This window comes from Streptomyces sp. NPDC107581 (assembly GCF_055657175.1).
Genome location: NZ_JBVKBH010000017.1, coordinates 169,896 through 227,380 on the forward strand (window position 1 = coordinate 169,896; position 57,485 = coordinate 227,380).

Here is a 57,485-nt window from a genome sequence, read left to right on the forward strand (position 1 = left end):
CCGCACGCACGACCTGAGCGCCCACCGCACGCACGGCCTGAGCCTCCGTGGCGCCCACCGCACGCACGCCCTGAGGGCGGGAGGGCTCCGCACCGGCTCGGGTCGGGAGGGACGGACTGTCAGGCCGCCGGTACGGGGAGCAGCCGGTAGGCGTCCCCGTGCGTGATCACGCGGCCTGCGGTGGGCGGCGCGAAGTGGGTGCCGAGGACGAGGGTGTCCGTGTCGGCCAGCGAGCCGAGCAGGCTGCGGCGCGAGGCCTCGGACTGCTGCGGATCGATGTCGACGCAGGCGCCGATGGCGGGGTGGGCGAGCTGGACCGGATGGTGGATGCAGTCGCCGGTGATCAGCGCCGTCCGACCCCGGCTGGTCAGCTCGACGGCGACATGGCCCGGGGTGTGCCCGGGCGTGGGCCTCAGGCGCAGGCCGGGGGCGATCTCGACGCCCCCGGCCGGGACGTCGACGGTGTCCAGCAGACCCGCCTGCTCGACCGGGATCACGGAGTCGCGGAACATCTGCCTGCGCGCCTCATCCATGTCGTACGCGGCCCAGAACTCGCGCTCGGTGCGGGAGGTGAGGTAGCGGGCGTCGGGGAAGGTGGGGACCCACTCGCCGTTCACCTCTTGCGTGTTCCAGCCGACGTGGTCGGCGTGCAGGTGGGTGAGGATCACCAGGTCGACGGAGTCGGGGGCGAAGCCTGCCGCGGCAAGACGCTCCGGGAAGTCGGTCCGCAGGTTGTGCCAGGCCGGGTTGGCCCGTTCCTTTCCGTTGCCGATGCCGGTGTCGACCAGGACGCGCAGGCCGTCCACGACGAACGCGAAGCTGTGGCTGTCGAGGTGCAGGACGCCCTCGCGGTCGGCGAAGTCCGGGTGCAGCCAGTCCTGGCCGGTCACCACCTCGGGAGTGGCGTCGGGCAGCAGCCACGCTCCCGTCGCGGGCGACAGACGTACCTCGTCGATACGGTGGACGGTGACGTCGCCCACGGCCCAGGAGGGGATGGGGCTGACGGGCGTGACGGGGGAGGTCTGCACGGTCGGTGGTCTCCTTCGGTCTGTTCAGCGGAGGTGGTCGTCCGCTCTGTTCGGCGGAGGTCGCCGGCGGGGCGGGCCGCCCGGAGGGAGCGGTGCGCGGGTGCGTCGGACATGGTGGCGCCGACGATGGAAGCCCTCCCCAGCAAAAGCAACGCGTTTGCTTTAAGCCACCATAGAACCTGTGATCAGCTAAAGCAAACCATTAGCTTTTGGCGCCGAGGGCTGCACCGTCCGACCGCCGCACCACCGTCGCGGCCACCGCCGATCACACAGCTCCTGCAGGTCGGTCACGCCCGCGGACGGGCGCGGCACGCCCGGGCGACCTGGCAGATGGAGCCACCCCTCAGGATGGACACCACCTAAACGCAATGATTGTGCTTTAAGCTGGCTCCATGAGCCGTAAGCAGATGGTGCGCCCCGGCGGGCGCAGCGCCCGGGTCCAGGCGTCGGTGCACACCGCTGTCCGCGAACTCCTGTCGGAGCTGGGCCGCGACGCGCTGACGGTGCCGCTGGTCGCCCAGCGCGCCGGAGTCACCCCGTCGACGATCTACCGTCGCTGGGGCGATCTGCAGGAGCTGCTGTCGGACGTGGCGGTGGAGCGGCTGCGGCCCGACACGGCACCTCAGGACCACGGTGACCTGCGGTCCGACCTGACGGCCTGGGCCGGACAGTTCCTCGACGAGATGATGTCCCCCTCCGGCCGCGCCTACATCCGCGACGCGCTGCTCGGCGACCCGGACGGCAGCAACGCCGGCCGGTGCTCGGCCTACGCGGCCGAGCAGATCGACGCCGTTCTCGCCCGTGCGGCCGAGCGCGAGGAGCACGCCCCCGGCCTCGAAACGGTCATGGACCGCGTCGTCGCCCCGTTCATGTACCGCATCCTCTTCCGCCCGGCCGGACTCGACGCCGCGTACGCACGCCGGCTCGTCGACGAGCTCCTTGACGCGGGCGAAGGGTCGGACCGGTGACCGGAAGGGCCCGGTATGCCGGACGGTCCGGGGAGGCGGTGCAGGCTGCCGGTATCGCGGAGAACGGGCGGACCGGCGGGAGCACGGCGGCCGGGCAGGCTGCCGGTACCGTGGAGGCCGGGGCTATCCGCTGAACCGGTCCCGCAGTTCGCGCTTGAGGATCTTCCCGCTGGCATTGCGCGGCAGGGCGTCCACGAACAGCACCCGCTTGGGCGCCTTGAAGGAGGGCAGCTTCTCCCGCACGTGGGAGATGAGCTGGTCCTCCGTCACCTCGCCGCACGCGACGACGACTGCGGTGACGGCCTCGATCCACCGCTCGTCGGGCAGGCCGATCACGGCGGCCTCGGCGACGGACTCATGGGTGTAGAGCGCGTCCTCCACCTGGCGGGACGCCACCAGTACCCCACCGGAGTTGATGACGTCCTTCACCCGGTCGACGATCGTGAAGTAGCCGTCCGCGTCGCGCACGGCGAGGTCACCGGAGTGGAACCAGCCGTCGCGGAGGGCCTCGGCGGTCTCCTCGGGCCGGTCCCAGTAGCCCTCGCACAACTGCGGTGAGCGGTAGACGATCTCACCCGGTGTGCCGTCGGGCACGTCCTCGCCCCGGTCGTCGACCACGCGCGCGTCCACGAACAGGACGGTCCGGCCGCAGGAGTCCAGCCGGCCCTCGTGCTCGTCGGGCCCCAGCACCGTGGCGAGGGGGCCGATCTCGCTCTGCCCGAAGCAGTTGAAGAAGGCCAGCTCGGGCAGGCGTTCACGCAGCCGCCGGAGCACCGGTACGGGCATGATGGACGCACCGTAGTAGGCCTTGCGCAGACCGCTCAGGTCACGGTCGGCGAAGTCGGGCCGGCCCGCGAGGCCGATCCACACGGTGGGCGGGGCGAACAGGCTGTCCACACGGCCCGCCTCGATCAGGTCGAAGAGGCGGTCCCCGTCGGGCGCGTCCAGGATGATGCCGGTCGCGCCGACCGCGAGGTACGGCAGCAGGAACACATGCATCTGCGCCGAGTGGTACAGCGGCAACGCGTGCACGGGCCGGTCGCCGGCGCTGAGATCGAGGGCCGTGATCGCGCTCAGGTACTCGTGCACCAGTGCCCGGTGGGTCATCATCGCCCCCTTGGGCCGGGCGGTGGTACCGGAGGTGTACAGCAGCTGCACCAGGTCCTCGGTGTGCGCTTCGGGCCCGTCGTACGGCGGCGCGTCGGCCAGCCGGGAGAGGAACGAGTCGTCGGTGTCCCGCAGCGGCACCACCCTCGCCCGCTCCGGCAGCCGGCCGGCGAGGCCGGGGTCGGACAGGACCAGCGAGCTGCCCGACTGCCCGATGATGTACGCCAGGTCGTCGCCGGTCAGGTTCTGGTTGACCGGTACATGGACCAGACCCGCGCGGGCGCAGGCCAGGAAGGCGATCAGGTAGGCGTCGGAGTTGTGCCCGTAGGCTGCGACCCGGTCGCCGGGGGCGAGCCCCTCCGTGAGGAGGAGGCTCGCCGCGCGGGAGACGGCATCGTCGAGTTCCTCGTAGGTCCAGCTGCGCTCGCGGTACTCCACCGCGACGCGCGCCGGGGTGCGCCTGGCGCTGCGCCGCAGCACACCGTCGACCGTGCTGCCGTGTCCCTGCGTCATGAAAACGATCCTCGGCCCGCCGCAGGCGCAGGTCAAGCACCTTCACACCAAGCGCGTGCGGCCCTCCCAGTACGGGTCCCGCAGCCGCCGCTTGTACAGCTTGCCGTTGGGGTCGCGGGGCATCTCGGCGATGAAGTCGACGCTCCTGGGCCGCTTGTACCCGGCGAGCCGCTGTGCGCAGTGGTCGAGCAGCGCGGCGGCGAGCGCGGGGCCCGGCTCATGGCCGGGGGCCGGTTCCACGACGGCCTTGACCTCCTCGCCCCAGTCGTCGTGCGGGATGCCGAACGCGGCGGCGTCGGCGACGGCGGGGTGGGCGAGCAGCGCGGACTCGATCTCGGCGGGGTAGATGTTGACCCCGCCGGAGATGATCATGTCGATCTTGCGGTCGCGCAGGAAGAGGTAGCCGTCCTCGTCCAGGTAGCCGAGGTCCCCGACGGTGAAGAAGTCGCCGATGCGGTTCTTGCGGGTCTTGGCCTCGTCCTTGTGGTACGAGAACCCGCCGGTGCTCATCTTCATGTAGACGGTGCCCAGCTGTCCGGGAGGGAGCCGGTTGCCGTCGTCGTCGAAGACCGCGAGTTCGCTGATGGGCCAGGCCTTGCCGACCGTGCCGGGCTTCTTCAGCCAGTCCTCGGCCGTGGCGAAGGCTCCGCCGCCCTCGCTGGCTGCGTAGTACTCCTCCACGCAGTGGCCCCACCAGTCGATCATGGCCCGCTTCACATGGTCCGGGCAGGGGGCGGCGCCGTGGATGGCGTGCCGCATGGAGGAGACGTCGTGGCGCGCCCGCACCTCCTCCGGGAGCGCGAGCAGGCGGTGGAACTGGGTCGGGACCATGTGGGTGTGGGTGCACCTGTGGGTGTCGATGAGGCGGAGCATCTCCTCGGGGGTCCACTTGTCCATGAGCACCAGGCGGTGGCCGATGTGCAGGGCGGCGCTCGCGAACTGGAGGACGGCCGTGTGGTAGAGCGGCGAGCAGACGAGGTGGACGTTGTCCTCGAAGGGCCTGATGCCGAAGATGCCGAGGAAGCCGCCGAGGTAGGCCTCCTCGGGGGGCTTGCCGGGCAGCGGGCGGCGGATGCCGCGCGGGCGTCCGGTCGTGCCGGAGGTGTAGTTCATGACCCAGCCGAGGGTGCGGTCGGCGGGCGCCGACCCGGGCTGTCCGTCGAGGAGTTCGGCGTACGCCCGGAAGCCCTCGACGGTGCCGACCGCGTAGCGGTGGGTGGCCGGCAGGCCGGCCTCGTCGGCGGCCTGGCGGGCCGGTGCGGCGAAGCGCTCGTGGGCGACGAGCACCTTGGCGCCCGAGTCGGCGACGATCCAGGCGATCTCGGGGCCGACCAGGTGGTGGTTGACCGGGACGAGGTAGAACCCGGCCTGGGTGGCGGCCAGATGAGCGGTGAAGAACTCGACGCCGTTGGGCAGGACGACGGCGAAGGCGTCGCCGCGCTCGAGGCCCGCGGCACGCAGTCCGTGGACGAGCTGGTTGGCGGCGGCGTGCAGGCGTCCGGCGGTCCACTGCTCGCCGTCGGGGGCGATCAGGGCGGTGCGGTCGGGATCCTGGGCTGCCTGGGCCCAGAAGCCGGCGGGGGGTGTGCTCACGACTGGCCGCTCCTTCGGGCGATGCGGTTGATGCGGTCGACGGCCTGCTCGAAACCCCGGGTGAGGTCGTCGAAGACGGCCTGGACGCTGCGTTCGGCGGTCATCCGGCCGACGATCTGACCGACGGGGGTGCCGAGCAGCGGCTCGACCTCGTACTTCTGGATGCGGGAGACCGCCTCGGCGACCAGCAGTCCCTGCAACGGCATGGGCAGGGTGCCGGGCCCGCCCGGGTCGTCCCAGGCGTCGGTCCACTCGGTACGGAGCTGGCGGGCGGGCTTCCCGGTCAAGGCGCGGGAGCGGACGGTGTCCCCGGACCCGGCGGCGAGGAGCTTGCGGGTCAGGGCGGGCGAGTGGAGGTCCGCCTCGGTGGTGGTCAGCCACAGGGAGCCCAGCCACACACCCTGGGCACCGAGGGCGAGGGCGGCCGCCATCTGCGCTCCGCTGCCGATGCCTCCCGCGGCCAGCACGGGCAGCGGGTCGACGGCCTCGACGACCTCGGGGGTCAGCACCATGGAGGCGATCTCCCCGGTGTGGCCGCCGGCCTCGTACCCCTGCGCCACGACGATGTCGATGCCCGCCGCCCGGTGCTTGAGGGCGTGCCGGGCACTGCCGGCGAGCGCGGCGACGAGCACGTCCCGGTCGTGGGCACGCTCGACGACGTCGGCGGGCGGGGAGCCCAGGGCGTTGGCGAGCAGCTTGATCGGGTAGTCGAAGGCGACGTCGAGCTGGGTGCGGGCGACCTGTTCCATCCACCCGGTGATGCGCCATCCGGAGGCCTCGCCCTCGGCCAGTTCCGGCACCCCGTGCCGGGCGAGGGTGTCGCGCACGAACTGCCGGTGCGTCTCGGGGATCATCGCCTCGACATCCGCCTCGGAGACGCCCTCCACCTTCTTCGCGGGCATCACCACGTCCAGCCCGTAGGGCCTGCCCCCGGCGTGCCCCTCGATCCAGTCGAGGTCCCGTTTGAGCTCGTCGGGGGCGGTGTAGCGGACCGCGCCGAGCACGCCGAAACCGCCGGCCCGGCTGATGGCCGCGGCGACGGCGGGGAACGGCGTGAAGCCGAAGACGGCGTGCTCGACTCCGAGTTTCCTGCTCAGCTCCGTCTGCATGGGCGCAGGATGCCGCAGTCGCCCGGACGACGGAAGAGCTTTTCTGATACTCCGTCAGATCTATGTTCGCATTCCGGGGCCCCGCACGCCTCATTGACACGTGCCGCGGCCGACAGGACAGTTTCACGATGACCGATGAGGTGGCCACCGCACTCACCCGTCGTCGGCTGGGCGCCCTGACCCTGGGCGGCGCCCTCGCCCTCGCCGCCCTGCCCGCCGGCCCGGCCGGAGCCGCACCCGTGTCCGTCGATCACCACCCCACCCTGCGCCACGGCTCCCCCGAACGAGCCGGACTCCTTCCGGCCCATCTGCGCCGGCTCGTCACCGACGCCGAGACGTTCCTCGGCCCCTCCCCCGCGCACCCCTGGTACGCGGGCGCCGTACTGCTCGCCGGGCGCGGCGGGACCGTCGCGCTGCACGAGCCGATCGGCATGGCGGTGCGCTATGCGGGATACGACGAGAAGACCGACACCGGCATCGAGTTCCCGCCCGGCCGGCAGATCCCGATGGCCGGGGACACCGTCTTCGACCTCGCCTCGGTCTCCAAGCTGTTCACCTCGCTGCTCGCCGTGCAGCAGCTGGAGCGGGGCACGCTGGAGCTGGAGGCGGCCGTCGCCGCGTACCTCCCGGACTTCGGTCAGGCCGGAAAGGAACGGGTCACGGTCCGTCAGCTCCTCACCCACACCTCGGGTTTCCGTGCCTGGCTGCCCCTCTACGAGGCACCGACGCACGAGGAGAGACTCCGGCTCATCTGGACCGAGGCCCCGGTCGACCCGCCCGGTACGGCCTACCTCTACTCGGACCTCAATCTGATCTCCCTGCAGCTCGTCCTGGAGAAGGTCACCGGCCGCCGCCTGGACGTCCTGCTGCGCGAGGAGGTCACCACCCCGCTCGGCCTCACCCGCACCCGCTACAACCCTCCCGCCTCCTGGAGACCGGGGATCGCCGCCACGGAGGTCGCCCGACCGCCCTGGTCCGGGCTGAACCGCGGACTCGTGTGGGGCGAGGTGCACGACGAGAACGCCTTCGCCCTCGGCGGAGTCGCGGGCCACGCGGGGGTGTTCTCGAACGCCTGGGACCTCGCGGTCCTCGGGCGCACACTGCTCAACGGCGGCGTCTACGGCCGTACGCGCGTCCTGGAACCGGAGTCGGTGGACCTGATGTTCACCAACTTCAACACCGCCTTCCCCGGCCACGAGCACGGGCTCGGCTTCGAGCTCTACCAGCACTGGTACATGGGCGCGATGGCCACCCCGCGCACCGCGGGCCACACCGGATTCACCGGTACCTCGCTCGTGCTGGACCCGACGACCGACTCCTTCCTCGTCGTGCTGGGCAACTCCGTTCATCCGGTGCGCACTTGGCGGTCCGGGTCCGCGCCCCGGGTCGCCGCGGGCACCCGCCTGGCCCGCGCGGTTCCGGTACGCCCGGCCCAGGGCCGTACCGCCTGGTTCTCCGGAACGGCCGACGCCGCCACCGCGACCCTCACCCTGCCCGCGGCCGACACCTCACCCGGTGCCGCACGGCTGCGCTGCGCCCTGTGGTGGGACACCGAGCCCGCCTCGGACGTTCTCGTCCTGGAGGCCAGCACGGACGGCGGGACCAGCTGGCGGCCGGTGCCGTTCACCACCGAGGGCGGGGGCGGGGAACCGCAGGAGCACCCCGCGGGTTCGGTGACCGGCTGGTCCGGCCGCGTCTGGCACCGGCTCACCGCCGAGCTGCCGGCCGCCCGTCAGCTCACCGTGCGCTGGCGCTACACCACGGACGGGATGTACGTCGGCCGCGGCGCCTACGTCGGCACAACGCGCGTCGAGGCGGGCGGCGAGGTCGTCTTCGACGAGGCGCGGCCGGCGGACGCGGCACGGGTCCGGGCGGCGGGGTGGACGGCTTCGGCCGACTGACGCACGCTGCCGGGAACCACTGCACGTCCACTGCCGGAGGCGCCGCGCATCGGCCGTCGGGGTCCGCTGAGCGTCCGCTGCCGGGAACCACTGCACGTCCACTGCCGGGAACCGCTGCGCCTCCCGCTGCCGGGAACCCCTGCGCCCCCAGCTGCCGGGGGGCGCAGTACGCGTCCCCTGCCGAGGGCCGCTGCGCGCCGCTACGCCCCCAGCACCGCCATCGCCGCGTTGTGTCCCGGCACCCCGCTCACCCCTCCCCCGCGCACCGCGCCGGCCCCGCACAGCAGGACGTTCGCGTGCCGGGTCTCCACGCCCCAGCGTCCGGTGTCCTCCTGGGCGTACGGCCAGGACAGGGCGCGGTGGAAGATGTTTCCGCCGGGCAGGCGCAGGTCGCGTTCGAGGTCCAGCGGGGTCCTCGCCTCGATGCAGGGACGGCCGTCGGCATCGGTGGCCAGGCAGTCCGTGAGGGGTTCGGCGAGATGGGCGTCGAGCTGGGCGAGGGTGGACTTCAGCAGGTCCTCGCGCACGGCGTCGTTGTCCCGGGCGAAGAGCCGCGCCGGGGTGTGCAGGCCGAAGAGGGTCAGCGTCTGGTAGCCGCGTTCGGCGAGGCCGGGGCCGAGGATGGTGGGGTCGGTCAGGGAGTGGCAGTAGATCTCCGAGGGCGGCGCGGCGGGGAGTCCGCCGGCGGCGGCCTGGGCGTGGGCGGCGGCCAGCTGCTGGTAGCCCTCGGCGATGTGGAAGGTGCCGGCGAAGGCCTCCCGCGGGTCCACGGCGGGGTCGCGGAGCCTGGGCAGCCGCGTGAGCAGCATGTTGACCTTGAGCTGGGCGCCCTCGGCCGGCTCGGGCGACGAGTCCCCCGTCAGGGCGGCCAGCTCCTGCGGGGAGGCGTTGACCAGGACGTGCCGGGCGGCGGCGACGCCCTCGCCGTCGGCGGTGCGGTAGGTGACCTCGGCGGTGTTCCCGTCGGTGGCGATACGGACCGCCTCGTGGCCGGTCGCGAGGACCGCGCCCGCGGTGCGCGCGGCGGCGGCGAGCGCGTCGGTGAGGGCGCCCATGCCGCCGACGGGCACGTCCCAGGCGCCGGTGCCGCCGCCGATGACGTGGTAGAGGAAGCAGCGGTTCTGGGCCAGCGAGGCGTCGTGGGCGTCGGCGAAGGTGCCGATGAGCGCATCGGTGAGGACCACGCCCCGGACCAGGTCGTCGGTGAAGTTCTCCTCGACGGCGACGCCGATCGGCTCCTCGAACAGCGCCCGCCAAGCGGTCTCGTCGTCGATGCGGCGGCGCAGCTCCTCGCGGGCGGGCAGAGGTTCGGTCAGGGTCGGGAAGACGCGCTGGGCGACCTGGCCGGTCATGCCGTAGAAGCGCTGCCAGGCCTCGTACTCGCGCTCGCCGCCGGTCAGCCGGGCGAAGGCCTCCCTGGTGCGCCGCTCCCCGCCGCCGACGAGCAGTCCGGTGGCCCGTCCGCCGCGCTCCACGGGGGTGTACGAGGAGATGGTGCGCCCCCGTACGCGGAAGTCGAGACCGAGGTCGCGCACGATCTTCGACGGCAGCAGACTGACCAGGTAGGAGTAGCGCGAGAGCCGGGCGTCCACCCCGGCGAACGGGCGGGTGGAGACGGCGGCGCCTCCGGTGTGGTCCAGCCGTTCCAGTACCAGTACGGAGCGGCCGGCCCGGGCCAGGTAGGCGGCGGCGACCAGGCCGTTGTGGCCGCCGCCGACGATGACGGCGTCGTACGTCCGGGTTCCCTCGTTGGCAGGCATGGTTCTTCGTAACACGTGATGATCTACGGCGGCCAGAGGCATGCCGGACGGGTCGGAGCCCGGCCCGGTGCCCGCGGACGGTGCCCGGGGCGGGTGCCGGGGGTCAGTGTCCGCCGGACGCCCGCTGCCGGCTCAGGACGGCGACCTTCCGGTACAGCTCCACCGCCTCGGCGCCGCGGCCGAGCTGTTCCAGGCAGTGGGCCTCGTCGTTGCGGCTGGCGAGGGTGTCGGGGTGGTCGGGGCCGAGGACGCGCTCACGGGCCGTGGCGACCCGCCGGTACGCGGTGAGCGCGTCCGGCCAGCGGCCCAGCCAGCCCAGGGCGACGGCGACCTCGCGGCGGCTGACCAGCGTGTCCGGATGCTCGGCGCCGAGGACGCGCTCACGCTGTGCGCACACGTCGCGGGCCTCGGCCAGGGCCTCCTCCCAGCGGCCGAGACGGCCGAGGTTGACCCCGAGCCCGTGGCGGGCGCGCAGGGTCTCGGGGTGGGCGGCGCCGTGGACGCGGGTACGGTCCACGATCAGGTCGCGGTACAGGTGGAGGGCGTCCGCGCTGCGGCCGAGGCGGCCCAGGCTGATCGCGGCCTCGTAACGGGCGGCGAGCGTGTCCGGGTGGTCGGGTCCGAGGACCCGGGCGCGCGCTCCCGCGACCTCGCGGTAGGTGTGCAACGCCTCCTCCCAGCGGCCCAGCTGGCCGAGTGCGTAGGCGACTTCGTAGCGGGTGACCAGGGTGTCGGGGTGCTCCGGACCGAGCACTCGGGCGCGGGCGGCCGCCACGTCGTGGGCCATGCGGTACGAGTCCTCGAGCCGGCCGAGGCGACTGAGGTTGAAGGCGAGGTTGTGCCGGCAGCGCAGGGTGTCCGGGTGGTCGGGGCCGAAGACGCGCATCCGGGCGGCCAGCACCGCGGTGTAGCTCTGGTGGGCCTCGAAGTGGCGGCCCAACTGTCCCAGCACGTAGGCCGTTTCCTGACGGGCGGCGAGGGTGTCGGGGTGCTCGGGGCCGAGGGCACGCTCTCTGGCCGCGGCGACGTCCGCGTAGGCGCGCAGTGCGTCGGCGGCACGGCCGGTACGGCTGAGGATGAAGGCGACCTCGTAGCGGCTGGCCAGGGTGTCGGGGTGCTCGGGGCCGAGCAGTGCCGCGCGTTCGGCGGCGACGGCCCGGTGGATCTGGCCCGCCTGGACCCAGTTGCCGCGCCGGGCGAGCCCGAGGCCCTCGTGGTGCCGTGCGGTGAGGGCGGCGACGGCGTCGGGCGACGGCCTGGACAGGACCGCCACGCCGGCGGCCGCCGCGGCCGGGCGCGTGGTCCATGCCCCGGTCAGGGCGGCCCCGGCGTCCGGCGGGGTCGGGTGCAGTCCGGCACCGACCGCCTTGTGACCGGTGGTCATGCCCCGGGTCCAGGGCGGCAGGCGCAGCTCGCGCAGATCCTCCTCTTCGGACCGCGGCCGTCCCGTCACGACCGTCGGCACATACCCGGACACGCCGTCGACACGGGTACCGGGCCGCCCCGTCCGTCCCGCGGCCAGCAGCCGCCCCAGCTCACGTGCGTCGTACGGTCGTTCCTCGGGCCGCTTGGCCAGCAGGTCGAGAACGATCCGCTCGAAGGGGGCGGGCAGTTCGGGACGGTGCAGGCGCGGCGGGCGGGGCGGGGTGTCGCGGTGGCCGATGAGGATCGCCCAGGCGTCGTCCAGGTCGAACGGAGGGGCACCCGTGGCGATCTCGTACAGGACGCAGCCCAGCGAGTACAGGTCACTGCGCTGGTCGACCTCGGATCCGCCGATCTGCTCCGGTGACATGTAGTGCGGGGTCCCCATCGCGATGCCGGTGCCGGTCAGCCGGGCGGTGAAGCCGATGTCGCGGCCGAGTCGGGCTATGCCGAAGTCACAGATCTTCACCGTGCCGTCGGTCAGCCGCACGATGTTGGCGGGCTTCAGGTCGCGGTGCACTATGCCCTGTCGGTGGGTGTAGGCGAGGGCGGCGGCGACCTGCTCCGCGATGTCGATCACCTCGTCCACGGGCAGCGGATGCCCCTTGTTGTCCTCCAGGAGCCGGCTCAGGTCGCGCCCTTCCAGCAGCTCCATGACCAGGTAGAGGACGCCGTCGTACTCGCCGAAGTCGTGGACGACGGTCACTCCGCGGTGCGAGAGCGCCGCGGCCACTCTGGCCTCCCGGCGGAACCGTTCCCGCACGACGTGGGTGAAGGACGGGTCGTGGTGCGGGCCGAGCGGCTTCAGGCACTTCACCGCGACCTGCCGCCCGAGCGACTCGTCACGGGCCCGCCACACCTCGCCCATCCCGCCCCGCCCGATCAGATCGAGCAGCCGGTACCGGCCCTGAATCAGCCTGTTCTCCCCCATCGCGCGCCGTCGCCCCCGTCGCCGTCCGCCCCGCCCCCTGGGGGACCGGGCCACGGTGCCGGGACCGCGCGGAACGCGGCCCGATCCGTGACACACCCCCCTGCTCGTCCAGTATGGCGGCCTATCGCCCCACTTTGTACGGTGCCGGTCGCGCACCCGGTCCGAGCCTCGCCATGGCGCGCAGGATGTGTTTGGGCGGCAACTGCCAGCGCAGACGTGCGGGAACGCGGCGCAGCAGGGCGCCCGTGACCCGCAGCCGGCGGGTGACGGCCGCGGGTGCGGGGGCCGGTCTGCCGTACAGCTCGTGGGCGTATGGAGGCAGAGAGGCGTACGCCAGCTGCGCCACACGCCGCCACAACACCTCGCGCGCCGGGACGAGGAGGGGGTGCGTCGGCGGGCGGAGGAGGAAGTCGTCCACCTCGCGTGCGTCGGGCCCCGCGGCCAGCTCCGGCCGCACCTTCTCGAAGTAGGCCTCCATCTCGGCCCGGTCGGCCGGCACGGCGTCCGGGTCGAGGCCCACCAGACGGGCGCTGACGCGGTGTTCGGCGAGGTAACGGTCGGCCTGGGCGTCGGTGAGCGGGTAACCGGAGCGGCGCAGGACGTGCAGATAGGAGTCGATCTCGGCGCAGTGCACCCAGAGCAGCAGCTCGGGTTCGTCGACGCCGTAGCGCACGCCGGTGCCGGGGTCGGTCGCCGTCAGCATGCGGTGGATCTTCCGCACCCGGGCGCCCGCCCGCTCGGCCGCCTCCGTGGTGCCGTACGTCGTCATGCCGACGAAGTTCGCGGTGCGCATCAGCCGGCCCCAGGCGTCGCGGCGGAAGTCGGAGTTCTGCATGACCCCGCGGACCGCGCGGGGGTGCAGCGCCTGCAGGTACAGCGCGCGGACGCCGGCGATCCACATCATGGGGTCGCCGTGCATCTGCCAGGTCACCGAGTCGGGGCCGAAGAGGCCCGGGTCGCGCGTGTCAGTGCGGTCCACACCGGCAGTGTGTGCAGGCCCCACGGCCGGCAGCAAGGCCCGCGCGAAGACCGCGGGCCGGCCAGTGCGCGTTCTCGCCACACGGAGGGACCGCGCGAAACGGTCACGCCGCGGGAGCCGACCACCTGCCGCCTACCACCTACTACCTACTACCTGCCGCCCGCCGCCCGCCGCCCGCCACGAGGGTGGCGGCGCGCCGTCGGCGTCCCCTCAGTCGCGCGGGGCCACGTACAGGGTCTGGGTACTGCGCCCGAGCGGGCCCTTCTCGTCGTACAGGGCGGACTCGGCCAGCCCGATGCCCGCTCCGTCCACCATCGACCGGGCGTCCAGGCAGACCCACTCGCCCTCGGGATGGCGGTGCAGGCCGACGGTGAGGTCGGGGTTGATGAAGACATGGCGGTGGAAGTCCAGTTCGGTGCTGACACCGTTGCCCGAGTCGGCAGCTGTCAGCACGCGGCTGAGGGGCGTGATCTCCTCGCCCGCGACCAGGGGGACCCGCATGCGCATCCACGCCGTGGCCGGGCCGCGTTCGAGGAACGAACCGGCGGTGAAGCGGATGTCCATGGCGGTGTGGTAGCCCTGGTCCCACGGAACGGGGAAGAACGGTTGCGGCTGCGCCTCCCCGGGCCCGGGTACCTGCCGGCCCGGCGACACCTCCGGTACGGCATCCGGTGACACCTTCATCAGCAGGGCCGTCGCCCGCATCACTTCCTCGCCGCCGTCGGGTGCCAGACCGGCCTGGACGAGTTCGACGCTGCGCCCGGCCCGCAGCACGCGTGTGGTCACGGTCAGCGGCCGGATCGGGACGGGCCGCATGATCTCGTAGGTGAGCCGGGCGACCCGCATGTCCGGGCGTGCACCCGGCCGTTCCTCCACCGCCAGCCCCAGCAGGGCGGCCGCCGGTCCGGCGTGCTGGGAGTCGGGGTCCCAGGGCCCGCGGGTGGAGGCGGTGGGCAGGAAGCGGCCGGAGGCCTCCCGCTCGTAGAAGGCCTCGGCCTGTGACGTCGGCATTGCTGTCCCTCCCTGGGGCTCGGACTGTCCACCACCCACCGTACTAAGCGCTTGCTCACACTGGAGGGTCGACCCCGCCAGGGCGTCGCCCGCCGGATGACGCCCCGGCGGGCGAGGGGCACTGCGATGACAGCTCCGCGCGGCCCCGGCGTCCCGCCGGGCACGGTCACCCCTCCCCCGCTCCAGGACCCGTTCAGCGCACGGCGGTCACAACTGCTCGACGAAGTAAGGCTCGACCGTCATCCAGCCGTTGCCCGACGCGCCGTTCAGCCGGCCCGTGGAGCTCTTGGAGAGGGTGTACCAGGACTCCACGTAGTCGGGGTCGTCGGTGAACCAGGAGTCGGGCATCGCGCTCAGGACCGCGTTGACCAGCGGAATGTAGGCACCCTGGTCGGTGACGGTGAGCAGGGCCGTGGTGAGCGCCTGGGCCAGCGCCTTGTAGTTGGTGCCGTCGTCGTCCTCCATCATCACGACGTCGGCCAGGTTGTACTTGTAGTTGGACCAGTTGCCCAGGATCTGGTTCGGAGAGTAGACGGTGTTGTCATGGGCGAGGTACGGCATGTCGACCGAGTCGACGCGCGCCTTGCCGTCCGGCCCGAAGCCGGTCACCAGGGAGAACATCTCTGCGGCGCCCTTGAACCAGGGCTCCTCGTCGTCCTTCACCTCGACGGCCGTGACCTTGGTGGCCCACCAGCCCGCCGCGGCGGTGTTCGCGGACGCGGCGCCGGACGAGTCGAGGCCCTTGTCCGCGAATGCCTTGTCCAGCACCGCCAGTCCTGCCCGGTGGGCCTTGGAGACGTCGACGTCCAGGATGTAGAGGGGACGCTCGGGCACCCGGGAGGTGGACACGGAATGGGCGCGGCCCCGGCTGTCGTACGCCGTGAGAGCCCTGGCGTGGTCGTCGGCCGCAGCGACGGCGACCCAGGGGGTGGTGCCGGCACTCAGGTGTCGACGCATGGCGGGCGCACCCAGGCGCAGGCGCAGCAGCGATCCGGTCGAAGCGGGCAGGCCTTTGAGGCCCACGATGTGCCGGTTCGCGGCGGTGACCGAGGTGTGCAGATGTCCCGCCGCCGGCCCGTCGGCTCCGGCGGCCAGGTTCTGCAGGTCGACGTCACGTGCGCCGAGCGCGGCCGAGCACACCTGCGCCCGCCACCGCGGATTGCGGAGCGAGGAGGCCAGTGACCGCGCGATGGCCTGCTCGGTCTCGTGGACCGGGGACGGCCGCAACGCCGTGGACCGGCCGCTCGTGTCCGCCGCCGTCGAGGCGGAGGCCGGCTGGGCCGCGCCGGCGGCTACGCACAACATCACGCCGATCAGGGCGCCACGCCGCTTCAATGCTCTGAGCCAGGGCTCGTCACGCAGCAGCGCCACCCGCAGGGCCTGTCCGAGCGAGGTGACCTCCCGGTCACTGAACGCCTTGTCCGCCCGGTAGGGAATCTCGCCGGCCCGGATCGCGTCGGTGCGGTCGGCCGCCGCCTCCAGCGCGCGGCGGGCGAACGCCACGTAGCCGGGGTTGCCGGCCGACCTGCGCCACAGGTGCGCGAGCGGCGAGACGAACCTGTGGTCCCGGTCGATCCCGGACAGCAGTGTCCGTTCGGCTTGGGCGAGGCGGGCGATGACGGTGATCTCGTCCGCGACGATGGGACCCACCTCACGGGTGAGGCGTTCCACGGCCGCGCGCAGGTGCCCGTCGCCGGCGAGGCCCGCGACCGCGAGCAGCGCGTACGGCTGACGCACGGAGTCACGCTCCAGCCAGAACCCGACCAGGGCGCGGGCCGGTTCGGACACGTCGGGCAGCGGTCCTGTGCAGTGTTCCAGCGCGCCCAGGCCCAGGGTGAGGTCCGCCCCGCCGCGCACCCGGCATCTTTCGACGAGTGCCTCGAACATCCGGCGGCACGCGTCGGGGGTGTACCGCGGCTGCCGTTCACGAGCCGCGTCCTCGACCGCGAAGCGGACCGTCGTCCTCGGGTACGTGGCCGAGGCGTCCAGTCGGTAGGCCGCCACGAAGAGGCCGCCGAGCTCCTCGTCGGAGACCTGCGACAGGTTCACCATCGCACATGGGGACGTGGGCGTCGTGGCAGTGGGTGTTGAAGCTGCGGAGAGAGCGGGTGACATCTACGTGGTCATTACGTGCGACCGCGCCTCCGACATCGTTGTCGAAGGCGCGGCCTGTCCGGGGCGCGGGCCTACCGGATGCAGCATGCCCCGAGGGGACACCGGACGTCGTGGAAGGCGGTCGGCCTACGGCGTGTAGATCGCGTCACTGCCGTACAGCTCCCTGGTGAACGCGGAGACATCGGCGCTGCGATCGGTGCCGTCGAGGTTGTACGTCAGATAGACGCCATACCCCTCATCGACCGTGCGGCGGGCGAGGTCGGCGGCAGTGTTCTGCGAGGTCCCGCCGATCTCGACGGCCGCCGGCGACAGCTTCGACTTGGGCAGTGCGATGCCGGGAACCTGCCAGGTGCCGTAGTACGGGTTCCAGGCGTAGTCGAACTTGGACGAGACGTCGACGCCACCGTAGGACAGGCGCGACGCGGCCGGGCCGATGTTGTAGAGACTGATGATCTTGTCCGGCATGTCGACGCGCAGTGCCGACACCAGGTACACGAACGAGCTGTCGTTGGGCTGGCCGGTGCCGTTGTTGCCGTACTCGGCGTACTCGTCGTCGAAGTCGATGCCGTCGAGGCCGTACCTGGCCACGGTGTCCGACAGTTGTTTCGCGAAGGTCGAAGCCGCCTGCTGGGACGGGAAGTTGGCGAAGCCCGCGCCCTGGTGGTTGCCGAGCACCGAGAGGACGACCTTGATGCCCCTCTGCTGCAACGGCCGTATCTGCGTGGCGGCGTTGTCGAGGACGCGTTGCACGTTCTCGTTGAAGTACAGGGTCGCCGCCTTCGTGCCCGTGTCGTAGTTGATGTTCGCCGCGAAGATCACGGCGATGTCGAAGACGTTGCCGCCGCCGTCGGCGAGGGTGTACTTGCCGACGTTCAGCATGCTGTTGTTGTTCACCTCGACGTACGCCACCGAGGTCGGTCCTTGTTTCACGGGAGCGGGGGCGGGGGCCGCTGCCGCGCCGGTCGTGGCGGTCGCGCCGGAGGCGAGGGCCGTAGCGGCCGAGAGCGCGAGCACGGCTGCCCGTACCCTGCTCCGCACCAGAGTGAACATCGTTGATCGGTCTCCCATCGCATGGAGCAGCGCCCGACCTGTCCGCAAGCGCCGAGTGGGCCCCCGATCCTTCCGCTCCCGTGACCGAATCCCCAGAACCATGCGAGTACTCTTCACGACTCCCACGCACGTCGCGCCGCAATCCGACGCCTGGGCAAGGGAGTTACTGGAGCGCTACGCCGGGCGCGGCGGCTTCCCAGGCCGCCTCGATCATCCGGAAGACCTCGTCCACCGTGGCCCCGGGGTCGTCCGCCCGGCAGGCCAGCGCGTAGGCGTCGATGGCGAACCGTGCGGTCGCCCGGCAGGCCGTCGCACTCCGGGACAGGCGGGGATCGGCGGCCAGCGCCGCTGCCGGCGCCTGCGCGTGACGCAGGCTCATCGACTCCTCGTACTCCCGCAGGGCGGGTGATCCCTCGATCATGCATCGGACGGGGGCACTGCCCTCCGCCGTGCAGTGCCGCACCAGGGCCTGGACCTCGCGGTGCAGCGCCGGGATGAGCGGCTCGTGCGGAGGCCGGTCGGTCACCGCCCGCGTGAGGCGCTGCTCGAAGTCCTGGTCGCGCTCGAACCCCGGCGTCCCGCGCCGAACGGCCGGTCACCAGGACCTGTCCGGGCCATCACGTTCGAAGCCGGAGGGCCAGGGCTGCCGCGGCAGCCGTGCCGAGGAAGACATAGCCGCGCTTGTCGCATGAGCACGATCGATCCGGAAGCCGAGCTGACCGCCGCTCCGGGTGGGTGTAGGTAGTCCATCGGGGGCTGTCGGACCGATGCAGGCGGTCTGTCATCGGGGTCCGGCACCTTTCCGGAGACGGCCGCCGTAGATCACTGGACGGCCCCGATTCCGAAGGAGCCACCATGCACACGCCCGTCACGATCATCGGCGCCGGACTCGGCGGACTCACGCTGGCCCGCGTCCTGCACGTCCGAAGAATCCCGGTCACCGTCTATGAGGCCGACACCTCTCCGGCATCACGCACGCAGGGCGGGATGCTCGACATCCACGACTACAACGGGCAGCTCGCCCTCCAAGCGGCCGGCCTGATGGACGAGTTCCACACCATCGTCATCGAGGGCCGCCAGACGATGCGGCTCGTCGAGCACGACGGGACCGTCCTGCACGAGATGACCGACGACGGCACGGGCGGACGCCCACCAGGGGTGAGAACTGGGCGTCGGTCACGTCGCCAGCGTCGTTCTGCAGCACCGGAGCTGTGCCTTCGTCAGTCGCGTCGTCGATGCCCGGCCTGAAGCGGTACGCCCCTCAGAGCCTGTCGGGTGGCCGGTCGATTGCGCCGAGCATGGGCCGCTGACGACCTCGGAGTTGTCGCACTGGCACACACCAGGTGGTCATTCCGGGGCCGTCGCCGTGCCTGTAGGGCAGATCGCAACCGTCACGCGTCCTGCATGACCAGGCACTCCGACACGCTTTCAGAGGAAGACGCGCGCCGCTTCCAGCCACTTCTGAGCGTCCTCGCCTGTCGCCGTCATGTCGGTCTCGGACCAGGGACGGCGCCGGGTCACACACAGGCAGAAGTCGATGGCTCCGCCCTGTACCCGTTGCGCGGCAGCCTCGGGGCCCCACACCCAGGTCCGTCCGTCAGGTGCTGTCAGCTCGACGCGGAAGGGATCCGCCGGCTCAGGCAGTCCGGCGGCGGCGAAGGACAGCGCCCGTCCCAACACCCCCAGCGATGCCACGTGCTGCAGTCGATCCGTCGGACGGTGCGCCACGCCCACAGCATCGAAGACGTCCTGCCCGTGTGCCCAGGTTTCCATCAGACGAAGGGGCGCCATCAGGGCCGGGGTCACCTTCGACATGTACCAGGGAAATGCGTGGTCCCATGGCGTGTCGCGCAGTGCCGCCGCCAGTTCCGCTCGACCGGCCCGCCACTCGTCCAGGAGCACCGACCGCGGTTTGGCCGCTCCCGCGGCTGCGGCCTTGTCTGCGTACTCGCTGCCTTCGGCTTCCGCCCGCCCGAGTTCGGCGCCGAACGCGTCCGGAGTGCGTAAGGCGCTGAGTGCGTTCGCGTCCGCCCACGCGAGGTGGGCTATCTGGTGGGCGACCGTCCAGCCCGGTGCCGGTGTCGGTACGGACCAGTCGTCCACTGCCCTGACCAGGACGTCGAGCTCGTCGCCCTCAGCCACCAGCGCGGACAGGACACCGGCGTCATCCACATCGGGGACGGCGAGGTTGTAGTTCAGCATGGGCGCCATGGTGCCACTCCTTCCTGACCAACGGTGGAGACGAGATGTGCGGGCGGACTCCGGTGCGGCGATGCCTCGCGGGATACCTGATCACCGACGCGATTCTGGTGCGCATGCCCTACGCGGACGTCAGCGAGCAACCCTCGGGGGCGGCCCTCTGGCGGTCCCTCCTGGGCGACCATGCGCATACCCTCGGCGAGGACATCGTCAGTTGATATCGACTGTCGGCTCGTCCGTGGTCTTTGCCGCCGTGTGTGCCTTGGTGAGGGTGCAAACGCCGTCCACGCACTGGCGCTTCAGACGGCCGAGGGAGATGGTCTGTGCCAGGCCGACCATCCAGCAGGTGGGGCAGCCGCGGAAGGCAATCAGGGCCAACGGGGCCGCCAGCAGGGTGGCCGGCCCGGCGACGGGCACCAGGGCGATCGAACCGATGATCAGCCCGAAGCCGATGGCGCCGCGCGCCAGATGGCGCGGGACGGACTTGCTGGCGAAGTTCATCCCGGGCGCTGCGGCCTGGGCCTTCGCGCCCTGCGCGGGCTTCACTGTGTTCGTGACGTTCACGGTGTTCACGGTGTTCACGGTCGTGAGACTCCTCCGACTGGTTGGTCGATGGCTTGATCGCGCGCCTGATCGGCGGCTTGACCGAGTGGTTGGTCTGTCACTGCCAGAGAGTGACGCAGTGCTGCGCGTGCTCTGTACAGCCGCGACTTCATCGCGGCGTTGCTCAGACCGAGCGAATGGGCAACGGTCTTACCGGGCAGGCCCTGTACGTCCCGCATGATCAGAACCTGCCGCTGGTCATGGGGAAGGACGCTGACCGCAGCCGCGATCCGCTCCGCCTCCAGCCTGTGCAGCACCGCGTCCTCGGCGGACGGTTCCGCGGTCGCCTCCGGTTCGGCTGTCGCCTCTTCGCTCCGTGAGACGAGCAGCCGTACCTGCCGGAGGCATTCGTTGCGCACGATCCGGAACATCCATGAGGCAAGCGCGCCAGTGGCCCGCAAGGTGCCGATCTTCCGGTAGAGGATGATCAGCGCCTCCTGCGCCGCGTCCTCCGCATCCTGCGGTGATGCGCACAGCGACATGGCGAACCTGCGCACATGAGGTTGCGATTTCATGACGACGGTGGTGAGCGAAGTGACGTCGCCGTCCTGAGCGGCCTTGATCAGCCGCTCGTCCGGCCAAGTGAAGCGTTGGTTCATCTGGGACTCCTCCCCGGAAAGGCGCCCTACGGGCAGGTGCTGGTCAGCTTCGGCTCTTGTAGCGCCGCATCAGATGCCGGCTGCACGCACCCACGAGCAGGGCTCCGATCACTACGAGGCTGGTGACCATCATGGGTGGTTCCTCCCGGTTCTGTCGGCCCGTTCGGCCGGTACACAGACAAGAGGCGGGGAGATCCGAAAAGGATTCACCTCCGGCCGGAGTCTCTTTTGAAACCCGCTCCCACAGCCACGGCACGCGAGGCGCAGCGGCCGGGAGACGACGCGCGCGCCGCGGCACGTCGTCGAGCCGGCCGCTCAGCGGCACAGCCGGGAGCGACTGGCGGATGCGGACGGGGCCGGCCCCGGTGTCCGCGGACGGGGCGCCCAAGATCATTCCGTGACGAATGAGCCGGACGCCCTGCTGACCGACCTGTACGTGAAGATCGCCGACGAGATCGGAGGTACCCGATGGCTGGGCCGTCCGACCCGGCTGACCGACTCCGGGCCGGCCTGCCTCGCCGTCGCCCAGGCGCTGCCGGGGTTCACGTCCGGGTCCCGCTCGCTGCGGTTCGTACACTCCCGACTGCGAGCGATGTTCCCGTACGTTCCGAAGCAGCCGGGCTGGAACAGGCGGCTTCGGGCCGCGTTGCCGCTGGTCCAGCACACGCTAGTCATGCTGGCGCCTGATAGCGACTTCTGGTTCGACAACCACTGGATCGTCGACTCCACGCCGTTCGAGTGCGGATGCTCGCGTCCGACGGCGAAACGGTCGGGCATGGCCGGCTGGGCCGGTTACGGATGGTGTACGCCCACGGGCAACCTCGGACGCGGCGCCAACGGAGAGCTCGCGGCTCGACAGGCAGTAAGTTCTCAAGCTTGGACTGAAGCCGCTCTCGCTGCGGAGTCGGAGCCGATGGCGTTCCAGTGCTCGTGGCGGAGTGCCGACTGCCATGTCACGGCTCAGCCGCCATCTCGATCTCACCGAGTCGCGGCGGCAACCATCCTTCTTTGGTGCCAACCATGAATCTTCGTCACACGGTCCCTCAGCGCCGTACCCGGGGCATTCCCAGGCCGATCCACGAGATGATCTCCCGCTGGATCTCGTTGTTGCCGCCGCCGAAGGTGAAGATGACCGCCGAGCGGTAGCCGCGTTCCAGCTCACCGTGCAGGACGGCGCCCGCCGAGCCCTCCTTCAACGGTCCGGCGGCGGCGACGGTCTCCATGAGCCAGGCGTAGGCGTCCCGGCGGGCCTCGGAGCCGTAGACCTTGACGGCGGAGGCGTCCTGCGGGGTGAGCGTGCCCTCCTGGACGGCCGTGACCATCTGCCAGTTGAGGAGCTTCATCGCGTCGAGCCGGGTGTGGGTGCGGGCGAGCAGGCGGCGCACCCAGGGGAGGTCGATCACCCTGCGGCCGTCGGCCAGCTTGGTCTCCATCGCCCAGCGCTGTACGTCGTGCAGGGCGCGGATCGCCATGGTGCCGTGGGCGGCGAGGGTGACGCGTTCGTGGTTGAGCTGGTTGGTGATCAGCCGCCAGCCCTGGTTCTCCTCGCCCACGCGCCGGAAGACGGGGACGCGGATGTCCTCGTAGTAGCTGGCCGTGGTGTCGTGCGAGGCGAGCGTGTTGATGACGGTGCAGGAGTAGCCCGGGTCGGCGGTGGGCACCAGGAGCATCGTGATGCCCTTGTGCGGCGGGGCGTCCGGGTCGGTGCGGACGGCGAGCCACACCCAGTCGGCGGTGTCGCCGTTGGTGGTCCAGATCTTCTGCCCATTGACGACGTACTGGTCACCGTCGCGTACGGCCCGTGTCCTGAGCGCCGCGAGATCCGTGCCGGCGTCGGGCTCGCTGTAGCCGATCGCGAAGTCGATCTCGCCGGAGAGGATGCGGGGCAGGAAGTACGACTTCTGCTCCTCGGTGCCGAACCGCATGATCGTCGGACCGACCGTGTTCAGCGCCATCAGGGGCAGCGGTACGCCCGCCTGCGCGGCCTCGTCGAAGAAGATGAACTGCTCCATCGCCGTCATCCCGCGCCCGCCGTACTCCTTCGGCCAGCCCACGCCGAGCCAGCCGTCCACGCCGAGGCGCCGGATGGTCTCGCGGTAGAACCGCTTCTGTGCGGCCGGGTCGGTGTACCGGGCGTAGGCGCCCGCCGGCACCAGCTCCGCGAAGTAGGTGCGCAGCTCGCTGCGCAGTCGCTGCTGCTCGGGCGTGTGGTCGAGGTGCACGGCGCCTCCAGGGTCCCCAAGGGCGGTCCTGACGGCGCACACCGTAGAACGTGTTCCAGAAATTGGGAATGGCGTGTCGCCGCTCAGTTCAGGCTCGCCATGAAGTCCGTGCACGCTCCGGCGCAGGCCCGGCAGGCCCCCACGGCCGATTCGGCGCCGGACTGCTCGTCGAAGGCGTGCGCACACTCCAGGCAGACCGAGCGGCACCACTGCAGCTGGAGCCTGATGCCCTCCTCGTCCTGACGGTTCTGCTCGGACAGCATGCGGCAGGTCGTTTCGCACACCTCGGCACACATGATGCCCAGCCTGCGGACGCGGTCCCGGTGCTCGGTTCCGTCCGGATCCAGGAGCCCCGCACGCACCGCACACGCTCTGGAGCACTCCGTGCACGCCTGGGCACACAGGAAACGCTCCTCCAGGAACCGGTAGAGCTGCTGCTGCGAAGTCGGAGGTGTCACGGCGCCCGGGTAGCCGGGAAGAGGGCGAGGCAAACACCCGCCGAAGGGCACCGAGGCGCCGCTGGCAGAGGCGTGTCGCCGTGCGTGGACCTGCAGTGACACAAGGTGTCCGGTTCGTCCGGTTCTGGGTGGGGTATTCCTGTGCTATGAGTACCGCACAGATGCAGCTGGCCGCGGCAAGCGGCCTGATGAGCCTCGTGCTCTTCGTGGTGGCCGCGGGCGTCCTGGCGCTGCTCGCCGGCGGCTTCTGGATGAACTCCCGCGTCAAGTACCGCGAGCCCCCTCGACCGCGCCCCGAGGAGCAGCCGCACCTGCCCCCGGAGGGCGCGGTGCGCGAGATCATGGAGAACAGGGAACCCGACGAGGTTCCGCAGGTCCCCAAGGGCGGTCGCGCGCTCACCCCGTACGAACTGACCAACATGCACACCAGGCCGAGCGCCACGAAGGACCGCCCGCGCTGGAGCAGAGGGTCGAGCGGCTCGTTCGGCGGAGGCGGGCTGGGCGCCCACTGAACCCGACCGAACACGGGACACGACCCGACACGGGACACGACCCGTCACCGGACGCCCTGCAGCGCCGGCCCCGGACACGTCCCAGGACCAACCGACGCATCGGGCAGCACCGCAAACGGCATCGAGGGAACGACCGGCTCCGGGCCACACGGGGCTGCCCGTAAGTCCCCGGCCGAGCTTCGTCAGGTTCTGGCCCTCATGAGTTGACTGCCCGAGCCACACGGGCCGACGAGCCGCATGCTCGAACGAAACCGAGCCTCGCCGGTCCACGCCTGCTGCGCTCACCGAAGGGGCGGTCGGCACGATCGGAACCGACCACGGACCGAGTCCACCCGCGAACGGCGTGACGGCAGCGCACCGGCACCTGCCCGTGCATCAGCACCTGCACCGCCTGCGGCCGGCCGGGCTGCCTCCGGCGACCTGCGGAGACACAACCCTGCCGAAGCGCTACTCCGAGTCCGTCCTGGCGGCGTCGAGGTGGCCGATGCGAGCCATGTTCAGCACGTCGTCGGGGTCCTCGCTGGGCTCGGCCGCGAACCACGCGTCGAGGATCTCCGTCAGCACCGGTACGGAGGTCAGCCGCAGGCTGAGGGCGAGGACGTTGGCGTCGTTCCACCGCCGCGCTCCCTCGGCGGTGGCGGCATCGGTGCACAGCGCCGCACGGACGCCCGGCACCTTGTTCGCTGCGATGGAGGCACCGGTACCGGTCCAGCAGCACACGACCCCCTGGTCCGCCGTGCCGTTCGCGACGTCGCGGGCGGCAGCTTCCGAGCAGACCGCCCACTGCTGGTCGGCACCAGGGCGCAGCGCGCCGTGCGCACGCACCTCGTGGCCGCGCCGGCACAGCTCCTCGACGAGGAGGCGGGCTACGGGTTCGTCCATGTCGGAAGAGACGGAGATCTTCATCCGCGGCTCCATCCTCCCCAGGTCAGTGAACCTCGACGGCTCGGTGACAGCAATGGTGGACATCGGTTTCGTCGGCCCTCAGCAGTGACCCGATTCTATCCAACGCCCCACGCTGTGCTGTGCCTGGAGGGCAGCGTATCCAAGGGCTGTCCCGTACCGAGGGCTGTCCCTCAGGGCTCCTCGACGGCCGTACCGCCACCACCCACTGGGCCCTGGCCGAGGAACTGCAACGCGCATTCCCTGCGGTGCGCGTGAACGCGGACCGGCTGTTCGCCGAGGAGGGACAGATCGTCACCGGTGCGGGCTCGGCCCCCGGGATCGACCTGTGCCTGCACCTGATCAGCTCCGACTACGGCGCGGCCGTGGCCAACGCGGCGGCCCGCGCCGCCGTCGTCACCCCCGTGCGCCACGGCGGGCAGGCGCAGTTCGTGCGGACCCCGCTGCCGGCCGAGACCGACTCCTCCTTGGACGCGGCCCGCATCTGGGCGCTGCAACACCTGGACCAGCCGATCTCCCTGCACGACCTGGCCGGTCAGGCCAAGGTCAGTGTGCGGACCCTGACCCGCCGCTTCACGGCCGAGACCGGTGTGACCCCGTTCCAGTGGCTGCTCCAGCAGCGGCTGCTGCGGGCCCGTGAGTTGCCGGAATCCACCAACCTCACCGTCGACCACGTGGCAGCCCGCAGCGGCCTCGGCTCCGGCGAGTCGCTCCGCCAGCACCTGAGCTGCCAGATCGGCATGACCCCGGCTGCCTACCGAGGCGCCTTCACTCACCGCCCGAGGGCGAAGACCGGGCAGTGACCGCGCTTGACTCGGCCGGGACATGGCGCTTCACAGGCGCCCCGTGCCGCACCGGCAAGGGTCATCCGGTCAGGCCACCGGGCGGATCCGATCGCCGGTCTTCTCCCGGAGTGCGGCCTCCAGCCGGTCGCGGGCCTCGGTTTGGGCGGCGATCCGTTCGTTGAGGACCGCCAGCCGTTCCAGCGCGACCCGCAGCCCCTTCTCCGAAGGCGGTGCGGCAGCCACATCGCCGTCCAGGCACGGCAGGAACGCGCGCACGTCGTCCAGGGTGAGACCGGAAGCCAGCAAGTAGCGGATGTTGCGGACCCGCACCACGGCGTACTCGTCGTAGATGCGGTAGCCGTTGCAGGCCCGTTCGGAGGAGATCAGCCCGGCCTGCTCGTAGTGCCGCAGCGCACGCGCGGTCGTCCCGGTTGCCCTGGCCAGCTCACCGATGCGCACCCGTCCCACCTCCCGAGCCACTCCTATCACGCCACGACCGCTCCGCCGTCGACGGGGAGCACCACTCCGGTGACGAACGACGCAGCCGGTGCGGCAAGCTGGGTGATCGCCCAGGCCACCTCCTCGGGGCGGCCGGTCCGAGCCAGCGGGGTGTGTGCCAGCTGCCACTCTCGCACTGCGGCCATCCGCTCCGGCGTCAGGCCCTGGTGTTCGCCGATGGGGGTGTCGACCGCGCCGGGGGCGACCGCCACCACCCGGATCCCACGGGGTGCCAGCTCGACCGCCCAACTGCGGGTCAGCAGTTCCAGGGCGGTCTTGGTCGCGGCGTAGACCGAGCTGCCGGGCCAAGCCCGCTGCCCCACCGACGTACTGACATTGACGATCACTCCGCCCGATGTCTCCAGGAACGGCAGGGCAGCCTGCGCCAGCAGGATCGGGGCGACGAGGTTGGTGGCAAGCTGAGCCGAGATCATATTCGGTGTCAGCGTGCCGAGGGCGCCGCTGCGCACGATGCCGGCGTTGTTGACCAGCACGTCCAGTCGGCCATGTGTCTCCAGCACGGCTTGGATGATTCGCTCGGGCTCACCGTCGGCGGTGATGTCGGCGGCCAGAGGTGTGATCCGGTCGTGCCCGGCAGCGGTCTCCTCGAGCGGTTCGGTGCGCCGTCCGATCGCGACCACGTGGGCGCCCTCGGCGGCGAAGGCGCGGGCGGTGGCCCGACCGATCCCGGTGCCGGCCCCGGTGGTGACAACGACCCTGCTGCTCTGCGGTGCGGTGCTGTTCATGCCGGTCATCGTTCAACCCTGCCGCCAGCGGCAAGGTCAAGCAGCGGTCTTCATGCGATCAGCGGTCAACGGCTCGCGGAGGACGAAGCGTTCGGACCTTGGCGTATGGGGCGGACTCCAACTCCCTTCGGAGCATGGTGATCTCGTCGTGTTGAGCTGCGAAGCGGGAAAGGGCCGTGGCCTGGAACTCCTTCAGCGCGTCCACTTCAGTGTTCTTCCTGCCGAGGCGCTCGCGCAGAGCGGCGACCTCGGCCTTGAGAGGTGCGATCCGAGGAAGGCGCTCCGCGGCCCGAGGCCGTCGATCAGTAGAGAAACGGTGGGGTGGGTAGCTCCGAAGCTCCGTTGACGACAAGGTCGGGGCCTTGGGCGCGTCCCATCAACCAGGCCAGGAGTGAGGTCTGTGGGCCGTGGATGATCGGCGCCGGTCGTGCGGTGCCGATGTCGTAGCTGATCTCGGAATCGGTGGTGTGCAGCCGCATCGCAGGAGCGTCGCCGCGAGCGCCGAAGGACGCCACTACCCGGCCCAGCATGTCCCGGACGAAGCCGGTTGGCCACTGGGCAGGCGTGTAGCCGGCGTTCAGGTCGACGTGATGAATCAGCACCTCGCACAACCGGGAGTCGGCGGCACGCACGGCGGCTCGCTCCTGGCCGCGAGTCCAGCGAACCATCCGGTTCCACGCCTCGGGCGGCATCTTGCGGTACTCCATGGCGAACCGGGCGGCGGCACTGCGCAGGTCGGCCACGAGTTCGGCGGTACTACGGCCCGCCCCTGCCTCGATCTGCTCGTCCCGGGCGGCCGGACTCGGATACTCCGGCGTCTCCACTCCGGTCCGGGCCCAGATCAGCAGGTTCCGGCCGCCGTCGGCATTACGGGCCAGGTGGGTCAGCACGTGCCCGCGTGACCAGGCCGGCAACAGGGAAGGCGCGCGCACGTCGGCGTCAGTGAACCGGGCCGCCGTCTCCATGAGGTGCTCGGTCGCGGCATTGATCTGATCGAGGGTGGTCGCGGGGTCGAAGCCCGTGTGGTCATCAGCCGTCATACTGCCTCCTGGATTCGTTCGACGAGCCGACCGCGTTCGAAGCGGGCTCCCGCGCGGGCTTGATCGCTGCCTCGGCGCGGTCGCGGTCCTCGGCGTTGTGGATGTCCTGGATGGCCCTCTTCGCGCCCGGCTGCGGGCTTCGGCATCGAGTCGACCACGCCGGCCGCGGTGGCGACCTGCCAGGGCCGGTCATAGCCGTTGCGGACCACCAGGTGGCGCCCCGTGCCGTCACGCTCATCGACCAACTCGGCTATATACGCGTTGACTTCGGCCTCCAGCGCGGCGGCCGGCATCCGCCGGGCACCCTCCCGAACAATCCACGGCACAACCTGCACACACCGACATCGTCGTGTCGCCATGGAACCGACACCGTCGTATCGCCATGGATGTGCCCCGAGACAGGGTCGGCGTCCCGTGCGGCTGTGGCGGGAGCAGCTTCGCCTCCCGCGAACGGGTCGGCCGTCGAGGCGAAGGGGCCCTACGGCTCAAGGAACGGGTATGTGTGTTCCCCGCCCGGCGGCACCGGTGGCTCGGTGAGCTCGATGGCCGCGGCGGGACCTGACAGCACACCTCCGGCTCACTCGGAGATCTCGCTGTCGGGTCCCCCTGCGCGTGTCGTACCGCAACCGCCGGCCGTCAGGCTGACCCGTCGTCCATGCCGCGCAAGGACAGCAGGACAGGGAGCATGAAGGCGTACTCGGACAGCTTCGCGTTCGGCGGGTAGCCCAGGCCCTCCCGTTGCGGAGGGGTCCGCTGGGGGTCCGACTCCGATGGGGCTTCGCCGCCGCCGGACGCGGTGTCCGGAATATCGGCCCCCTGCGCGGAGATCGGCAGGAAGTAGACGTCCTCCGACCGGAAGACCGACTGCAGCCGTTCGATCAGGCGGGCACGCACCAGGTCCGAGAGCGAACGCACATCGGCATCGGACGCCCCGTCCCCGAGGGCCTCACCGATGGTTCCCAGTGCGGCTCGCGCCTGGTCGGAAATGCTGCGGACCAACTCGAGCTGTCGCTGGATCGTCTGCCTCGCCATGGGGCCGCCCACCTCGCCCTGGCCGCTGCTGCCGAGCCATCCGTAGCCGGCCGTCGACCGGTACCACTCGATGGCCCCGCTCGGCGATTCGGAGACCTGCGACTCGGGACCGTTCGCGGAGGGCGACAGGATCTGCTGGCCGATCAGCCAGTCGTAGAACTCGGTGAGGAACTTGATGCGGCTCTCGTACGGATCCTCGTCGCCGGCGACCGAGGCGACGTAAAGGTCCGTCTTGGGGATGATGCAGATGAAATTCGGTCCTCCTGTACGCAGATCGTCCCCGCGAATCTCACGCAGGTCGGAGATCATGCGTTCCAGCAGGTCGAGCTGGCTCACCCGTGCGCGGCTGCGCCGAGCGGTGCCCGGTGTCACGTCATTGCGGTCCGGGGCGGATCCGTTGTCCTGGCCGGAAAGCCGGTTCCGCATGACGATGTCGGCGTTGCGCAGGAGCGCCGCCCAGCTCTTGCGGGCGGGAGAATTCGCCAGCTGGCGCTGCACGGCCTGCTCGATGGACAGATCGAAGAGGAACACCACCGTCTCGGCGTGTTTGAGGACGCCCAGCACGATGGGATCGGCCCCCTCGCCCCTGACGCTTCGGGACGTCACTTCACCGGGGACGTCGGTGAAAACGAAGTTCGCGCCGCGAGTGGGGTCGACCGTTGATTCCACACGTAATTGAATACTGTTGCGCGAACCTGCGGGAGTGGGATCGGGCAGGGCACCGTTCCAGTAACGGTCGACGTAATTGTCGTACTCGCGCAAGTCCTTGTCCGACTGGAATCCGACGGTCGCGCCCAGGGCCTGGGCGTTGTTGTAGAACTGCAGGAGCCCCGTCAGCATGAGCGTGGACTTGCTGGTTCCGGGGCTGCCGATGAACACGACCGGGTGCGTCTCGTCGGATTTCGGGTACCAGCCGCAGTAGTCGGGTTCATCAGGCGCATAGCGCCGGTCTGCCAGGATCTGTTCGCGTGCGTGCTCCGCGGAGCGTCCGGAAGGGCCGCGGCACACGAACGTGAACACCTTGTGGGTGTCGTCCCCCAGCTGCCGTACGAGTTCCCCGATGAGACGGGCCTGCTGGTCCTGCGTCAGCGGTGCGGGATCGGCGGTGAGTCCCTCGCCCAGCAGGAGGTTCTTGTACTCGTCGGAGAGCCGGAGTCCGGTGAGATCGGTGATCGCCGCGGACTCGAGCAGATGGGGCAGGAGTTTCGGCGCCACCACGACGCGCCGGGGCAGGGTGAAGGGCACGTAATGCTCCACCAGGCCGGGAAACTCCTTGGGGACCAATTCCGAGGCATGGCCGAGGAGTACCACCAGGACCAGCCGCGCCCGCCTGATCTCGTCCAGCAGTGCGCGGCGCCTGTCGGCGTACTGAGGCCCCAGCAACGCGGTGAGGAGACCGGGGTCGTCCAGCACGGTCTCCAGCAGGTCGAGGTAGTGTGCCAGGCTCGGCGCCACTTCCGGCTGCGCGGCCAGGGACGCGAGCCCGGACTTGCCGAGGGCCTCCCGGCCGGCCTGGAGGCCGGAGCCGACGGTGTCGCTGAGCCAGCGTCGAACGTGCGGCTGGTCGAAGACGAGCGACATGATGTGGCCTGCCATGCGCATCGGTTCGAAACCGCCGAGCACGACGCACAAGGCGGCCTCGAAGGGCTTCTCCGCCGTGGTCTCCCGGGGCGGGGCAGCCGCCGTCCCCCGTTCCCCGGGGAGCCTTCGGGAAACGGCCTGCCGGGCGGGCCTCGTGTCCGCGCGGGGCGCGGTACCCGCAGCCTGCGCTTCGGCGAGCACGGCCTCCAGGTCCGCGTGAGGCAGCAGGTCTTGATGTACGAGACGGTAGAACGCGTAGTGGTCGAACCTGTTCCACCAGTACTCGCGGACCTCGTCCGCGCCCCTTGTGCTGTAAATTCCCCGTACAAACTCGGACGGGCCAAGACCGTCGCGCTCGGCATGGGCGTAGGGGGCCGCATCGCTCCGGGTCGAACTCGGGATGTTCCGCGCCTGGGCCTCGCTCTCGAAGTAGGCGAGAAAGGACGCGTAATGGCGTATCGCCTCGTTGAATTCCTTACGGGCGTTGACCGTGAGGTTGAGTTCGAAGGATCCGGGATTCGTCAGACTCATCGGTACACCGCAGGCCGGGCAGACAAACTCCCGAGCGCCTCCGGGCACGATGGTCCCCAGGAAATCAGCAGTGGTGTTTCTCGGCATGGTGCTCCCCCCCACGACGTGCCTGCGTGAACGCATCCCGATTTCGAGCACCGCAGGCGGCGTATCGTCCGGCGCGAGTATGGCAGTCATGGATCGGACACGGACCATGTGTTCCTTTGACTCGGGACACAATGACTTCTGTCGCTCATGCATGTGTCGTAGTGCCCACCCCCGCACCGCTACGAGTCGAACCCGGTTGCCGCGGCGCCGAATTGCCTCACTCGCGAAGTGCCTCCGATCATGGTGTGCGGTCTCGGACCGCGGTATGTGCGAGATGCGCGATCCCTCGGCGTCCTCCCAACGGCTTCGCACACACGGAAGCGGACGGAGAGCCGCGGTCGCCCGCCCCACGCCGGCGCTTCAGCGCCGTCCCGCGCACAACGCGTGGTCGGTGAGGTTCTGCACCGCCTTGTCGAGCCGGTCCTCGTCGACGAGCGCGGTAGTGGACGTCACCGACACGGTCACCGCCCGTCGGCCGTCCGCGCCGACCGCCGGCCGTCCGTACACGCCAAAGCCGTCACCCTCGTGCATGTAGGAGACGCCCCCACAGGTCAGGGGCACGACCCGCAGTCCGAGCCCGTATCCGCCCCGCTTGCCCGCGGGCGGTACCGGCAGGTCGTCGTAGGGGACCGTCTCCCGCATCAGCGCCCACTGCGTGGCGGGCAGCAGTCGCCCGGCTGCCAGGGCGCGGAAGAACGTGTCGAGGTCCGACGGGGTGCTCACCACTCCGGAGTCCGCGGTGTGCTGGTAGCTCTCCTCGGTGAGGTCCGCGGGTTCACCCCCGGGCCCGTCGATGGTCACCCGCTCGTGCGGGCCGATCAGATACGGGTTCTCACCGGGGATGTAGGTGTGCCGCAGCCCGAGCGGTGCGATGATCCGGTGCTCCACCAGTTCCCGCCAGCCTGCGCCGCCCGCCTTCTCCGCGATCATCGCCGCCAACAGGTAGTTGGTGTTCGAGTACGCCCAGCGGCGCGGCGCACCGTGCGACGGCGGGGCGAAGACCGGGGCGTGTCGCATGGCGATCGCGACGAGCTCGGACGGCGGGGTGGAGTCGTACCGGTTCTCGTCGAAGTGGTTCTGCAGCCTGTCCTGTACGCCGGGGTCGGTGATGTAGTCGTAGATCCCGCTGGTGTGCTGGAGCAGGTCGCGTACGGTGATCCGCGAGCCGTCGTTGCCGTTTCCGCGCACCACCCCGGGCAGCCACCGCTCCACCGTGTCGTCCAGTGAGAGCCGGCCCTCAGCCGCCAGTTGCAGCACCACCACCGCCGTGAACGTCTTGCTGGTGCTCGCCACCCGGAACTCCGGGTCCCACGGCACGGGCGCGGTCGAGCCCACGCCCGCAGTCCCGTACCGCGCCCGCAGCACAGCGCCGCCCGGCCCGTCCACCCGGGCCACCACGTTGACATCGCCGCCGCCGGCGGCCCGGACCGCGGCCAGATCCCGCCTCAACTCCCCCGCCGAGTAGCCGCCGCCCACCGCGCGCGCCCCGCTGCCCGCCCCGTGCACCCCGTGCACCCCGTGCACCCCGTGCACCCCGTGCACCCCGTGCACCCCGGCGGGCGCCTCCCCCGCCCCGCACGCCACGAGTGCCGCCATGCACGCCACGACCGCCGTACGCTTCCCCGCCACGCTGTCACCTCTGTGATCGACCCGACCCGCTCCTGACCCGTGTCAGTAAACTCGCCGCCGCTCCTCCGATCGATGGAGCTACCACCCGGGCGCCAGGTGGGGCCGGCCCCCAGCGTGGACCCGTGGGACCGACGGGGTGTGCGACACCGAGCGCCGGTGCACACCCCTGCGCCGCCTGCACCGTTTCGTCCATGATCGGGCCTGGGTAGAGTCGGCCCGGGGACTACGGAGGAGAGTGGCATGGGTCACGAACAGCCGGTCGGTACAAGCGACTTCGTCAAGTTATCCGCGCAGCTGACGGGCTTCGACGCCGGTCGGCTGCATGCCACGGGTCTGGCCGGTGAGTACCGCGACACGGTGGTCGCCCAAGTGGGTTCCGCCCGGCTCCGGCTCCTCGTCGCGGCCGGAGGACAGCGGGAAAGCACCCTCGACGAGGCGCCGCACGGTGCATCACGGGAGCTGGCCCGGTCGATCGCGTATCTCTGGTACACGGGAAGCTGGCCGGGGCCGCCCGGCGGCGAGGCGTTCGTGGTCTCGGCGCAGGCGTACGTCCAGGGGCTGGTCTGGGCCGCGTTCGGCGGCCGGGCCCCCGGCACCGCCCCCGCGGTGGCCGGCCGGTGAGCGTGGACCGGACATCGCAGCATTACGACGTCATCGTGGTGGGTGCCGGTATCGCCGGCTCGCTGGTCGCCAAGCGGCTGGGTGAGCACGGGCACCGGGTGCTGGTCCTGGAGGCCGGGGTCGGCGCCGCGGAGCCGGCGGGCGGACACCGCGACGCCCTGCGGGCCTACTACACCGCGGCCGGGAAGGGGCCCAGTGCCCCCTACGCCCCGAACGCCGCGGCGCCCTGGCCGGAGGTCTCCGATCTCGCCGGCCTGGAGGGCGGCGGCTTCCGTGCCGACGGCTACTTCCGCCAGACCGGACCGCTGCCGTACGCCAGCGGATACCTCCGGGTCAACGGTGGCACCGGCAATGTGTGGACGGGGCTGACGCCGCGCATGCATCCGGAGGACTTCCGCACCGCCACGCTCTTCGGCTACGGCCGCGACTGGCCAATCGGCTACGACGACCTGGAGCCCCACTACCGCGACGCCGAGCGCGAGATAGGCGTCGCGGCCGACGCCGACGAGCAGCGCGTCCGGGTGGGCCTGCCGCTGCCGGAGGGCTACGTATTTCCCATGCGGGCCATCCCGCCGTCCCGCCTGGACCGGACCGCGGCCGCCCGGCTGAACGGCCGCAGCATCCCGGACCCGGCCACCGGCGAACCCGTGGAGCTGCAGGTGTGCGCCACTCCGCAGGGCCGCAACGGCGAGCCTCATCCCGGCTATGACAGCGGTACGGGCTACCGTCTGGTCGGCGTCGACGGCCGGCCCGATGCGCACAGCCGCTGCACCGGCAGCGCCAGCTGCATCCCCATCTGCCCCACCGGGGCCAAGTACACGCCGCTGAAGACCCAGGGCCAGTGGAGCCCGCGCGTGACCCTGCTGGACAGGGCCGTGGTGAGCCGGGTGCTGGTGGCCGGCAGCGGCCGGGCCCGCGGGGTCGAGTACCTGCGCTACGGGGACACCGGCACCCCGGTCACCCGGCACACCGCCGACGCGCACGTCGTGGTGCTGGCCGCGCACGCCGTGGAGAACGCCAAGCTGCTGCTCCACTCCGGTCTGGCCGACCGGAGCGGACAGCTCGGCCACAACCTGATGGACCACCCGGTGCTGCTGACCTGGGGCCTGATGCCCGGCCCCGTCAGCCCCTACCGCGACCCCGGATCCACCTCCGGGCTGGAGGGCTTCCGCTTCGGTCCGGCCCGGAGCCACCGCGCGCCCTTCCGCATCGAGATCGGCAACTGGGGCTGGGTGTGGGCCAAGGGGCCGGTGGACGGGGACGTGGCCGAGCTGCTCGACGCGGGCCTGCTCGGCGACGGACTGCGCGAGGCCGTCGCGGACCGCATCGGACGGCAGTTCGCGCTGCAGTTCGAGATGGAGCAGGGGGCCGACCCCGCCAACCGGATCACGCTCGACCACGACCGCACCGACCCGCTGGGCCTGCCCCGCCCTGCCGTCCACTACGACCTCTGCGACCACGTCAAGGACGGCATGGCGGCCGCCAAGCAGGTCTCCGACCGCATCTTCGCCCTGCTCGGCGCAGAGGACCACACCGACTACTCTCCGGGCCCGGCGTGGCCCGGCCACTTCGAGCACCGGGGCCGCTCCTACGCCTTCCGTGGCGCCGGCCACGCTGCCGGCACCCACATCATGGGCACCACTCCCGCCGACTCCGTGGTCGACCCGTGGCAGCGCTGCTGGGAGCATCCCGGCCTGTACGCGGTGGGGTGCGGCAGCCTGCCCACCGTCGCCACCTCCAACCCCACCCTCACCATGGCGGCTCTCGCCCTGCGCAGCGCCGACCACATCGCAGCCGAACTCACCGGACACGACCGCCTCGCCGCCTTCCCCGCCCCTGCTGCCTCCGGAGACATCGCGTGAGCCCGCACCCCCTGCCTCCCGTCCCCGACCCGTACCAGCTTCCCTTCCACTACGGGGCCCTGCACCAGATCGGTCTGGACTTCCTCGTCGAGCCGGGCCCGGCACGCGAGCTCCTGAAGCGGCACCACCCGGCGCTCTCTGCCGCGGAGTTCGCCGGAAAGGCGCTGCTGTCGGTGAACTACCAGCTGTACTTCGCCCAGTACCCCGGCGGCGGCGGTATCACCGAGGAGGTGGAGGTCAACGTCGTCGCGCACCCCACGGCCGCCGCGGACCGGCTGCCGGAGCTGAGCTACGAGCAGTACGCCCTCGGCTGGGACCAGACCAGGCAGCTGGGCATCGCCCGTCTCCACGTCCTGTGCGACAACCCCCTGGCCATCGGTGCCGGACGCGCCCTGTTCGCCGAGCCCAAGTACCCGGGCTGGTTCGAGACGGCCTTGCCGTCACTCAACGGCCCGGCGAGCGAGACATGGTCGGTGACCTGCCGGAGGGCGGAAGAGGACGGCAACGGCAGCCTGCGCCGCCTGGACCACGCCCTGTTCTCCTTCACCGCCGACCTGGCCGACCTGCCCGTCACCACCGCCAACAACACCCCGGTCACCGGCTACGGCACCGACGGGCAGGGACGTGCCCTGGCCGGCCCCATGAACCTGTACCAGCCCTACCACCTGCGCACCTTGTCCACCGCCACCGCCGAGCGCATCAGCCTGACCGTCCACGATCCCGCGTCCGAGGTCTGTCAGGACCTCGCCGGCCTGCTCGGCGACGCTCCGGCCACAGGCGCCTGGACCTTCCAGTCGCCTCCGGTGGCCGCCCACAACCGGGCCTACTACCTCCCCTGAAACAAGCTCCCCGCCGTGCCGCCTCGCCTCACCTCGCCGACCACGGTGTTCGGACCGTCCTGCCGCTCCGCCCCGTTGTCGTCGAGTCCACTCGGTTCCGGTTCACTCGGTTCCGGGCCTGCTGCGAGCGGCGCGGCCTCAGCGCAGCCGACGCACGCGCAGCACCAGGTCGTCGGTGTGGTGTGCGCCGGCACCGCCGTCGGGCACCCTGCGTGGCCGCTGCTCGTCCACCTCGATCTCCCAGTCGTCGTTGAGCCGGGCCGCGACCATCGAGGGCCAGACGTAGTCGGCCGGGTCGAAGCCGCTGTCGTGCGCCTGCTGGGTGTGCATCCCCGCGTGGTGTACGAGCAGCAGCACGCCGCCGGGCGCGACGGCCGCGAGCAGCGCTCGCTCGGCCGCGGCGTCGGGGGTGCGCAGCAGGGCCGGGTACTGCGCGGAGACCAGGTCGAAGGAGGAGGGCGCAAGCGCCGCCTCCGTCAGTGCCGCGTGTACCCAGCGAATGGCGAGGCCGGCGTCCCGTGCGTGTTCGGCCGCCCGCTCCAGCGCCACACCTGAGACCTCGAGCGCGGTCACGTCCCAGCCGCCACGCGCGAGCCAGACGGCGTCCGCGCCCTCGCCGCAGCCGACGTCGAGCACGCGCCCCGGAGCGAGTCCGGCGACCTCGTCCACGAGGGCACCGTTGGGCCGGCCGCTCCACAGCTGTTGCCGGTCGGCGTACCGCTTGTCCCACTCCGCCCGTACTGCGGGGTCTCCGACGTAGCCCTCATTTCCGTCGGGAGGCGAGGGGGCGTCGGACGTCGGCGATCCTGCTGCGATGTTGTCGGTCACGGGCCCACCGTCGCCCATCGCGTCCCGGTCGGGCCACTCCTGTTGCCGGTCCGGCAAAACGCCGCCAGGGCTCCGGGTCCGCCAGGGCTTGATCGGCGAGATCGACGAACTCATCGAGGATCGACCCGGCTGCGGAGGGCTCAACGTGGCCCAGATGTATGCCCGGCCGGCCCTCGATCTCCGCACCGGCTCACACCGCGTTCCAGAATGCGAGGCCGGTCTGCGGCTGCACCGAGTTCTTGACGCGGTCAGGCTCACGCCGGCGTCCTGCCGTCGCGGAAAGTGAGTAGAGGGCGTGTGGCCGGCTCTGTTACGGTCCGGTGGCCGGCCGCGGGACTCCGGTGCGACTTCCGGAACCTGCCTGTAAAGCAATGATTCGCAGCTCGTGCCCCCATTCCCCGGCCGGCATCCACACCTTTGGGGAATGAATGGATTCGTACGAGGACCTCCTCGCAGCCGACGACGTACTGCTCTTCGTCAACGCAGCGATCACCTCCACCGGCCAGCGCGAATTCCACAGTCACGCGGGCGAGCAGCAGCTGTCCTTGGACTTTCTCCACGCATACATGCTGGGGAACTACCGTGACCTGTACGCCAGGGTCCTTGCGCTCGACATCAACGACCACAACGCAGTCCTCATCATCCGACGGCTGCTGGCGACTGCCGGTGAGGCCACTGCCGACCAGCGTCGCAGCGAGGGCCGTCTGATCGCGTCCCGTCTGGCCACGCTGCCGCCACAACGCGTGTACGGGCTGTTCGCCGCCCTGCGCCGGGCCGGAGTGAACAACCGTCGCAGCCGCGCGATCATGCGTGACTGGCTGTCCGCCCGCCCGGACCTCGCGTTCGATGCCGTGAAGTACCGCAGCGGCCTCAAGCGTGCCCTTCGCCACGCACACCTGGCCCCGGCCTCCGAGGAGCTGGGGACGTTCGTGTTCGCGCCGCTGACCCGCAAGCACTATGCGACGCCGCTCCTGGAGACGTGGCGCCGCGCGCACTACGAGCAGGCCGCCCTGTATGAGCTGCCCTATACGGCTGCCGAGGGCTTCGCCGCCAAGCACGCCATCCCCCGGGACGCGTTCCTGGAGCGCATGGCCCCACGGATGACACGCCTGGAGAGCCTGCGGCTGCAGGATTCCGCGCACAGGACCGGGGCCACAGGGGTACGGGCGGACCTGTCCGGGATGCCGCTGACCCGGTTGGCGACCTATGTGCTTTCGCTGCCGGTCGAGGACCGCCTGCGCCGACGTGCCGAGCTGACCGACGCCCTGGAATCGGCCGCCGCCCGGGTGGCCGGCTCCCACCGCGGGACCTGGGGCAAGGTCACCGCCGTCCTGGACGACAGCTTTTCCACCTTCGGTTCGGTTCACAAGCGTCGTCGACCGCTCGCCGTGGCCCTGGCCTGCCACTATCTGCTCGCGGCCCTGGCCGCCGACTACACCGGCCTGTGGACGTCCGGGCGGACCGACGCGCTGCTCACCCATCCGTACGGGCCGACGCCGCTGGGCCGGCGGATCCTCGACGCGCTGGACACCGCCCCGTCCAGGCTGGTGATCGTCTCCGATGGATGGGACAACGCGCCTCCGGGCATGGCCGGCGAGGTGCTGCGCATCTGGCGGACCCGTCTCGACCCCGAGCGTGCCACCGGCATCGTGCATCTCAACCCCGTTTACGACGCGGCCGACTTCGACGTGCGCCGGCTGTCCGCGACGGTGCCCACCGCGGGTGTCCGTGACGCCGAAGATCTGCCCGCACTGGTGGAGCTCGCCCAGTTCGCGGAGGGCCGGACCGGCCTGGCCGAACTGATCACCTACATGGACACCCGAGCGGCACGCATGCTGAGCGGCCACGACCGGGAGCGCGCACGATGACCACACTGGACCTGACCGGCCTGGCCACCCGCCCCTCGCAGGTCTGGGGTGCCGTCCGCCTGGTGCCGCTCGTGCGTGACGAACCCGTCGACGATCTCCGTCTGCGCCCGCAGCTCTACAGCGACGCGACAGGTCTGGTCGAGGTCGGTCCGCGCCATGCCTACATCTCCTACATCCCGCACGGATTCGTCGCCACGTGGACGAGTGACGGCACGCCGGCGGCCGCCTACGGCACCCAGATGTCCGCCGACGGCAGCTCGGCTCCCACCGCGACGATGGGCCTGCGCATCCACCGCAGAATGGCACGGCGTCAGGCCAAGGACCGGCTGCGGTTCCTCCCCATGCACCTGGCGCTGGAAGGCTACCTGGCACTGCACTTCGGCGGCCCCTCGATCGCCTGGGAGGAGTGGTCGCAACGCGCGATCCGCCAAGGGCTGTCCCCGCGCGTCGAGGAAGCCTATGCAGGTGCCGAAGTACGCGGACTCGCCGACGCGCTGCGCACCTTCGAGATCCACCCCGGCCAGTGCGGCGTGATGCTCTACGTCGCCGACACACTCGCGGCCGCGTTCGCGGTGCCGCATCCCGACGACTACCGCGCACTCCACCCGACGCTCCTGCAGGACCTGTACGGCGAACTGATCCACCACTACGCCGTGTTGATGCCGCCGGTGCAGGACTTCCGGGCCCGCATCCCTGACGCGCAGATCCGCTCCCTGGCCCACCTGCGTACGGCCGTTGCCGAGCAGGAGCACGCCTGGACGCATTTCCACGACTCGACCATGGCGACCGGCCTGCGGGAGCACGCGTACACCTGGCAGTCGGTCCACCGGATGGGGCGCTTCACCCTCTCCCGCTTCCTGCCGTCCTTCCGTCTCAAGCAGGAGAACCACATCGGTGAGGCCATCACCGACGACAGGGGCAGGATCACCTACCTCAAGACATTTCGCCTGTCGGAGAACCAGGTCCGTCGCGGTCACCTTCTCAGCAGGCTTGCCGCCAACGACTGGCACCTGGCGGACACCGCATCCGACCTCGGCGTCGATGTGGCCCAGCTCGGCCTGCGACTGGAGTCCGCCGGCTTCGGTTTCCTGCTCCGCCAGGACATCCTGGACGGATACCGCAAGCAGGGACGGACCCGGACCGGATGAGCACGGCGCGATCAGCTTGTCCGGCCGGTCACCTGACAGAGGTAAACAGAGGTAAGTACAGAGGTAAGTGGAGACTGCGGTCCCGCCTGTCCGCCGAGGGCGCCGAGGGTTACAGAGGCGCCACCTCCACCCTGCCTGTGTTCCGTGCCCGCTGGACGGTGATCGCACACCTGCTGGTGGCCCTCCTGGCATGCGGATCACTGACGACCGCGCACCGCGAGTGGAATCACAGCCACACCCCGCCATCCGGATGCGTCCGCTACAGCGCGAACTGCTGAGACAGCCGGGCGCGGATCGTACGACGCTGTCGCCTGTCACCTGTCGCCGAGGCATTGCGGAACCACTGCACCTGCGACGTGCTCCCTGCATCCGTTCCGGCCCATCCCCGGGCGTGCCCGTGCGCGGCGGAGCAGACCAGGTGGACGGCAACCGGGGGTTCGATACGCCCTGCGGCTACCGCCTGATCTCCCGGTGTCCATACGACCGGCGCTGATCACCAGCGCCCGCTGCCGTCTCCGCACCGGCCTCGACCAGCGAGATCACGGTCGACGGCTGGGGTGCCGAGCAGTGGTTCCAGCGGCGCGGGCCAGTACGCCGGCGGTCCTCGACCCCGCCTCGACGGCATGGTCCGTGGTGCTGGGCAGACAGCGGCCGCGCTGAGGGACGAACTCGGTCATGATGACGCCGGCATGATCCGTCGCGACCTCGTCGAGCGACGCCGGCCAGCCCTGTTCCTCCAGAGCCGTGTGCAGCTCGCGCGAACGCCGGATGTCCACCACCGGATCGGCGGTGCCGTGCACCAGCCACACCGGTATGGGCGGCGGCAGGCTGCCTCCCCGGCGGAGGTCGTCGATCGGGACGGTGCCGGTGGTCGGTGCCGCCGTCCCGTACCCACCGGCGATGCCCACGACGGCTTGCGGCCTCCAGTCGCCGAACGCACCGGGGTTCAGGGCGACACCCACCGCGGCCTTCCCGCCCAGCGACCAACCGGCGAGCACGATCCGCTCGGGGTCCCCGCCGAAGTCGCCCACGTTCCGACCCACGAAGTCGGCCGACTCGCTCAAGTGCGTCCGTCCGCCGTCCGGCGCGTCGGGTCGCCAGTCCGGCACCGCGACGACGACGCCCAGCTCCGCCGCAGCGCGGGCGACCGTCGCGAGGACGTCGCGTTCGTCGGGGCCCCGACCGTGCCAGAGCAGTACCGCAGGCAAGGGCTCCGACACACCCGTAGGCCGATAGACGTCCATGGCCTTGCCACTGGCCCCGTACCTGAGCCCCGCCCTGACGACAACCTCTGTGGCCACCGCGACACCTCCGACTGATCACACCACGAACCACGTCACGCTACCGACGCGGGTCAACTCGCCTGACTCCAGGTCAACTGGTTGAAATGACGACTGACTCAGCCTCCGGTCGCGCAGCGGGCGGAGCCTCGAGAGCCGTGCCCTCCCGCGACCTGGGACGAGAGGGAATCACCGCATGCAACCCCCCATCCGCAAAGCTGCGGCTACGGGTATGAATACCGTGATTTCACGGATACCCCGGCGGCGCCGCAGGGGCAGGCTGAGGCTCATCGCCAAAGCCCTGGCCACGCCCCGGGTACGGAGCGGGACCGGTCCCGCCGCGGCACGCGGGATCGGGGAAAGGCAGGCCCATTGCCCACCAGATGCCGAGCCGGCTCTTCAAGGATGCGGAGCACGACGAGCATGACGGATCACCGTGGCCATCTCTCCGAGCGCAGCCTCCCGGTCGGCGGGAGCGGCCGGCGCCGCAAGACCTCGGAGCCGTACACGCGACCCCTGCCACCGGCCCCGGCACAGCCGGCGCCGAGTCCCGTCCCGCGAAGGTGAGCCGCCTCTTCTCTACAGTGCGTTGCCTACTGCCCCGCAGACCCTCGGCCGACTGCTGCAGGCGGCTGAAAAACTCTTTATGGAGCAGACATATGTCCATCGGTACGAATGTCGCCGGTTTCGTGGATCTCCTGGAGGCTGTCCCGGGGCCCGGCCACTCCTCGCGCGGAAGAACACTGCGGTTCTCGATCCTGGGTCCGCTCTCCGTCGAGTTAGGAGGCCGTGAGCTTCCTCTGGGGCCACTGAAGCAGCGTCTGGTCCTTGCGATGCTGCTGTGCCGTCCCGGTGCCGTAGTGTCGGTCACATCGCTGACCGAGGCGGTCTGGGACGACGAACCGCCAAGGACTGCTCGCAAAAACCTGCAGGTGTATGTCTCGGCCCTGCGGAAAATACTGGCGGAGGCGGACGGATCACACCGGATCGAACTACGCCCAGGCGGTTATCAACTGCGCGTGGACAAGCGGGAATTGGACTCTCTGCGCTTTCTCTCCCTGGCCCGGGCGGGGCGCAAGGCCGCCGCGGACGGCGATGCCGGGGCAGCTGCGCACCTCCTGGGCGAGGCCAGGCGGTTGTGGGGTGGCCACCCCTTGTTCGACCTGTCCGGTTCGGAATCCATCCGCGTGGAGGCCGAGCGGCTTTCGACTCGTTACCTGACCGTGTGCGAGGACTGGGCCGAAGCGGCCCTTGAAGCCGGCCGGCCCCATGAGGTCGCGGAGAGCTCGGGCGAGTTGGTCGAACAGCACCCGCTGCGGGAGCGGTTGCGTGCTGCCCAGATGACCGCACTGCACCGATCGGGCCGCCGAGCGGAAGCCTTGGCCTCGTACGACGAACTTCGCCAGTGCCTTTCCCGTGACTTGGGACTGTCGCCGAGCCCGGCCCTGGAGTCCGTGTACCGTCTCATTCTCTCCGGCGAGAGCGCGAACCCGCTTGCACCGACCGTGCGCAGGGATGCGCCGGTGGAACTGCCCGCTGATCTGCTTCATTTCGTGGGGCGCACGGAGACGATGGCCGATCTGGTGGAGAGCGTCAGGGCCGGCGGCACCGTCCATGTGATCACCGGGCCGACCGGCATCGGCAAGACGGCTCTCGCGACACGTGCAGCACATGAGTTGGGGGATGAATTCCCCGGTGGGCGACTTTTCGTGCGGCTCCATGAACCGGACGGCTCGCCTCGTTCGTCGGACTCGGTGGTGAAAGAACTTCTGGCATACACGGGAAGGCCGGGTCCGCTGCCGGAGGATCCGCAACGCGCCGCCGCGCTGTGGCGCGGCTGGCTGGCGGAACGCAAGGTGCTCGTGGTCCTCGATGACGCACCGGACGAAGGCAGTGTGCGACCGCTGCTGCCTGCTGCAGGACGCAGCTGCGTGGTCGTCACCGCTCGTGCCCAGTTGGCCGGCCTGGCCCTGGCCCGCCGATTCCAGCTTCAGCCGCTCCCCCTTCCCGAGGCGTTGAACCTGTTCGGACGGATCGTCGGTCGTGCCCGTCTCCTGTGCGACCGAACAGCGGCAGAGCACATCGTCAGGTCCTGCGGATTCCTCCCCTTGGCCATTCACGCGGCGGCGCTCAAGCTCGTCGTGCTGCGTCACCTGCCTCTTGCCGAGTATGCGGCCCGGCTGTCCGACCCCGACACGGTCATGGAAGAACTGGCGGTCGGCGACCTGGACGTGCGCGCCCAGGCGGCCACGGACTGGCAGCGCTTGGCGGACCGCCACGGAGACACTCTGCGGAGCCTTTCCGCGCTCCCCGTATCGGCGACGTTCTCGGTGGAAGAAGCAGCAGCCGTGCTGCGGCAGAAGCCGGACCGGGTACGACGGCAGATCGAGCTGATGATCGAGGACGGCGCGGTGGTCTCGCCCGGGAGCGAAGTGACCGCCCACGCGGCGGCGTACTCCCTGCCGTATCTCACCCATCTCTACGCCCGCGAGGCAGCCTCGGCCGGCCGGGGACTCGGGGAGCCGTGACGGCCGGCCACCGCTTCACGGACGGTTGAGGGTGCGCGAGCCGTCGACCCACCGTTTCGCGCGAGCCCTGAACCGGCCGTTTCGCACGAGCCGTCGACCCACCGTTTCGCACGAGCCCTGAACCGGCCGTTTCTCGCGAGCCGTCAACCGGCCGTTTCGGAGGTAGCAACGGCAGGGGCGGCGTGAGCGTGGTCGGCTGCACGGAGAGTGCGTGCTGACCGGAGGGCTTGTGGGGTGGCCAGGGCGGCCGCGGCGAGGGCGCCCGCACACAGGGCGAACAGGGCGGGCCGTATGCCGAGCCAGTCGCCGAGGGTGCCGCCCGCCAGAGAGCCGAGCATCGCCGCGCAGGCAGTGATGACCTGGAGTGCCGCAGTGATGCGGCCCATCTCACCCGCGGCGACATCCGTGGCGAAGATCGAGGCCAGGGCGACTTCGGCGATCGCCTCGAAGAAGATGGGGAGTCCGATGCCGAGTGCGGCACAAGTCGCCGCCAGCGGGAGCGGTCCTGAGGCCATGGGCAGCAGCAGGCAGCACACCATGCCGCCGATGAAGGCGACGATGGTGACGCGTCGCGGATCACGGTAGAGGCCGAGGACACGGGCGGCAACGGCGGACCCGGCCAAGCCTGCTCCCCCTGACAGCACGAAGGCAAGGCCGTAGTACGCGGCCGGCAGGTGGATGGTACGCAGCAGGAACGGGCCGGTCAGGGTGGACACTCCGGTCATGGCTGCGGCCGGCAGGACGATGAAGACCAGAAGTGCCCGGTGGAAGGGGTGCCGGACGAGGAAGCGCAGCCCCGTGGCCGCCCCGCGGAAGGTCCCTGTTTCGCCCTGCCCGGGCGTGGTCGGCCCGGGGTCGGCGGCGCGCATGCCCAGAAGCGCGGTCGCGCCGAGCAGGTAGCTGACGGCGTCGATCGCCAGTGCAGCTGGACTGCCGAGGGCCACGATCACCGGGCCGGCGAGGATCCGGCCGAGGAGACCTGCCCCGTACTGCCCGGCCTGGAGGCGGGCCCAGACCCGTCCGATGCCGTCGGCATCGACGAGCCTGCGCAGGTGGACGAAGTACAGGCATCCGCTCAGGACCGACAGCAGGCCCTGCAGCACCCCGAAGCAGATCAGCCAGCCGATGGAAGCGACCCGGCCGGACAGCCCCAGGGCGACGGTGCCGACACCGAGCGCGGAGATCGTGTCCAGGGCGAGCAGCACCCTGCGCGGCCGTCCGACCCGGTCGGCCAGTGCCCCGGCCGGGAGCCCGAGCAGCACCCCGGGCACGGTGGAGGCCGCGGCGATGAGGCCCATCTGGCCCGGGGTGGCGCCCAGTTGGACGATGGCGATGATGGGCAGCGCAACCGAGGTGAAGACCGAACCGAAGGCGGAGGTGGTCTGACCCCACCAGAAGAGACTCAGATCTCGTCGCACGGCAAGCTCCTGGTCGAGGGGACGTCCGGTCGAGTCCTGGCAGAGAGGGTGCCGACCTTGGTCTCCTCCGCAGACGCGTCCTCTGTGGCCGACGCTCCGCCGCCGCCACAAGATCCCCGGCCGAGCCGCCGCATGCTCCTCCGTGGACCACACCGTGGACGGACGGACCGCGTGAACTCCGGTCCGGTGAGGTCTTGCGGCTCGCTTGCTCCCGAAGCAGCGGGAACCGCACGCCAAGTGCTGAAGGGTTGGAACCCGAAACCACCAAGTCCGACAGGCCGCAAAGCTAGGCGAGTGGAGTTGGGCCATGGTCCGGCATCGGTATGGAACCGGTATCCGGATCAGCCGTCGGTTGCCCCTTCGGTCCCGTCACGGTCGTCCTGCTCCCGCCGACAAGGCGCGGCAGGCTCACCACGCCGTGGCTGCACCTGGCCGACCGCCCGCCGCCAGGCGTCCTGCACGGCCGCGCGGGCGTATGCGGTGGCGGTGGCGATGTCTCCGCCGAGCTGGATCGGATCACCGATGTGCACGTGCAGGGCCGGGCGGCGCAGCGGTGCGGTCAGCACGCCGAGGATCTGCTTCGGTCCTCCCCCGGAGATGATCCGGCGGGCGCCGGCGTGTCCGAGCGGCACGACCGGAGCGCCGGTGGCGAGCGCGAGTCGGGCCAGGCCGGTGCGGAAGGCCCCGGGTTCGCGGTCACGGGAGTCCCGGTGGCGGGGCAGACCGCCTTCGGCGTAGATCACCACGGTCCGGCCGGCAGCGATGGCCTGTGCCGCAAGGTCCAGGGCCTCGGCTGCACGACGGCTGCCCCGGTGGACCGGGATATGGCCCTCGCGGGTGAGGCAGTTGCCGAGAACGGGGATCCTCCACAGGCCCGCGGTGGCGAGGACGACCGGCTCGGCACCCAGGCGGTGCAGAGCCGCAAGGACGATTCCGGGGTCGGCCAGTGCGCTGTGGTTGGGCGCGACGATGCTGCCGGGTGCGATGGCGCGGATCGTGCCGGTGGTCACCGTCAGTCGGCCGAGGGCGGGAACGACGGCATGGGCCAAGGTGGTGAGCATGGTGCTTACTTCCTGATGTGCCGGTTCTCGGCCGGCGTGTGTGCTGCCGTCATCATCGTTCGGCCGGCGGCGGAGTTCATGAGTACAGGTACTCATCACGGCTCAAGTCCGGCCCGGGAAGGTGAGTTGATACCCGGACCGGCGGCAACCGGGCCGCCACCAGCACGCCGGTGTCACCGGGTGCATGCCCCTCCGCATCAGACCCGGAGTACGTGGCAGCACGAACTACGTAGTTTCCCCGATGCCCTGGGCGGATGCGATCAACGACTCTGGAGCGATCGGAAACTCAAGGTCTGACTGCCACGGTCTGGAGTACGCCTCTGTCATGGGTGACGGATCATCGCTTGCCGACCGTCTGCCGGCCGCCCTCTCACCATCCTCTGTGCCGGTCTTGCCGGCCCCTCGGCCGCGGCCGGTCAGGCGGTCGGCCGGCGTGCCGGTTGGCTGAGGGCGTGCAGCAGACCCGCCCGGGAACGGATGCCGAGCTTGCGGTAGATGCTGCTGAGGTGGGCTTCGACGGTCCTGGTGCTGACGAAGAGCTGTTCGGCGATCTCCTTGGTGCGTTTGCCCGTTGCCGCCAGTTCGGCGATCTCACGTTCTCGGTTGGTGAGCAGGGCCGTGGCCATGTCGGCAGTCGTGTCCGCCGCCACCGCGGCCGGCGTGCCGTCCGTACGGGTCGCCGGCAGCTGGGTCCGGGCCCTTGCGACCTCCTCCAGGATCCGCCGCGCGCCACGGGCCCGGGAGACCTTCGCCGCTGCGTCCAGCCACTCCAGTGCCTGGTCCGTGCCCTGGGCCGCATGAGCGGAGCGTGCACCGGCCACCAAGGTCCAGGCGTGTTCGATCGGCAGGCCGGCCCGGCGGAACGAGTGCGCGGCCTCGTGGAACAGTCCGGCCGCCACGTCGTGGTTGCCCGCCGCGGCGTGCAGCTCCGCCTGTGCCCTGCGCACATGCTGCTGCTGCACCGGCAGGCACAGTTCTCCGGCGGCGGCTTCGGCTTCGTCCGCCCATCTGTGTGCGGCGTCGATGTCACCGCAGCGCAGGGCCGCGGTGGAAGCCAGGGCCAGCAGCGAGGGCTGCCAGGGGCGCAGCAGCCGTCGCAGCTGCGGGCCGCCTGCCTCCACCAGGGTGCGCAGACAGCCCGCGGGGTCTGCGCCGTGGAACTGAACGTGGGCGAGCAGCCCGACGGTGACGTCTGCCCGCAGGCCACGGCCGCTCAGGGCCAGGGAGAGCCCCTCCCCGGCGATCTCGATCAGCCGGGCCGAGTCACGGCGCGGCCGTATCCACAAGAGTCCGTTCGCCCGGAGAGTCATTGCTATGCCGACGGCTTCGTCGGCGCCGATCATCCGGGCGAGCTGCTCCGCCTCGTGCGCCCGTCGGCGGAGTTCCTCCAGGCGTCCCGTCATCTGGTCGAGGTGGCAGAGAGCCACCAGTTGGTTGATCCGGATGTATCTGCGGGTGGCGCCCGTGGTGGCCTCGAGACCTCGTTCCAGATGCCGGTAGGCATCGTGGAACCGCTCGTGGAACAGCTCCGCGCAGCCGAGCATGCCGAGGACCTCGGGCATCGAGGAGGCAGTGGCGTCCGGGAGGACGTCCACGGTGCGCGCGCACGCGGTGATCTCCGGAGCGGCCTCGTGCAGCCGGCCGAGCTGGGTCTCTCCGAGGGCCGCCATCGCCCGCAGGTAGGGCGCCATGGGATCGGCGCTGTCCACCGCCTGTACGGCGTCGCGGACCAGATCGCGTGCACGGTCGTAGGTCTCGCGGAATATCTGAACCCGCCCGTGTGTGGTGATCAGCTCGGCAGCCGGCCCCGGCAGCGGGACCGGCAACGGGTGGGGCAGCAGTTCGAGAGCGGCCTGGACAAACGCTTCGGCCTCCTGGTAGCGGCCCAGCAGCCGCTCCACCTCGCCGCAGACGGCGTAGACCCTGGCCGCCAGCTCATCGGACAGGTCGGACCGGTGCCGCAGCAGGTCGTGGGCGAGGGAGCGGGCTTCCTGGAGGCGGCCCACGGCGGTCAGGGCCCGGCAGCAGTCGAGCGCAAGGACGACCCGGGTGGCGTTGATTCTGGTCCCGGCCGGCACGTGGTCCAGTGCCAGGCGCAACCAGCGGGCAGCGGTGGCGGGCGTTTCCGCCATCGCCTCCTCTGCCCCCTCGATCAGGGTGTGCAGGGCTGTGCCGCTGCCCGAGCCCACCAGGTGCTCGGCGTGCCGGGCACGCTGGGCGGCCGGGGCCTGGCGGGTGGTGAGCAGGTCCAGGGCGGCTCTGTGGGCGTTCAGACGCAGGGGCGGTGAGGCGTGTTCGAGGATGACATGGCCGAGGACCGGGTGGCGGAAGGCATAGCGGCCGCCCCAGGGCAGCGGACGTATCAGGTCGGCCGCGGTGAGTTCCGCGAAGGCGGTGAGCGTCCGTTCCAGACCCAGGCCCGAAATCTCGGCGACCTCGTCGGGGAGGAAGGGATCGCCGAGGACGGCTGCGACTCCGGCCGAGGTTGCCGCGTCAGGGGTGCGGGAGGTGAACTCGGCGACGAGGGGCCGCGCCGCGCGGCGCAGACCGTCACGGTCCGGGCCTGCGGTCAGCGGCCACTCATCGGGATCCCAGCGGGCGGCAGCGAGGACGAGCACCATCCGCGGGTTGCCGCCGGAAGCCGCGTGCAGCTGCTCGGCGTACGTCTCCTGGTCCATGGATGGCCGGAAGGCCCGCCGCTCGGTGAACTGGTGGTCCCGCAGCGCCGTGCCCGAGAAGGCGTCCGGCGCGGAGCTGTCGGCTCGGGCCCGCCGGCGGCCGAGCAGGGCGGAGACTGCCGGAAGGTCCAGGGGGGAAGGAGCCAGCCGGATGACTTCACCGGTCTCGACACCGTGCTCCAGTGCCTCCATCAGCAGGGGGCTGCACTGCCTGGGACGGTGGGCCAGGACCATGACGAAGGGACCGGGCGGAGGTGTCCGCAGGAGTCTCGTGATCAGCGCGGCGGACTGCTCGTCGCACAGATGCACGTTGTCCAGGAGCAGCACACCCCCTCGCGCGGCCGCCCAGCCCCGCAGTACGCCACGCACCTCGGAATCCGCCGCGAGGCCGGAGTCCGACAGGACCGGGCGCTGCCGTACCTCGGGGGCGGCCGCGATCTCCTTGATGATCAGACCGCGCTCCGCCGTACCGTGCACCGCGTGGCCTCGTGCCACTCGTGCCCCTGCCGCGGCTGCCTGCCGGGCGAACAGTCCCAGCAGGGTGGTCTTGCCGATCCCTGGATCACCGGTGATCTCCAGCACGGCGCCCCGACCGGTACTCAGCCGTCGCACGACGTCGGAGAGACACCGCATCTCCCTGCGCCTGCCGACGAGCTCGGCGCCGTTCTCCTGTGGCGGATCCTCGAGAAGCAAGCAACTCCCTCTTTCCCCACCGGCGTTCCCCCGCCTGACGGAACCGCGCATATCATGCCGGAAGATACAGGACGCAGCATCTGGGCCGCGTTCCGGATCCGGGCGAAGATGATGGGTCCGCTCGTTCACCGTCGGGGACGTCTCGACGCCTGCACAGGAGACCGGCCACCGCGCTTATGGAGGTCCGCTGCCACCGCGCCCATGCCCGTGTGCGACAACCTGCAGGTCATTGCCGTGGCGTTGTGCTCTCGGTGGGCGCACCGTCCTGCAGCCTCACCCGGACCACGTCAGATCGAGCTGCGGGGGCTCGGCCACACCGGGCCAGATCCAGTTGCGGGGCCTCGGCCACACCGCATCAGATCGAGTTCGCCGGCAAGGGCACTCCGCCAGGATCGCATCGCGGGCTCCGTGGCGGGGCGATCAGTCATTCCGCTGCGGCCGGCCGGGGGCCGGGCCCGCGGGGCCGCCCGGTCGGCTCGACGGCTCGACGGCTCGACGGCTCGACGGCTCGACGCGAAGGAAGAGCACCGCGGTGGAGGACGGCGGTACCCGGAGTGACACAACCGGCGGCCGGCCATCAGCCCCAGCATTGGTGATCGTCTTGCCGACCGGTAGTGCGTCGAGAGGTCGGCGGGCCGCGGGGAGATCCCCGCGGCCCGCCAACGGTCACTCAGTTGCGGCTCTGGTGCTCCAGGCGAAGCTGGCGCAAAAAGCGGAGATCTCCTCCTGCTCGGCATCGAGCTGCTGAAGAGCGAGAATCTGGGCCATTCCGAATACCCTTCGCTTTCCGTACGGTCATGACGCGACGACGGCTGTGCAGGACCGCGAACACCGGCGGAACCGCGGCGTCCGGCCTTCCGTCGAAGGCGTGAGCGCCGACTCCGCCGACGGTCATTCCGTCGTCGTGGACGGGTTGGTCAACTTGCTCGCATAGATGCTGAAGCAGGGAAAGTAGGTGTCTTCCTGCTCGGCATCGAGCTGCTGAAGAGCGAGAATCTGGGACATCTGATCAACCTTCTTTCTGTGGGTGGTCACGGCGCGACGACGCCGCGCTGGATCGCGACCATTTCCAAGTCGGCCGCCCAGCCTTCCGCTGAAGGCGTGGGCGGCGCCGCCGACCAGGGCCCCTGCGATGCAGAAAGCCTCGATCGGTGGTCGATCTCACGACTGTGATGGTCAGTCGAGAGTGATCGGGGCGACAGACCGCCGGCGGGGAGCCCGCGGCCCGCCACCAGTCGGTGCGTTGCGGCTCTGCCGCTCCGGGCGAGGCCGGCGCAGGTCCCGGAGGTCTCCTCCTGCTCGGCACGGAGCTGCTGAAGGGCAAGGATCCGGTCCATCCGATCTGTCCGGGGCATCCGGTCCATCCGGGTCATCAGGTCCATCCGGGTCATCAGGTTCGTCAGCTCTGTCCGGTCCATCGGGTCATCCTGATCGCCCTTCACTTTTCGTGGAGGAAAGGCACGACGTGTGTGCGCCGCGGCCCAAGGTGAACAACTCGTCGTCGGGGCCGTGCAGGACGCGTTGCACTGCCAGGAGCACTCCTGCGGCGCCCGCGGACAGATCAGCGGAGTACCGGAACCCGCCCGCGCCGAGGTAGCGCACTCCGCGGCCGTGGGGGACGGCGTGCTTCAGCAGTCCTGTCGCCACGCGTACGGCGGTTTCGCGATCGCTCGCGCTGCCGGTGAGTTCGGCGTGGTCGGCCAGGAAGTAGGCCAGTCCCGCGAGTCCGGTGTACAGGCCCGGTTCCAGTGCGCAGGTCTTCCGGGCATCAGCGACGAGAAGTGGCAGTGCCGCGCTGCAGCGGTCGTCCGGGGCGATCGCCGTGCAGCGGGCCAGTGCTGTGGCCACGCCTGCGGAGCCCACGGCCAGGTAGGGCATGGCGCGTTTGATCACGGCGTTGTCGGCGTACGACAGGCCGCCGTCGGGCAGCGTGACCGCGCGGTCCAGTTCCTCGTGGAGCAGCCGGTGGCCGCCTTCGAGGTATTCCGTCTGCCCTGTTTCATCGGCCAAGTGGAGGAGGAACAGGGCAAGTCCGGCACGGCCGTGGAACAGTCCCCTCGCATCATGCTCGCCGAGGGTGGGCAGCAGGTCAGCGGTACCCAGGATCGCGTCCCCGGCAGCCGCCGCCCGCTCCAGGTGCCGGGGGTCGTGTGTGCGACGGTGCAGGGCAAGCAGGCTCAGACCGATTCCGGCCCGGCCGCCCGCCAGTGTGGTGCAGGTGCGGGCAAGGGGATGGTCCTCTGCGCTCTGCAGCAGATCGACCGCCTCCTCCAGGCGGCCCAGCTGCGCCAGGACCCTGGCAATTCCGGCCAGTCCGACGTCCAGACCGGGCGGGAGTTCGTCACGCAGCGCCAGCGCGTCCAGGACCAGTCGCTTCTCCACCTCCTCCGGGATCGGCACACCTGCCCGATGCAGGGCGTGCACCACTCCGGCGGTGCCGTAGGCCACGCAGACAGTGTTGGTCTGGAATGCTCCGGGCGACGGCGGGAAGACCCAGTCGGGCCGGTCGGTGTCGGCCGCTTCGAGCAGTCCGGCGGCCACCTGCTCGACGAGAGCGGCGAGACAGCCCTCCGGATCGGCATCGACCTCCGCCGGCTCGGGGCGAGGGGCAGAACCGCCGGCACGAGTGCTGTCCGCACGGTGGAAGGCGGTCGCCCGCGCCCAGATGTCCGCCGGCGGCACGGCGGTGACGGCCAGATCGCGCCGCAGGAGCGCGAGACGGGACGCAGTCCACTCGACCTCCCCCTGGAGGCAAGGGGCGAGCAGCGCCAGGGCGAGGGCGGCCATGCCGTACTGGTCGCGCAGGCGGGGATCGGTGTCGGTCCCGTTCACTTCGCGGGACGGCGTGAACCCGTGCGTGCCCATGGCGGCCGGTGGCGCGGTCAGCGGTGTCGCGGACTCGAAATCGACCAGTCGGGCGCGGCCTTCGGCGGTGACGAGGACGTTGCCCGGGCTCAGGTCTCCGAACCGGTAGCCCAGGCCGTGCAGATGCCCCAGGGTCTCGTCCAGACTGTGCAGGATACGACGGCATGCCTCGAAGTAGCCGGCGGGATCCGGTGCGGGCCAGTCGGGCTTGGCGATGGGCGAGTTGCTGCCCACCCAATGCTGCAGCCGCGTCCCGTCGACGTGTTCGGTGACCAGGAAGTCGTGCTCCCACTCGGTGAAGTGGTCGAGGGGTTGCGGGCACACTCCGGGGGCTCCGGCGTGGACGGCCGTGAGGACCTCGTACTCGCGACGCAGTCTCTCCTGCGCACCGATGCCGTCCCAGGTGTAGCCGTTGTGGGCGCGTGCTTCCTTGATGAACACGACGCGTCCGTCGCGGGTGTCCACCGCCTGGTACGCCCCTCCGGCGTTGCTGGGCTGCAGCACCTTGACGATCTCGTAGTGGCGGATCACGATCGGCCCGGAGTGCTGTGCGGGCTCCTCGGTGACGAAGGGGTCGGTGACGCCGTCGGGGAGGATGAAGGCGGGCTGACGCAGGTCGGGCACATCGCGTCCGAAGCCGTCACGGATGAGCGGTTCCCTGGTGCCGTCGGGCAGCAGCCGGCTCTTGCCTCCGAATCCGCCGTAGCGATAGTGGACGGTCCGTGAATCCCGGTAGCGGCGATCGGACAGGATGTAAGGGCCTTCCTCGCCGTCCAGCACGGCGGACAAGGCGTCGAGGAGCCGGCGCGCCGTTTCGGTGTCGTGCGGATAGACGGCGCAGAATTTTCCGGCCTGTGCCCGGTTGGCGTGTTTGTGATGCAGGGACAGGAAGAACCGCCGGGCAGCGATGTGCTTGAACGGGACTTGTCCGGCGAAGCAGGTGTCCGCGACCGTATCGAGGACGTGCTGAGCACGGTCCAGACGGGCGGACACATGGATCTTCCAGCCCTGCGGGGCCCGTTGGCCGCGCGGATGGCTCCAGCCCGTCCAGATGTCCCTGTCGGTGCGCTGCCATCCATCGGGCACCCGCGCCGGGACGTACTTCTGCCCGGTGTCGCTGGTGGTTGCCAGCGGGGCGTAGTAATCCTCGTCCCCGAGGGCTATGTCGAGAGCGTCGAACAACGGATTCTCCTCAGGGACCGCATAGGGATGAGCGGGGCGCCCGCAGGCCGTCAGGGAGCAGAGGGAGCCTGCCGTCCGAGACCCGGGACACCCACAGGGGCGAGCCTGAAGGTGTGCGCCTTGTCTTCGGCCTCCTGTCGCCTGGGAAGCGGTATGTGCGCTGCTACGGGTGACGATCCCCCGGTGAAGCGGAGCATCGTGGCGGGCGGCGGTGATGTGGTGGTGCGGCAGTACCTCGCGAGCGCCCGCGGCGGCGGCCGTGGAGGTCGACCCGGTCCTGGCATTGGGGGGTTTTCCCCAGTGAGGGCTGGAGAGTGGCTGCGTAGGATCGCGGTGACCGATCAACGATTCGACTCGCTCCACACGGGGGATTTCCATGCGACGCCCACAGACGCGCGCTCTTACAGCTGTGGCTCTGGCCGCTCTCACGGTCAGCGGGCTGTCCGCGTGCTCGGCCCTGGGCCAGAAGACCTTCAAGGACGACGCCAAGGTGGCTCAGAGAGTCACCTCGATCCGTCTCGACAGCGGTAATGGGGATGTGAAGGTGAATGCTTCGGCCGGCACCTCCACGATCTCCGTGCACCGGAAGGTCAACTACCGCGGTGACAAGCCGGGGGGCACGTCCTTCCGCGTCAGGGACGGGGTCCTGACGCTGTCCGGCTGCGGCAGCGAATGCGGCGTCGACTACGTCGTCACCGTGCCTGCCGGTCTTCCGGTGACGGGAGGCACGTCCAACGGTGACCTCACACTGACCGATGCAGGCGCGGTCGACGTGCACACGAACAACGGTGAGATCGCGGTGACCAACGCGACGGGCCCCGTGAAGCTGCGCACGTCCAACGGTGACGTCGACGTCAAGGACGTCAAGGGCGGTGGCATCGACACGCAGACGTCGAACGGCGACGTGACGATCCGGGTGGCCACACCGCAGGACGTCAGGGCTCGCACGACCAGCGGCGACCTCACGGTCACCGCACCGCCTGCCAAGTACCGGATATCGGCGGACGACTCCAACGGCGACAGGAGCGTGGCGTTCAAGAATGACCCGTCGGGCAAGTACCGCCTGGATCTGTCGACGACGAGCGGTGACTTGACCGTGGAGCCGGCGGCCTGAGGGCTGTCCGTCCCCTGACTGATCCTTGGCGTGAGGGTGGTTGGCAGGGAGGGCCACCCTCTCGTCAATATGCTTGAGATCAAGGGGAATTGAGCAGCAGAGTCCCCTTGCTATGGTGGGCCGATGGCATCGATCAAGCAGTTCCAAGTCACCTTCGACTGCGCGGAACCCAAGCGCGTCGCTCGCTTCTGGTGCGAGGTGCTGGGGTACGTCGTACCGCCGCCACCGCAGGGGTTCGCCACTTGGGACGATTACGATCGCTCGCTGCCGCCTGAGGACCAGGATTCGTGGTTCGCATGCGTCGATCCCTCAGGTGTGGGCCCGCGACTGTATTTCCAGCGCGTTCCCGAGGGCAAGGTCGTCAAGAACCGGGTGCATCTCGACGTACGGGCCGGCACCGGACTCGTGGGTGAAGAGCGCCTGGCCACGCTCGAGGCCGAATGCGCACGACTGGTCGCGCTCGGCGCGGTACGCGTGCGACTCCTGCCTGCCGACGACGACAACGAGTCGTGCATCTCTATGCAGGACATCGAGGGCAACGAGTTCTGTCTCGACTGAGCGTCCCCCGAGACGGCGAGGTGGGGCCGTCTCCCACGGGCCGCTCTGAGGGCCGGCCCGTAACCGATCTTCAAGGTCGCCGGTTCCGGGACCGGCGCACCGCTGGCGGCGCGGGCACAGTCCGACTCGGCCTTCTCAAGTGGCCTGGACGCGTCGCTGCGGCCTGAGGGTTCTTGTTCGCGGTACCCAGCTTCGTCCGGGCGACCGGCTGCACCTTCGGCGCGCGGTCCACGGTGTCGCCGCAGACTGCGGCTCCGCGGGGTTGCAGGCGCGCTCGGCGCCTTGGCCCTGTCTGTGGCCTCGACAGCTGCCGGCATCGGTTGAGAGCCGCACCGGACCTACTGGTCACGCCCGCATGCACCGGCCTGTAGGTCCTCAGGTCGACGAGCGCCCGCGCGCCCACGGGCCGCACATAGTGATTCCATACCGGTGCTCGTCCGTAAGCGAACCTCGGGTGCCTAACTTCTGGGTCAGCCGGTCCGACCGCGCCGGCCGCGCTCGGCAGTCGTGTCCGCCTCTCCCTGAGCGGGCGCGCCGCCGGCGGACCGCGGAAAGCCGAGGGGGAGGCCGTCGTGGCCGGCGATGTCCGGACCGGGTTTCCCCGCCGATACGGAGGACCGCCGGCCGGAACGCGAGGAGAAGGCGTCGTCTCCCCTCCCGGGTGAGGGGTGGACCGACCGCCGCCGGCGACTCCGGCCTTGCCGTTGCCCCTGTCCCGAGCAAGGAGTTCCCCATGGGCGATCCCGTGCCCATCACCGTCGTGGCCCTGGATCCGCTCCTGGAGGCCGGAGCCGTGAGCACCCTGTCCGGCAGCCCGGACATCGCTGTGGTGACCCCGCCGGAGCCGGCCCGGGTGACCGTCGTGGTGGTCGACCTGCTGGGCCCGCAGGAGCTGGACCTGGTGGGGAGCATCCGCAACGCGGCCCACCGGCCGGACGTGGTGCTGATGGCATCGGACCTGGGCCCCTCCGAAGCCCTCGGCGCCATCACCATCGGCGCCCGCGCGCTTCTGCGTCGTCGCGAGGTCACCGCGGAACGTCTGGTGCGCACCGTGCTGGCCACGGTCGGCGGCGACTGCACGGTGCCACCGGACCTGATCGACCGTCTGCTCGAAGACCTCGGCGCCGGCCCCGACGCAGCGGGCTCCGAAGGACAGTTGCACGGTGCGGCCCGGGGAGTGCTGGACGACCGGGAGCGCGCGGTGCTTTCGCTGGTCGCCGACGGCCACGAGACCGACGAGATCGCGAAGCGGCTGTGCTACTCGACCAGGACCGTGACGACCGTGCTGCGGGACATCACCCAGCGGTTCAGACTGCGCAACCGTGCACACGCCGTGGCCTTCGCACTCCGGGCGGGGCTGCTGTGACGGCTCTGTCGACGATGACCCGCCCGCGCGCACATCTCGGTACGGCCGGCGGAAGGGTGGCCAAGGTCGTCGCGACGAACCTGCGGCGGGCCGGCGTCGACCTGGCCAGGACCTGGTCCGAGGACGCCGTGCTGGTGGCAGCGGGCCGCACGGTCGACGAGGCCCTCGACGACTGCCCGGCGGCCGATCGTCCCGGCGGGCGGCACCTGCTGCTCGTCGTCGACACCTTCACCGCCCCGGGTGTCCGACGCGCCCTGCGCGCCAAGGCGTCCGCGATGCTGCAGACCTCCGAAGCGGCCCCCGAACGGCTGCTCGCCGCCGTCCGCTACGCCCATCAGGGGGAGGCCCGGATCCCGTACGCCGTCCTCCTCGGACTGCTCCGCGGCGAGGGCGAAGGGGCCGACACCCCGCCTCCTTGGCCGGTCACCGACTCGCCGCTCACCGGCCGGCAGACGATGGTGCTGTCGTTGATCGCCGAGGGGTACGACAACGCGGCGATCGCCCGGGCCCTGTCCTGCTCGCAGCACACCGTCAAGAACGTGATCTATGAACTGATGAGCCGGCTGCAGGTCCGCAACCGCTCCCACGCGGTGGCGCAAGCCGTACGGTCCGGGCTGATCTGAAGCCCCGGCCGGGCCGGCGTGCGGGTCCCGCCGACAGAGAC

General features: G+C 70.7%; 45 protein-coding genes and 4 pseudogenes (1 of these 49 only partly in view). 19 read left to right on the forward strand and 30 right to left on the reverse strand.

From position 1 onward, the window contains the following. On the forward strand, window positions 1-17 hold the final stretch of the coding sequence (locus tag ACZ7P3_RS34670; RefSeq protein ID WP_472087785.1) for a helix-turn-helix transcriptional regulator. The gene continues 856 nt to the left of window position 1, outside the view; 17 of the gene's 873 nt are visible here — the last part of the coding sequence; its start codon lies beyond the left edge, outside the window; it ends in the stop codon at window positions 15-17. A gap of 102 nt (window positions 18-119) precedes the next feature. Here the strand turns inward: ACZ7P3_RS34670 and ACZ7P3_RS34675 are convergent, their stop codons facing one another. Then, window positions 120-1,028 carry an MBL fold metallo-hydrolase gene (locus ACZ7P3_RS34675; protein ID WP_472087787.1) on the reverse strand — a complete coding sequence of 303 codons (909 nt, stop codon included), beginning with the start codon at window positions 1,026-1,028 and terminating at the stop codon, window positions 120-122. A 392-nt stretch (window positions 1,029-1,420) separates the two neighbouring features. Here ACZ7P3_RS34675 and ACZ7P3_RS34680 point away from each other — a divergent pair, with 392 nt between their 5' ends. Further along, window positions 1,421-1,996, forward strand: coding sequence for a TetR/AcrR family transcriptional regulator (locus ACZ7P3_RS34680; RefSeq protein WP_472087789.1), 576 nt, complete (start codon window positions 1,421-1,423; stop codon window positions 1,994-1,996). Window positions 1,997-2,119: 123 nt separating this feature from the next. Here the strand turns inward: ACZ7P3_RS34680 and ACZ7P3_RS34685 are convergent, their stop codons facing one another. Genes ACZ7P3_RS34685 through ACZ7P3_RS34695 form a run of 3 tightly spaced genes read right to left on the reverse strand, consistent with a single transcriptional unit; the run spans window position 2,120 to window position 6,318 of the window. Then, window positions 2,120-3,616, reverse strand: coding sequence for an acyl-CoA synthetase (locus ACZ7P3_RS34685; protein ID WP_472087791.1), 1,497 nt, complete (start codon window positions 3,614-3,616; stop codon window positions 2,120-2,122). Window positions 3,617-3,658: 42 nt separating this feature from the next. Next, window positions 3,659-5,209, reverse strand: coding sequence for an acyl-CoA synthetase (locus ACZ7P3_RS34690; RefSeq protein ID WP_472087793.1), 1,551 nt, complete (start codon window positions 5,207-5,209; stop codon window positions 3,659-3,661). Continuing rightward, on the reverse strand, window positions 5,206-6,318 hold the full coding sequence (locus ACZ7P3_RS34695) for an NAD(P)H-dependent flavin oxidoreductase (RefSeq protein WP_472087795.1): 1,113 nt from the start codon (window positions 6,316-6,318) through the stop codon (window positions 5,206-5,208). The genes ACZ7P3_RS34690 and ACZ7P3_RS34695 overlap by 4 nt, the downstream gene beginning before the upstream one ends. A gap of 128 nt (window positions 6,319-6,446) precedes the next feature. Here ACZ7P3_RS34695 and ACZ7P3_RS34700 point away from each other — a divergent pair, with 128 nt between their 5' ends. After that, window positions 6,447-8,219, forward strand: coding sequence for a serine hydrolase domain-containing protein (locus ACZ7P3_RS34700; protein WP_472087796.1), 1,773 nt, complete (start codon window positions 6,447-6,449; stop codon window positions 8,217-8,219). 200 nt (window positions 8,220-8,419) lie between these two features. Here the strand turns inward: ACZ7P3_RS34700 and ACZ7P3_RS34705 are convergent, their stop codons facing one another. The 7 genes and pseudogenes from ACZ7P3_RS34705 to ACZ7P3_RS34735 all read right to left on the reverse strand — a co-directional run. Continuing rightward, window positions 8,420-9,979 carry a phytoene desaturase family protein gene (locus tag ACZ7P3_RS34705; RefSeq protein WP_472087797.1) on the reverse strand — a complete coding sequence of 520 codons (1,560 nt, stop codon included), beginning with the start codon at window positions 9,977-9,979 and terminating at the stop codon, window positions 8,420-8,422. Between the two features lie 103 nt (window positions 9,980-10,082). After that, a complete protein-coding gene (locus ACZ7P3_RS34710) occupies window positions 10,083-12,332 on the reverse strand; it encodes a serine/threonine-protein kinase (RefSeq protein ID WP_472087798.1) in 2,250 nt (749 codons plus the stop codon). A gap of 121 nt (window positions 12,333-12,453) precedes the next feature. After that, window positions 12,454-13,251, reverse strand: a complete 798-nt coding sequence (locus tag ACZ7P3_RS34715) for an oxygenase MpaB family protein (protein WP_472087874.1) — start codon at window positions 13,249-13,251, stop codon at window positions 12,454-12,456. 270 nt (window positions 13,252-13,521) lie between these two features. Next, window positions 13,522-14,322 (reverse strand): thioesterase family protein, encoded by an 801-nt coding sequence (locus ACZ7P3_RS34720; RefSeq protein ID WP_472087799.1) that lies wholly within the window; start codon window positions 14,320-14,322, stop codon window positions 13,522-13,524. 207 nt (window positions 14,323-14,529) lie between these two features. Next, entirely contained in the window at window positions 14,530-16,374 is a 1,845-nt protein-coding gene (locus ACZ7P3_RS34725; RefSeq protein WP_472087801.1) for a DUF3103 family protein, read from the reverse strand. Window positions 16,375-16,563: 189 nt separating this feature from the next. Beyond that, on the reverse strand, window positions 16,564-17,487 hold the full coding sequence (locus ACZ7P3_RS34730) for an endo-beta-N-acetylglucosaminidase H (protein ID WP_472087802.1): 924 nt from the start codon (window positions 17,485-17,487) through the stop codon (window positions 16,564-16,566). Between the two features lie 163 nt (window positions 17,488-17,650). Beyond that, window positions 17,651-18,055: pseudogene (locus tag ACZ7P3_RS34735) on the reverse strand (TetR/AcrR family transcriptional regulator); the annotation flags it as partial. 287 nt (window positions 18,056-18,342) lie between these two features. On the opposite strand from ACZ7P3_RS34735, the pseudogene ACZ7P3_RS34740 reads away from it, so the two are divergent. Further along, window positions 18,343-18,639 (forward strand): annotated as a pseudogene (locus ACZ7P3_RS34740) (FAD-dependent oxidoreductase); the annotation flags it as partial. 276 nt (window positions 18,640-18,915) lie between these two features. Here the strand turns inward: ACZ7P3_RS34740 and ACZ7P3_RS34745 are convergent. Continuing rightward, window positions 18,916-19,698: a TIGR03084 family metal-binding protein gene (locus ACZ7P3_RS34745; RefSeq protein ID WP_472087803.1), complete on the reverse strand. Its 783-nt coding sequence runs from the start codon at window positions 19,696-19,698 to the stop codon at window positions 18,916-18,918. 35 nt (window positions 19,699-19,733) lie between these two features. Between ACZ7P3_RS34745 and ACZ7P3_RS34750 the strand changes: the two genes are divergently transcribed. Then, window positions 19,734-19,904 (forward strand): hypothetical protein, encoded by a 171-nt coding sequence (locus ACZ7P3_RS34750; protein WP_472087804.1) that lies wholly within the window; start codon window positions 19,734-19,736, stop codon window positions 19,902-19,904. On the opposite strand, the gene ACZ7P3_RS34755 is transcribed toward ACZ7P3_RS34750, so the two are convergent. After that, on the reverse strand, window positions 19,897-20,259 hold the full coding sequence (locus ACZ7P3_RS34755) for a hypothetical protein (protein ID WP_472087806.1): 363 nt from the start codon (window positions 20,257-20,259) through the stop codon (window positions 19,897-19,899). The genes ACZ7P3_RS34750 and ACZ7P3_RS34755 overlap by 8 nt on opposite strands. Before the next feature lie 5 nt (window positions 20,260-20,264). Further along, complete coding sequence (locus tag ACZ7P3_RS34760) at window positions 20,265-20,888, reverse strand: RNA polymerase sigma factor (protein ID WP_472087807.1); 624 nt, start codon at window positions 20,886-20,888, stop codon at window positions 20,265-20,267. A 397-nt stretch (window positions 20,889-21,285) separates the two neighbouring features. On the opposite strand from ACZ7P3_RS34760, the pseudogene ACZ7P3_RS34765 reads away from it, so the two are divergent. Next, window positions 21,286-21,693 (forward strand): annotated as a pseudogene (locus ACZ7P3_RS34765) (transposase family protein); the annotation flags it as partial. Between the two features lie 238 nt (window positions 21,694-21,931). Here ACZ7P3_RS34765 and ACZ7P3_RS34770 read toward each other — a convergent pair. After that, window positions 21,932-23,110: an acyl-CoA dehydrogenase family protein gene (locus ACZ7P3_RS34770; RefSeq protein WP_472087809.1), complete on the reverse strand. Its 1,179-nt coding sequence runs from the start codon at window positions 23,108-23,110 to the stop codon at window positions 21,932-21,934. Between the two features lie 83 nt (window positions 23,111-23,193). Continuing rightward, entirely contained in the window at window positions 23,194-23,568 is a 375-nt protein-coding gene (locus tag ACZ7P3_RS34775; RefSeq protein ID WP_472087810.1) for a four-helix bundle copper-binding protein, read from the reverse strand. A gap of 146 nt (window positions 23,569-23,714) precedes the next feature. Between ACZ7P3_RS34775 and ACZ7P3_RS34780 the strand changes: the two genes are divergently transcribed. After that, window positions 23,715-24,080, forward strand: coding sequence for a DUF6479 family protein (locus tag ACZ7P3_RS34780; RefSeq protein WP_472087812.1), 366 nt, complete (start codon window positions 23,715-23,717; stop codon window positions 24,078-24,080). A 447-nt stretch (window positions 24,081-24,527) separates the two neighbouring features. On the opposite strand, the gene ACZ7P3_RS34785 is transcribed toward ACZ7P3_RS34780, so the two are convergent. After that, window positions 24,528-24,986, reverse strand: coding sequence for an RpiB/LacA/LacB family sugar-phosphate isomerase (locus ACZ7P3_RS34785; RefSeq protein ID WP_472087813.1), 459 nt, complete (start codon window positions 24,984-24,986; stop codon window positions 24,528-24,530). A 119-nt stretch (window positions 24,987-25,105) separates the two neighbouring features. Between ACZ7P3_RS34785 and ACZ7P3_RS34790 the strand changes: the two genes are divergently transcribed. Continuing rightward, complete coding sequence (locus tag ACZ7P3_RS34790; RefSeq protein ID WP_472087815.1) at window positions 25,106-25,786, forward strand: GlxA family transcriptional regulator; 681 nt, start codon at window positions 25,106-25,108, stop codon at window positions 25,784-25,786. A gap of 69 nt (window positions 25,787-25,855) precedes the next feature. Here ACZ7P3_RS34790 and ACZ7P3_RS34795 read toward each other — a convergent pair whose 3' ends face one another. The 6 genes and pseudogenes from ACZ7P3_RS34795 to ACZ7P3_RS34820 all read right to left on the reverse strand — a co-directional run bounded on the left by ACZ7P3_RS34795 (window position 25,856) and on the right by ACZ7P3_RS34820 (window position 32,912). Further along, on the reverse strand, window positions 25,856-26,227 hold the full coding sequence (locus tag ACZ7P3_RS34795; protein WP_472087876.1) for a MerR family transcriptional regulator: 372 nt from the start codon (window positions 26,225-26,227) through the stop codon (window positions 25,856-25,858). A gap of 26 nt (window positions 26,228-26,253) precedes the next feature. After that, on the reverse strand, window positions 26,254-27,021 hold the full coding sequence (locus ACZ7P3_RS34800; protein ID WP_472087817.1) for an SDR family NAD(P)-dependent oxidoreductase: 768 nt from the start codon (window positions 27,019-27,021) through the stop codon (window positions 26,254-26,256). Between the two features lie 293 nt (window positions 27,022-27,314). Further along, a complete protein-coding gene (locus tag ACZ7P3_RS34805; protein ID WP_472087819.1) occupies window positions 27,315-28,052 on the reverse strand; it encodes a maleylpyruvate isomerase family mycothiol-dependent enzyme in 738 nt (245 codons plus the stop codon). Between the two features lie 149 nt (window positions 28,053-28,201). Next, window positions 28,202-28,411, reverse strand: a pseudogene (locus ACZ7P3_RS34810) (IS256 family transposase); the annotation flags it as partial. A gap of 277 nt (window positions 28,412-28,688) precedes the next feature. Continuing rightward, a complete protein-coding gene (locus ACZ7P3_RS34815; RefSeq protein WP_472087821.1) occupies window positions 28,689-31,436 on the reverse strand; it encodes a hypothetical protein in 2,748 nt (915 codons plus the stop codon). Window positions 31,437-31,643: 207 nt separating this feature from the next. Next, entirely contained in the window at window positions 31,644-32,912 is a 1,269-nt protein-coding gene (locus tag ACZ7P3_RS34820; RefSeq protein ID WP_472087823.1) for a serine hydrolase domain-containing protein, read from the reverse strand. 240 nt (window positions 32,913-33,152) lie between these two features. On the opposite strand from ACZ7P3_RS34820, the gene ACZ7P3_RS34825 reads away from it, so the two are divergent. From ACZ7P3_RS34825 to ACZ7P3_RS34835, 3 genes are read left to right on the forward strand one after another with little or no spacing between them, the layout of a single operon-like run. Continuing rightward, complete coding sequence (locus ACZ7P3_RS34825; protein WP_472087824.1) at window positions 33,153-33,533, forward strand: hypothetical protein; 381 nt, start codon at window positions 33,153-33,155, stop codon at window positions 33,531-33,533. Then, complete coding sequence (locus tag ACZ7P3_RS34830) at window positions 33,530-35,395, forward strand: GMC family oxidoreductase (RefSeq protein ID WP_472087825.1); 1,866 nt, start codon at window positions 33,530-33,532, stop codon at window positions 35,393-35,395. The genes ACZ7P3_RS34825 and ACZ7P3_RS34830 overlap by 4 nt, the downstream gene beginning before the upstream one ends. Continuing rightward, a complete protein-coding gene (locus ACZ7P3_RS34835) occupies window positions 35,392-36,234 on the forward strand; it encodes a hypothetical protein (protein ID WP_472087826.1) in 843 nt (280 codons plus the stop codon). Before ACZ7P3_RS34830 ends, ACZ7P3_RS34835 begins: the two co-directional genes overlap by 4 nt. Window positions 36,235-36,372: 138 nt before the next feature. On the opposite strand, the gene ACZ7P3_RS34840 is transcribed toward ACZ7P3_RS34835, so the two are convergent. Next, on the reverse strand, window positions 36,373-37,062 hold the full coding sequence (locus ACZ7P3_RS34840) for a class I SAM-dependent methyltransferase (protein ID WP_472087827.1): 690 nt from the start codon (window positions 37,060-37,062) through the stop codon (window positions 36,373-36,375). 428 nt (window positions 37,063-37,490) lie between these two features. On the opposite strand from ACZ7P3_RS34840, the gene ACZ7P3_RS34845 reads away from it, so the two are divergent. Genes ACZ7P3_RS34845 through ACZ7P3_RS34855 form a run of 3 tightly spaced genes read left to right on the forward strand, consistent with a single transcriptional unit; the run spans window position 37,491 to window position 40,356 of the window. Next, complete coding sequence (locus ACZ7P3_RS34845; RefSeq protein WP_472087829.1) at window positions 37,491-38,930, forward strand: hypothetical protein; 1,440 nt, start codon at window positions 37,491-37,493, stop codon at window positions 38,928-38,930. Beyond that, window positions 38,927-40,078, forward strand: a complete 1,152-nt coding sequence (locus ACZ7P3_RS34850) for an ARPP-2 domain-containing protein (protein ID WP_472087831.1) — start codon at window positions 38,927-38,929, stop codon at window positions 40,076-40,078. The genes ACZ7P3_RS34845 and ACZ7P3_RS34850 overlap by 4 nt, the downstream gene beginning before the upstream one ends. Then, on the forward strand, window positions 40,075-40,356 hold the full coding sequence (locus tag ACZ7P3_RS34855) for a DUF6234 family protein (RefSeq protein WP_472087833.1): 282 nt from the start codon (window positions 40,075-40,077) through the stop codon (window positions 40,354-40,356). The genes ACZ7P3_RS34850 and ACZ7P3_RS34855 overlap by 4 nt, the downstream gene beginning before the upstream one ends. A 261-nt stretch (window positions 40,357-40,617) precedes the next feature. Here ACZ7P3_RS34855 and ACZ7P3_RS34860 read toward each other — a convergent pair whose 3' ends face one another. Then, a complete protein-coding gene (locus ACZ7P3_RS34860) occupies window positions 40,618-41,379 on the reverse strand; it encodes an alpha/beta hydrolase (RefSeq protein WP_472087834.1) in 762 nt (253 codons plus the stop codon). Between the two features lie 638 nt (window positions 41,380-42,017). On the opposite strand from ACZ7P3_RS34860, the gene ACZ7P3_RS34865 reads away from it, so the two are divergent. After that, window positions 42,018-43,886 (forward strand): AfsR/SARP family transcriptional regulator, encoded by a 1,869-nt coding sequence (locus ACZ7P3_RS34865; protein ID WP_472087836.1) that lies wholly within the window; start codon window positions 42,018-42,020, stop codon window positions 43,884-43,886. Between the two features lie 143 nt (window positions 43,887-44,029). Here the strand turns inward: ACZ7P3_RS34865 and ACZ7P3_RS34870 are convergent, their stop codons facing one another. From ACZ7P3_RS34870 to lanKC, 5 genes are all read right to left on the reverse strand, one after another. After that, window positions 44,030-45,304 (reverse strand): MFS transporter, encoded by a 1,275-nt coding sequence (locus ACZ7P3_RS34870; RefSeq protein ID WP_472087838.1) that lies wholly within the window; start codon window positions 45,302-45,304, stop codon window positions 44,030-44,032. Between the two features lie 341 nt (window positions 45,305-45,645). After that, window positions 45,646-46,365 carry a lysophospholipid acyltransferase family protein gene (locus tag ACZ7P3_RS34875; protein ID WP_472087839.1) on the reverse strand — a complete coding sequence of 240 codons (720 nt, stop codon included), beginning with the start codon at window positions 46,363-46,365 and terminating at the stop codon, window positions 45,646-45,648. 416 nt (window positions 46,366-46,781) lie between these two features. Then, window positions 46,782-49,736 (reverse strand): helix-turn-helix transcriptional regulator, encoded by a 2,955-nt coding sequence (locus ACZ7P3_RS34880; RefSeq protein ID WP_472087841.1) that lies wholly within the window; start codon window positions 49,734-49,736, stop codon window positions 46,782-46,784. Between the two features lie 1,031 nt (window positions 49,737-50,767). Continuing rightward, window positions 50,768-51,154: a hypothetical protein gene (locus ACZ7P3_RS34885; RefSeq protein WP_472087842.1), complete on the reverse strand. Its 387-nt coding sequence runs from the start codon at window positions 51,152-51,154 to the stop codon at window positions 50,768-50,770. Window positions 51,155-51,158: 4 nt separating this feature from the next. Continuing rightward, a complete protein-coding gene (gene lanKC / locus ACZ7P3_RS34890; RefSeq protein ID WP_472087843.1) occupies window positions 51,159-53,783 on the reverse strand; it encodes a class III lanthionine synthetase LanKC in 2,625 nt (874 codons plus the stop codon). Between the two features lie 409 nt (window positions 53,784-54,192). Between lanKC and ACZ7P3_RS34895 the strand changes: the two genes are divergently transcribed. The 4 genes from ACZ7P3_RS34895 (at window position 54,193) to ACZ7P3_RS34910 (ending at window position 57,444) form a co-directional block, all read left to right on the forward strand. Further along, window positions 54,193-54,897, forward strand: coding sequence for a DUF4097 family beta strand repeat-containing protein (locus ACZ7P3_RS34895; RefSeq protein WP_472087844.1), 705 nt, complete (start codon window positions 54,193-54,195; stop codon window positions 54,895-54,897). Between the two features lie 123 nt (window positions 54,898-55,020). Further along, the gene (locus tag ACZ7P3_RS34900; RefSeq protein ID WP_472087846.1) at window positions 55,021-55,455 is read left to right on the forward strand and encodes a VOC family protein; all 435 of its coding nucleotides are present in this window, start codon (window positions 55,021-55,023) and stop codon (window positions 55,453-55,455) included. A 733-nt stretch (window positions 55,456-56,188) separates the two neighbouring features. Then, a complete protein-coding gene (locus ACZ7P3_RS34905; protein WP_472087848.1) occupies window positions 56,189-56,821 on the forward strand; it encodes a helix-turn-helix transcriptional regulator in 633 nt (210 codons plus the stop codon). A 14-nt stretch (window positions 56,822-56,835) separates the two neighbouring features. Then, window positions 56,836-57,444 carry a helix-turn-helix transcriptional regulator gene (locus tag ACZ7P3_RS34910; RefSeq protein ID WP_472087849.1) on the forward strand — a complete coding sequence of 203 codons (609 nt, stop codon included), beginning with the start codon at window positions 56,836-56,838 and terminating at the stop codon, window positions 57,442-57,444. The last annotated feature ends 41 nt before the right edge of the window (window positions 57,445-57,485 follow it).

What these genes read in the sequence shown, in the direction of transcription:
- ACZ7P3_RS34910 (WP_472087849.1), top strand. Translation starts at nt 56,836, where the DNA reads ATGACCCGCCCGCGCGCACATCTCGGTACGGCCGGCGGAAGGGTGGCC.
- ACZ7P3_RS34745 (WP_472087803.1), bottom strand. Translation starts at nt 19,698, where the DNA reads ATGGCGCCCATGCTGAACTACAACCTCGCCGTCCCCGATGTGGATGAC.
- ACZ7P3_RS34815 (WP_472087821.1), bottom strand. Translation starts at nt 31,436, where the DNA reads ATGCATGAGCGACAGAAGTCATTGTGTCCCGAGTCAAAGGAACACATG.
- ACZ7P3_RS34725 (WP_472087801.1), bottom strand. Translation starts at nt 16,374, where the DNA reads ATGGTGAACCTGTCGCAGGTCTCCGACGAGGAGCTCGGCGGCCTCTTC.
- ACZ7P3_RS34715 (WP_472087874.1), bottom strand. Translation starts at nt 13,251, where the DNA reads ATGCACGGCGACCCCATGATGTGGATCGCCGGCGTCCGCGCGCTGTAC.
- ACZ7P3_RS34685 (WP_472087791.1), bottom strand. Translation starts at nt 3,616, where the DNA reads ATGACGCAGGGACACGGCAGCACGGTCGACGGTGTGCTGCGGCGCAGC.
- ACZ7P3_RS34825 (WP_472087824.1), top strand. Translation starts at nt 33,153, where the DNA reads ATGGGTCACGAACAGCCGGTCGGTACAAGCGACTTCGTCAAGTTATCC.
- ACZ7P3_RS34850 (WP_472087831.1), top strand. Translation starts at nt 38,927, where the DNA reads ATGACCACACTGGACCTGACCGGCCTGGCCACCCGCCCCTCGCAGGTC.
- ACZ7P3_RS34855 (WP_472087833.1), top strand. Translation starts at nt 40,075, where the DNA reads ATGAGCACGGCGCGATCAGCTTGTCCGGCCGGTCACCTGACAGAGGTA.
- ACZ7P3_RS34785 (WP_472087813.1), bottom strand. Translation starts at nt 24,986, where the DNA reads ATGAAGATCTCCGTCTCTTCCGACATGGACGAACCCGTAGCCCGCCTC.
- ACZ7P3_RS34845 (WP_472087829.1), top strand. Translation starts at nt 37,491, where the DNA reads ATGGATTCGTACGAGGACCTCCTCGCAGCCGACGACGTACTGCTCTTC.
- ACZ7P3_RS34875 (WP_472087839.1), bottom strand. Translation starts at nt 46,365, where the DNA reads ATGCTCACCACCTTGGCCCATGCCGTCGTTCCCGCCCTCGGCCGACTG.
- ACZ7P3_RS34680 (WP_472087789.1), top strand. Translation starts at nt 1,421, where the DNA reads ATGAGCCGTAAGCAGATGGTGCGCCCCGGCGGGCGCAGCGCCCGGGTC.
- ACZ7P3_RS34865 (WP_472087836.1), top strand. Translation starts at nt 42,018, where the DNA reads ATGTCCATCGGTACGAATGTCGCCGGTTTCGTGGATCTCCTGGAGGCT.
- ACZ7P3_RS34800 (WP_472087817.1), bottom strand. Translation starts at nt 27,021, where the DNA reads ATGACCGGCATGAACAGCACCGCACCGCAGAGCAGCAGGGTCGTTGTC.
- ACZ7P3_RS34720 (WP_472087799.1), bottom strand. Translation starts at nt 14,322, where the DNA reads ATGCCGACGTCACAGGCCGAGGCCTTCTACGAGCGGGAGGCCTCCGGC.
- ACZ7P3_RS34780 (WP_472087812.1), top strand. Translation starts at nt 23,715, where the DNA reads ATGAGTACCGCACAGATGCAGCTGGCCGCGGCAAGCGGCCTGATGAGC.
- ACZ7P3_RS34905 (WP_472087848.1), top strand. Translation starts at nt 56,189, where the DNA reads ATGGGCGATCCCGTGCCCATCACCGTCGTGGCCCTGGATCCGCTCCTG.
- ACZ7P3_RS34695 (WP_472087795.1), bottom strand. Translation starts at nt 6,318, where the DNA reads ATGCAGACGGAGCTGAGCAGGAAACTCGGAGTCGAGCACGCCGTCTTC.
- ACZ7P3_RS34750 (WP_472087804.1), top strand. Translation starts at nt 19,734, where the DNA reads ATGTGCGGGCGGACTCCGGTGCGGCGATGCCTCGCGGGATACCTGATC.
- ACZ7P3_RS34705 (WP_472087797.1), bottom strand. Translation starts at nt 9,979, where the DNA reads ATGCCTGCCAACGAGGGAACCCGGACGTACGACGCCGTCATCGTCGGC.
- ACZ7P3_RS34760 (WP_472087807.1), bottom strand. Translation starts at nt 20,888, where the DNA reads ATGAACCAACGCTTCACTTGGCCGGACGAGCGGCTGATCAAGGCCGCT.
- ACZ7P3_RS34885 (WP_472087842.1), bottom strand. Translation starts at nt 51,154, where the DNA reads ATGGACCGGACAGAGCTGACGAACCTGATGACCCGGATGGACCTGATG.
- ACZ7P3_RS34730 (WP_472087802.1), bottom strand. Translation starts at nt 17,487, where the DNA reads ATGTTCACTCTGGTGCGGAGCAGGGTACGGGCAGCCGTGCTCGCGCTC.
- ACZ7P3_RS34710 (WP_472087798.1), bottom strand. Translation starts at nt 12,332, where the DNA reads ATGGGGGAGAACAGGCTGATTCAGGGCCGGTACCGGCTGCTCGATCTG.
- ACZ7P3_RS34900 (WP_472087846.1), top strand. Translation starts at nt 55,021, where the DNA reads ATGGCATCGATCAAGCAGTTCCAAGTCACCTTCGACTGCGCGGAACCC.
- ACZ7P3_RS34700 (WP_472087796.1), top strand. Translation starts at nt 6,447, where the DNA reads ATGACCGATGAGGTGGCCACCGCACTCACCCGTCGTCGGCTGGGCGCC.
- ACZ7P3_RS34805 (WP_472087819.1), bottom strand. Translation starts at nt 28,052, where the DNA reads ATGACGGCTGATGACCACACGGGCTTCGACCCCGCGACCACCCTCGAT.